Genomic DNA, 57,671 nt, shown 5'->3' on the forward strand with positions numbered 1-57,671 from the left:
CAAAACAGCATCCTTGGGGAAATGACAGCCCTTCAATGAGATCATGCTCAAGTAACCTGTTCGAAATCTATTCGGCGGAAACGATCGTCAGATCACACAGGCTCGTCAACTAGACCCCAGAGTTTGCGACACATCCGCTGCAAGTCCTCAGAGTTTCATTTCGCCCCGTACCGTAAGCTACCCCGCAAACTTTGCAGCAGATCCGTCTGGCAAATCTCATGAGTTGATCACCTTCGAAGAAGGTCGAACGGTGCGGAATCTAGATAGCTTTTCAGGAGGTTCAGCTCCAAGAAATTGCCAACAATTTCAATCTGGATTTCGAAAGGATCCTTGAAGAACTTGGGCTCAACCAGGATCAATGCGCGGATCAGGTACCTTTGAACGACGTTGGCGTGCCATAGCGGCTAAGCAGGATATGCGGAGTAATGTATCTCTGCATAGATTTCCCCATATTTTGCGCCCGTTGGCGCGCAGTATTGACAGCTGCTCGCCGCGCCATCATACTACTCAGTAGCATACATGAGGCCCGATATGAGCGTTAAAGCATCAATATCCCTGACCGAGTCACAAGATGCCTACGCGCGCAATCTTGTCGCCCAGGGCCATTACGCTAGCCTGTCCGCCGTTCTTCAGCATGGGCTCGAACTGATGCGTGAGCAATCACAAAATACTGACGCATTGCGAGAGCTGCTCGATCAGCGTCGTAACGGAACCTTCGTGACTCTCGAAGAGGGCAAAATGCGCACCGAAGACATGATCGCACGCAAACGGGCCGCGCGTGGTCTATAAGGTCGTTCGCGCAGAAGAAGTCACCGCTGATCTCGATCTCATTTTTGACTATCTTGTCGAAACCGCTGAGCACTTTGGCGAAGACCTGGAGACCGCTTTTCTGCGCGCTGAGAAGCGCGTTACAGAGATTCAGGTGAGCCTCGAAAGCTTGGTTAAAGTTCCATACCAGGGCACCCTACGACCGCATCTCGGCAATAGCATTCGGAACGTAACCAAGAACAAAGCGATCATCTATTTTGAAGTCGACGATGATGAACAGGTCGTTCGGGTGCTCGCCGTCTTCTACAGCGACCGAAATCACGATGCGCACATTCTGCTTCGCCTATTGTCCTAACCCCAACACGGGCAATAGGCTTACCATAGGATCGTACGTTAGGCCGAGAGTCTTCATGAGCTGATCACCATTAAAGAAGGTTGAACAGTGCGGAGTTTTGAAAACTTCCACTTGGTTCTAGTCCAGGACTGAGCAGCCTCATCTGACTGGTCCAAGTTGATTGTTAGTGCATCATCGGCCTGGTTTCCTTCGGGATGATGGTTTCGGGCGCTGGCGGGCGATAGCCCAGAGCACTGTGGGGGCGTTTTGTGTTTTAAAGTCTCCTCCATTGTTCGATCAGAATTTGAGCTTCGCGCAGGTTGTAGAAGATTTCGCCATTGAGTAGCTCGTCCCTGAACCGGCCATTGAAACTTTCACAGTATCCGTTCTCCCACGGGCTCCCAGGTTCAATGTAAGCCGTCTGGGCGCCAACTGCGGAGATACAGTCTCGGACGGCCTGGGCGATGAATTCTGCCCCATTGTCTGAACGTATGAAGCGGGGTGCACCCCGCAGTAGGAACAGATCCGTCGGGGCATCGATCACGTCGGTCGAGTTCAGCTTGCGCTTCACTCTAATCGCTAGGCATTCCCGGCTGTGCTTATCAATGATGTTCAGCGTCCCAAAAGCTTTGCCATCGTCAGTTCGACAATGAACGAAGTCATAGCTCCATACATGATTGCGATACTCCGGCCTCAGCCGAACACACGAGCCATCGTTCAGCCAGAGCCGTCCTTTCTTCGATTGTTTCACTGGCGCTTTCAGCCCCTCTCGTCGCCAAAGCCGTTCAATTCGCCCATCGCTGACAGACCATCCAGCCACTCTCAGCAGTGCAGCGATCCTGCAATAGCCATATCGGCCGTATTGACGGGTCAGCTCGATCATGTCGGCCACCAATCGATCTTCGTCTGCGCGACCTTGTGGGACACGCCGTTGCGTGGACCGGTGTTGTCCAAGCACGCGGCAGGCGCGTCTCTCGGAAACGTTCAGCTGGTTGCGTACATGGCTGATGCAGGCGCGACGACAAACGGGGCTCAGTAGTAATGCGATGGTCCGCCCTTTCCGGAGAGCGACCAAACAGGTCATCCTCTCCTTGAAACAAACTGGGAGGAAAGGACCATGCCAGAGTTTGCTGTCGTCGGGATCGATCTCGGCAAGAACGTATGTCACCTTGTCGCCATGGATGTACCTGGAAACATCGTGAAACGGCGCAAGGACACAAGGCCACAACTGTTCGCCTTACTTCGATCTCTGCCACCTTGTTTGTTCGGCATGGAAGCCTGTACCAGTGCCCACTACATCGCTCGTACACTTACAGAATTGGGCCAAGATGCACGCCTGATGCCAGCTCAGTATGTGAAACCATATCTCAGAACTCAGAAGAATGACTTCCTCGATGCTTAAGCAATCTGCGAGGTGGTCCAACGACCAACAATGCGGTTCTTTCCGATCAAGACACGAGAGCAACTGGAATTGCAGGCTGTTCATCGCGTGCGTGATCGTCTCGTTGGCCGCCGCACCGCTGTCAGCAACCAAATCCGAAGACTTTTGGTTGAACACGGGATTACCATGCGCCAAGGGCGTGGCGGATTGCGGGGTGTGGTTCAGAACCTTCTAGAAGAAGAGAACACAGCCGTTTCGCCAGCCATGCGGATCCTAATCTCGGGTCTTTGGGCAGAATGGCAGTCAACAGATGCAGCGCGTCGTCGCAAGGGACCATGTGACCGCTCCTGGAGAATGGTTGAAACGTACATCAAAGTGAAAGGCACATGGGTTTATCTTTATCGTGCCGTAGACAAGCACGATATAACTCTTGCTTTTATGCTGTCCGAGCGTCGAAACAAGCTAGCTGCTACAAGGTTTTTCGCCCGAACGCTGGAGGTCAACGGTCTGCCGCGAAAGATCGTTATCGACAAAAGCGGTACCAACACCGCTGGGATCAAGGCAATCAACAAGATGCTCGCGGGCTTCGGCTGCCCAATCCCGATCGAGATGGTTAGGCGCAAATATCTGAACAACATCGTCGAACAAGACCATCGTTTCATCAAAAGACGAACTCGCCCGATGCTCGGTTTCAAGAGCTTTGCCTCTGCTGCAGCAACACTTGCTGGCATCGAGGTGTCACACATGATCCGAAAGGGCCAATTCGCGCCCGGACTCTGTCCGTTTAAACAATTCGCTGAACTGGCAGCCTAACTTCGTTGCAATCGCCGAGACAGTTCGGTTAGCTCAAAACTTTGCAACAAAGCCCTACGACAGATCCCAGGCAGCAAGCAACAAAGAGTTTGAAAAGGCTACAAATCTACTTACTACCAAAGAGATTTTCTCTCAATAATCATTTTTCAGTCATTTTACGCACTATACCGTGAACCTAAAAAAATCCCATTACTCCCGATAAGTATCCCTTATCATGTTTGATTGATTTTACGGGGAAATCAGCACAGAATGTGCCCCATGAAGCCGCCTGCCCTCTATCTTCCAGCTGCCTCCCCTGCCCTGTCGCAGGCGGATCAGAAAACGCTGACCGACCTGTATGTGCGCGGCACGCCGGCCAATACGCTGCGCGCCTATGAGCGGGATCTGCTCTACGTTACGGCATGGAAAACCGCGCGTTTCGGGTCAGCGCTGGATTGGCCGGAAAGTGAGCCCATCGCGCTGGCTTTTATTCTCGATCACGCCCGCGATCTGAACGACGCACCAGAAACGGATGTAGCGCGCGAAACCGCAGAGCTGCTGATTGCGCAAGGGCTGCGCAAGTCCCTCTCCTGCCCGGCCCCGTCGACGCTCGATCGGCGCATCGCCTCCTTGCTGGCCTTTCACCGAATGAAGAACCTGACTTCGCCCTTCGACGCGCCCCAGGTCAAGCAAGCCCGTGCCAAGGCCCGCCGCGCCGCTGCCCGGCCCCCTGCCCCGAAGTCGCAGCATCCGATCACCCGCGATGTGCTGGAGCAGCTGCTGGCCACCTGCCACGGCACGCGCCGCGATGGCCGCGACCGGGCGCTGTTGATGCTCGGCTGGGCTTCGGGCGGTCGGAGGCGCTCGGAGATCACCGGGTTGATGCGCGTGGATGTCTCGCTCAAGGAATTTGACAAGAGCGGCGTCGTCTGGCTCTCGCTGCTGGAAACCAAGACCACCCAGAAGGGCGAGACCCCGCGACTGGTGCTGAAGGGACGCGCCGCGCAAGCCTTGGTGCATTGGATCGAGGTTGGCGGGATTGAGGATGGACCGCTGTTCCGCCCTGTCTCGAAAGCGGATCGTGTGCTGAAACGTCGTTTGAGCCCGGATGCGATTTATCAGATCGTCAAACACCGCCTGAAACAAGCCGGATTGCCCGAGGATTTTGCCTCACCCCACGGGCTGCGCTCGGGGTTTCTGACCCAGGCCGCCCTTGACGGCGCCCCGATCCAAGCCGCCATGCGCCTGTCTCTGCACCGCTCCCTGGCCCAGGCACAGAAATACTACGATGACGTCGATATTGCAGAGAATCCAGCCACAGATCTGTTGGGGTGAGTTGGAGCTAAACGAAAAAGGCGGTAACCCATGGGTTACCGCCATTAAAATCAAGAAATGTAAGCATGGGTAACCCGCGGGTTACTACTCGTTCAAAACAGCTTCGAAAGCTTCAACCGCCCTCTGGAGCTTAGAACGGTCAATCGAACTAAAGTCTTGACCAGACAATATTCTGCACTCTCCCTTTCGCGCAGTGATTTTTGAAGCGCCCACGTGGAACTCATACTTCACGCTCTCGACTTTCTCACGTCGCTTGCCTCTACCACGTTCAGAATCAGTATCTGCCAAGAAAGCATCAAGTACCTCGTTTTGCTCATGAACTGTGGATGCGCGCGCTAACACATCTCTTAACACAGCAGCTGAACCCGACGAAGCTCGAAGTTTCCGCGCAACTTCAACGCCAAGGTTTCTGGAGACACTCTTAGGAAACGGCAACGCGCCCTCAAGTTCATTGAGCAGGTAAACAAAGCTACGAATATAAGAGCGTTTCATCTTGTGCAGGGATGAGTAAAGCCTTCCGACCAAAGCTTCTGCATCCCCTGCCCCCAACTCAGAATCGTTGGAAGCAAGAATTGCCACTTGCGCCATCTCAGCAAATGTCAGGTCCTCTCGAACAACGTTCTCTTCAACCATGTCAATGTAAAGGTCGATGCGATCACTCTGGGATTCGGCAACTCGCGCTGTAACACTGGAAAACCGTTCATCACCAGTCTCCTCATAAAGCTGTCTAAGAGCAGTTACTCGTCTCCAACCCTTTTTGAGCTGGAAACGACCATCTGAATCCTTATAAAGCTCTATGGGCTCCTTCTGGCCGCGTTCCTGAATAGAAGCCTTGAGTTCATCCATCTCATCCGAACTTGCGACGGCCGATAGATCCAAGCGATCTCTTGGAAGATCTGTCGTAAGAATTTCATTGATGCTGACCGCAACCAAAACTCGCCCCTCGTCGCGAGCTTTGCGATACTCCTTGGCATCGGAGGCATTTTGCCGTCGCTGTTCGACACGGTTCTCAGTGCTTTCATTTAAACTGTTTGCTGTCTCGCGTACCGCAGCCCCCATTGGGCCCACTTCGCGGCGGCGTGTTTTCTTGAGGTCATCTTCATCAATTGGAGTAAAGCCAAATTTGTTACCGCTCATTCTACCCGCTCCTCAACTTTAGTACGCGCCTCCCAGGCCCGTAAGACGACATCCTTAAATTCACTGTATGCATTATCAAAGGACAGACGCGCCCGTTTCCATGTGTCCCGAGTCATTTGCCTATAGTCCTGCTCGTAGACAGACATCTGGAACCTACCAGATTGCTCGACCGCACGTGTCATTTCGATGGGATTTTGACAGACATCGGCCCCGAAGACATTTTTGAAAGCGTCCATCATCGCGACATGCAGAGAGTTGCTGGCCTCAAAGCGAGTCATGAGAACACGTATGTCATCGAACCTTTTAGGAAGAGTGATACCAGCATCCTGCGCAATACGCTCGAAACCGTTGGTTATGTCTTCCAAGGCGTCGCCAAGTTGACCAAGATAACTCGTTGTGCTGTCGTACTCCCAATAGCCAGGACCAGACGGAATATAGAGGATATCTGCGGCAAAAGCCGCATTCAAAGATTGATATCCAATTGCAGGCGGACAATCGAAAATAATCAAATCATATTGGTCGTCCGGCAACTCATCGAGATATCTTGCGACGCATCCAAAAAAACTCCATGCCTTATGAATGGACCTATACTGAGCGGAAGCAAATTCTACGAAGGCGGCGTTAGCGCAGCTCGGAATGATGTCAATCGTCGACCATGAAGTTCTTTGAATGAAATCCTGAACACGCTGTGCGCCGATCGACTGAACATCTTCTGGCAACTCGTCGGCAGTAGGGTAGGGGCAATCTGCTGGATCATCATATTCGTCCGCGATCCGGTTCGCCTCACGGCAGAGGTCGCGACACATAATGCCCCAGACAGTGTTCCACTCTCTTACTTCAGCCAGACCCATTGAATGAGTGAGTGTCGCTTGGGGGTCAAAATCCACCACCAAAACACGATAACCATCAAGCGCGGCCGCATTCGCCAAGTGCTGAGCAACGACAGTTTTGCCGACACCACCCTTAAAGTTCGAAACCGCCACTCTCATAGCCCGGCCTGCCGGCCTTTGAGGCAGAAGGCTCCTACCCCTAAATCTCAAACGCCGTCTCAACTCATTAATCTCAGCAAGAGAAAACCATCTTTGCCGTCCATCATCTTCAGTCGCACCTTGCGGAAGAGACGGGTCTTCGGCCAACTTCTTTCTCAAGGTGTCGGCCGGGACATCAAACATGAACTGGCTAATTTCCCAGATTGAGAATGGTCGAAGAACTTTCTCGTCTGCAGGCGAGAAAGTAGCTCGGCGGACGGCAGCCTGTTGAGCCAGGCTTCGTTCGTTCATAGCTTGAAGGTCGGTGTGGTCACGCATGATGTTGCTCTTGTTATATGACGGTTGTCTTTTAATAACGCGATTTTCGGAAACTGCAAAACGTAAAGAATAGAAATCCCGCTTTTTTGCCTATGATCCGTTAAATACGGGATGAAATTCGAATGCCAGGCTATGTTTTGGTGACAAGCATCAATCAATAACTAGATATTTGGTGACATTCACCCTCTAATAGGGTGTCATCCAGAATGTCACCTATTACCTACTAACCGAATTTTCTTTTGATTTTGAAAAATGAAGTGGGTATCCTGCTTTTCAAAGTTCGTTGACAAACTACGGGATTTCATCACACTGAACCCAATTGATGGAATCGGACAGCAAGACCGATCCGTTCGAGGCACAGTGGCAGTATCAAAATGGAAATAAAACGATTTACAGGACATCAGGCCGGTTCACAGAAGTACGATCTACTAACTGCAATCTCTGTTGCGGGATTATGTGGTACACCCGGTTTTCAAAATTCAATGATGCGGCTCATTGCGTTGATAACCGCCCGATACAACTGGCGCACTGATGAGCTGACGGTCGGACAAAAAGAAATGGCCCGCCTCTGGTCCGTGGACCAGCGAACCGTCAAGCGAGAAATTAAGCGGTTGACGAGTTATAACATGCTTCTTCAGCTTAGGCCCGGAGTTAGAGGCCGTGTTGCCGCGTACCGACTCAACTACGCGGAAATTTATCGCCTAAGCAAACCAGTTTGGCAAAATGTTGGTTCTGATTTTGTATCACGCATGGAAATGCAAATACCAAAACCATCCGAAAAGGTCGTTCATGTTCAATTTGGTCAAGAAAAACAATTAGAAGTCGAACCTGAGAGACAAGATCTTCAAAGTCCGTGGGGCAGGGCGCTCCAACGCCTATCAGAGTCAGAAATTTTGTTGTTCAAATGCTGGTATCGTGACCTTCAACTTGTTGAAACCCAAGATCAGACGATCACCTTGCGTGCGCCAAGCAAGTTCATTGCACAGTACATTCAGTCTCACCATTTGAAGCCTTTGCTTGGAGCTATCCAACTTGAATTTGGGCGAATTCAGAAGGTGCGTCTGATAGGCTAACTGGAACATGCCGTTGCTTTGCTTGAATTTGTTTGAATTAAACCAATCAGATTTGCAGATTGAAACTAGTAGAGAACCGTTCTTTGTCGCAGTCGTTGGTTGGAATGTTGCAGCTTCGCGTGTTAATTCCAATTGAGGCTTGGTCTGCAATGATATTTGGGAAAGTCTTGTGATCTATTTCAATGGCGCGCTCTACCCAGTATCTGTGATCCTATTTGCGGTCTACTTCTGCGTTCGAAACGGCGTTTCCTGTCGTGATCTAGAAGAAATACCGGCTGAAAGTAGTGTTAAGGTCGAACATACGAGGATGAACAGCCGGTTAGTAATGTATTCATCCTTGGCGGGTAGCAAACCAAAGAAGTGAACAAAATCTACAAGCAGGATCACCGGTTCATCAAGCAGCTTACGAGGCCCATGCCTGGCTTCAAAAGTTCAACCCAGTTGTTGCAGAAATCGAAACAGCCTATTTGATCGGTAAGAGGTCGCTGGGACGTTCGGCATGCGGATACCGCTAATTTGCAGAGTTCGCTGGATAATTGAAGCTAATCAGAGTGATAGCTTTATTCCTCTGCAATGTTTGCGACAGTTCCACAGATTCTACTTGGTACGGTCGAGGTCTGGCCCATTATCGGATCAGACATTCAGGATCGGATGCAACATGAATCCGATCAGTACAACAATATTGTCGCGTTTTAGTCAAAACCAGCTACCTCTCTCCCTCGAAGAGAGGGGGGCTGCGCGCAAGTTCAGACCATCTTACATGGGTGCGATCCCGAGTTTTGGGTCAGTTGGTTTCAACATTTGAACGAGGCCGAAAGGGTAGGGGCCCAGGCTATGCTTGTCGCGCCTTCTTGTATATTGCCCAATACATTGCTTAGAAGCGGTCAGGGCGGGTTTTGGCGGCTTATACTCGTGTCGACCCACCGATCAGGACATTGCGCATCGAAACCGTGGAATACCGCGCGGGCTTGCCCAATAGAGAGCGGGCGACTATCTAGCGGACACGATTTATGAGTCTGTCATAACAGACATGTCTCGATCCTGATCACAGTGGGCATGTGCATTGCAAAAGATCAAATCAAAGTTTGCGGCAGTACTAAGCGATTCCGTCTTGTGGCGTTTGCTGTCAGAGAACATGCGGGAGCAAATGCTGCCGTATACCATTGCAATTATCGCGATGGTGTTTGTGGCGGGGACTACAGCTGGTATCGCGTTCATCATGCGCGATGTCGTTGACTCGCTGTTCGACGGTGAAAATTCGGCCAAGATCTTTAGCGTTTCGATGGCCGTGTTCACTATTTTCTTGGTTAAAGGTGTCGCCACCTACGTCCAGGTTGTAGCATTGACCCGCGCTGGGAACCGGATCGTTTCAAAACAGCAGATCAAGCTATACGACAAGCTTTTGCGGCAGGGCGTATCTTTCTTTAACCTGACCGAAAGCTCGGATTTGCTGTTGAGAGTGACACAGTCAGCACAGGCTGCGCGGACGGTTATCGAAATAATGGTCACGACCGCCGTTCGAGACATGCTTACATTGATTGGTTTGCTTGCCGTGATGTTCTATCAGCAACCAGTCTTGTCCCTCTTTACACTAATCGTCGGCCCGCTGGCGATTCTGGGGGTTCGGGTGCTGCTTCGTAAGGTCCGCGATATTGCGGATATGGAACTGCAGTCGATGGGCGCGATCATGAAGGTCATTCAGGAGACGTCGGCCGGAATTCGGGTGGTCAAGTCCTTTGGACTAGAAGAACGCATGGCCGAACAGATGAATTCGGCAGTTAAAAGTGTCGAAAAACGCCGTAATAAGCTTGCTCGCTTGCAAGCGGCAACCAGCCCACTGACTGATATTCTGGCAGGATTTGCAATTGCGTCGGTCATCGGGCTGAGTGCAGGTAAGTTGTTTGGTGCAGCGGCCTCTACCCCGGGCGAACTGATGTCATTCGTTACCGCTGTGATGATGGCGTATGAACCTGCGAAGCGTCTGACCAAGGTGCGGGTGAAGATGGAAGTAGGTTTGCGGCGTGTCAAAATGCTGTTCAGCATGCTGGACGAGCCGGAAACCCTGCCTGAGGAAGTTAATCCCAAAGCGCTGCCGGATGGGCCTCGCAAAGTCGTGTTTGACGATGTTGTATTCGGCTACGCCCGGCGTGATCCGATCTTAAAGGGGCTTTCGTTGACCTTTGAGGCCGGCAAGACGACCGCTTTGGTTGGCTTATCTGGTGGCGGAAAGTCGACCATTTTGAACCTTGCATTGCGCCTATATGATCCAAATAGTGGTTCGATTTCGATCGATGACCAAGACATAAAATACACCTCTTTCAAGACATTGCGCCAGAATATGTCCTTTGTCGGCCAAGAGACATTTCTTTTCTCAGCGTCGATCGCCGACAATATTCGCTTTGGCCGAGAGGGAGCGACACAAGAGGACGTGATCGAGGCCGCCAAGGCCGCAAACGCCTATGATTTCATTATGACTTTGGAGCAGGGCTTTGACACCATGGTGGGCGAAAACGGAGCCTTCTTATCTGGCGGTCAGAAGCAGCGCCTTGCGATCGCCCGTGCGTTGTTGCGCGATAGCCCCATTCTGTTGCTGGACGAGCCGACGAGTGCGCTGGATTCAAAGTCGGAACATCTGGTGCAGGAAGCGCTAAGCAGGCTTACGGAAGGGCGTACAACAATTATCGTTGCGCACCGCCTTTCAACTATTATGCACGCGGACAAGATTGTTGTGATTGAAAGTGGAGAAGTGTTGGAGCAAGGGAGCGCCAAACATTTGTTGAAAGAACAAGGCCCCTTCAAAACCTTATACGACCATCAGTATTCTAACGCAGTTAGCGCAGAGTGAGCTTGGTTTGACGCAGCAATCTGCAAGACGACCGGCGCGGCAACCACTGGCCGCGACCGTCATTATTCCAACTTACCACAGTTGGAATCAACTTCAGATCTGTCTGGACTGTTTGGCTTCCCAGACCCTGAATGCCGATCAGTTTGAGATTATTGCGGTAAACAATGATCCTTCCGACCAAATTCCGTCTGAGTTTCGCTTGCCTGCAAACGCTCGTATATTGAGCGAAGCAAAGCCGGGCTCATACGCGGCACGAAACCGCGGTATTGATGACGCGAATGCCGACCTATTTTTCTTTACCGATTCAGATTGTCAGCCTGTCCCTCAGTATCTGAAAGCTGGATTGAAGATAGCCCAGGATCACCCTGAGGTTGGGCGGTTCGGAGGCAATGTTGTTCTGATCCCTAACGGGGAAGAATGGACGACAACGGAATTGTATGACGTTCATCTTGGTCTGGAGCAGCAGAAGTGGGTTGAACGTGGCAGAGCTGTTACTGCCAACCTGATTTTGCGTCGCAGTGTGATAGATCAAGTCGGTCGGTTCAACGACACGGTTTTGTCAGGTGGTGATATGGAATGGAACGATCGCGCAAAAGCTGCAGGCGAACCTATCCTTTTTGCCGAGGAAGCCATCGTAAGACATCCAGCGCGTAGAAGTCTCGGTGAACACATCACCAAAGCCCGCCGAATTGAAGGCGCGCGTTTGCGTAGGAACGCGAAGCGTGGAATTGTGAATTACATACCACCCGTTCACAAGCTGATCCCGTCGTTTAAGACTCTGAAAAATCTTCTTGGAAAATCCGATCTATCTACCCGACGAGCCCTTGGAGTTTGGGGTGTCCATTATGTTCTTCGAGTGGTGAAGATAACTGAAACTATTCGTCTGCTCTGGCTACGACGCGCCGATCAGCGGAAATAGGGCTAATTAAACAGATCTCTTCATGTACTTGGTTTGAAAACTCAAATTCTTTGCGAAACTAGGCTTTTGTGTAGTAGTCATAAGTATAATATTTTGATTATTAAGACGCGTTGATGATGGCTCTGTTGCAAACTCTTATCCATTGACCTTCGTGGCTTTAGCGCATGTGTGGCGAACGACACTATCCAGTTGAAGGTTGGTCCATGATTTCTTTCAAAGGTGCGCAATATCCGAAGGATGTTATCCTATTCGCAGTCTTCTTTTACGTCCGATGCGGCGTGTCGTACCGAGATCTGGAAGAAATCATGGCAGAACGCGGTGTATCGGTTGATCATGCGACACTGAACCGTTGGGTGAAACGATGCTCAAGCGCAATTGCTGATGTAACGCGCCGCAGGAAAGGGCCATGTGATCGCTCTTGGAGAATGGATGAGACTTACATCAAGGTGAAGGGTGCGTGGGTCTATCTCTATCGGGCCGTCGATAAATACGGCAAGACGCTTGATTTCATGTTTTAACCACAGCGAAACAAGCCTGCCGCGACGAACTTCTTCGCTCGGATGATCGAGGTCAATGGTTTGCCACGGAAGATTGTCATCGACAAAAGCGGAGCTAACACGGCTGGCATCAAGGCCATAAACAAGATGCTGAAAGGCTTTGGTTGCCCGATCCCGATTGAGATGGTCAGGCGGAAATACCTGAACAACATCGTGGAACAGGACCATTGTTTCATCAAGAGACGCATCCGGCCAATGCTAGGGTTCAAGGCATTTGCTTAAGCGGCGTCAACCCTCGACGGAATCGAAGTGGCGCACATGATCCGCAAAGATCAAATGTCGGCAGCGAGTCCCTGAGTGCCCAATGCTGCACTTTGTATGAAAGACTGCTTTTCTGAACTTTTTCTTATTTTGGGCGTTTGATAGCAAGAGGTATGGAAATGCCTTCTGAAACGCAAAAACAAAAATTTAAGACCTGGGCTTTCGCAATCTTTTTATGGGCCTTTCTATGTGTATGGCTGAGCGGAATGACCGCAGGACTGATGGCCGGAGCGTGCCGGAATGATCGTTATGAGGGTGCCAAGAAGCTTCGGTTCTGTAACTTTTCACTCGCCGCTGGCGCTTGGATGAATTTCTCATCTCTCGAACGAGCTAAGGGGAGCCGCATCGAACTCGAAAGAGGGATCGCGCTGTATCAGACGGGAGAAACAGACAAAGCGGTTGAAGCATTTGAGGAAGCCTTGCGTGACGCACGAGCAAACCCGGGGCCTTGGGAACGGGACCTCCACCAGCGCATAATTCAAATGGAAGACCGCTACACGCTCGCGCTGTGGGTGTCGGTGGTCGAAGCAGTCAAATAGGAGACTTGAGCAGCTTGGATATTTTCAAAGCCGCCATTGGTTCAAACGCCACGAAAGTCTTTTTTGTCCGCATCCTGTGAACTCGCAGACGTCGAGATTTTGCATTTGCAGCGAATGTCAGAAAAGCGGGCTGCGTCCGCAGAATTGCGATACTGTGCTAGATGTCTCCTTTGGGCCGAATCTGCTTGCGGAATGCAAATAGTTGTTTCGGCATGTTCGTTCATTGCTTCGCGTTCTCAAATTACTCGGTCATTCTTGTTCGGCCAAAACATCCAAATGTCAGTTTAGAACTCTTGGGATGGACGGCTAATACCTACTGTGATCCTATGCCGTCGCAGTTCATGGGCATTCAATGCGATCAGCTTCGTATATTGTAGGTATTTTGATAGCCATTGCCGCCAGCATTGGCCTTTATTTGGTTTCTTACAAGTACTTCGTTTCGGAGGAGCTTTCGAAAGCTCAGGGCCGGCTCTCTCTTTACCAAAGCTCGGTAAACAGCGAACTCGAACGATTTTCCCACCTCACATATGTGCTGTCACAGGATTCCTTTGTAATTGGAACAGCTGAAGGAGACGGCACCGGAACTTTAAACCGACGCCTCGAGGATTTTGCGGAGCAGGCGGGACTGGATGCGATCTACCTGATGGACGAAGACGGGATCACGATCTCCGCATCGAACTACCGCGACACTGGGAGCTTTGTTGGCCAGAACTACGCTTTCCGTCCGTATTTCCAAACTGCCATTTCTGGTGAACAGGGCCGCTTTTATGCCATCGGGGCAACAACGGGTCTGCCAGGCTACTTCATCGCCAACGCTGTGCTTGACGACCAGGGAGCTTCAACTGGCGTCATAGCGATTAAGATCGATTTCTCTAATCTTCAGGATAGTTGGAAAAACTCGGGAGAACAGGTTCTTTTGGCCAATGAAGACGGCGTCGTTTTGCTTTCTTCGAACTCGGATTGGCAGTATCGCGCGTTGACGCCATTGTCAGAACCACAGCGAGAACGGATTCGAGATGCCAGGCAGTTTCCGGGCCAAGACTTAGATGCGTTGGATTGGGTTGAGTTGCCGGGAGATCAGGCCAGAATTGCGGGGACGAAGCGCCTGCATCTTGCAGCTACAGATCTACCTCATGGCTGGTCGCTCCACTATTTTGCAAGTGACGATCAGGCCGTTGCGCGCAGTTGGCTGGTAACTGCAGTTTTTGTCCTTTTGGCGGGGCTCGCATTTATCTTTTTCCAGATACAACGCGCAAGGCGCGTAGGCGCGGCCTTAGTGCGGTCCGAAGAGGAAGAAGCAAAGCTGCGGGAGGCAAATGAAAGGCTCGCCATCGAAATCGACGACCGCAAGAAAGCCGAGCGGAGCCTCAAACGCACCCAAGGGGAATTGGAGCGCGCAAGCCGACTGGCGGCTCTGGGGCAACTATCCGCGTCGGTCACGCATGAACTGGGCCAGCCGATCGCTGCGATGCGCAATCACCTGGTGGCAGAAGAGATCTCATCTTCCAGTGGGTCTAAGCTACCGCAAAAAATTGGAAGTCTGGTCGACAGGATGGAAGGGATCACGCGCCAATTGCGGTTCTTCGCGCGCTCAGAGAGTGAGGCGTTCGACGACGTAGACTTATGCACTTCGGTCAATGCCGCTTTGACACTTGTTGCGCCAAACATCAAGCAAGGTGGGGTGAAAATCTCAGTTGATACGCCGACCGGCCCGATCTTTATCCGGGGCAGTGCCCTGCGGATCGAACAGGTCATCACCAATCTTCTGCGCAATGCCATAGATGCAACGGATGAAGCGGATGCGCCTGAAATCTGCGTCGCTATAATGGCATCTGATGATGAGGCAGTGTTGGAAATTCAGGACAACGGTCACGGGTTGGGCAAGGCAACGCTGGCTGAGTTGCAAGAGCCATTTGTAACCACAAAAGAGAGCGGGCGAGGCATGGGCTTAGGACTGGCCATTTCCACCAGCATTGTCAAAGATCACGATGGCAAGATGACGGCCCGAAATCGTGATGGCGGCGGAACAGTTTTCCGCGTCATCTTCCCGATAGCCTCAAATACTGAAGAAACGGACGAATGACCCAGCAGCAAGCCTTCAAAGTTCTGGTCGTTGATGATGACAGATCGATGCGACAATCGCTTGTCGAGTTGCTCGAAGCCGCCGACTGGACCGTCAGCGCCTTGCCACGTGCGACCCAGGTGACCGAACATCTGGCCAATGCCTCGCCGGATGTCATTTTGTCTGATGTGCGTATGCCCGGCATGTCGGGACTTGAATTGCTGGCCAGCCTGGACAGGCATGTGGCGCCTCCAGTGGTATTGATTTCGGCACATGGTGACATCCCGATGGCGGTTCAGGCCATACAGGATGGAGCGTACGGGTTCATCGAAAAGCCATATGAGCCACGGCGATTGCTTACGGTGCTGAGGCACGCGGCTGAACAAAACCGAATGCGAAGAAGCAATGCCCGCCTCAAAGACCGGCTGTTCAAACTGTCAGGCCTTGACCGCATCCTGCTGGGCCAAACAGACGCCATTACAGACTTGCGACAAGAAGTACTTGATCTGGCCGATACATCCGTTGCGGTTTTGCTGCAGGGGGATACCGGCACCGGGAAAGAGCTGGTTGCCAATGCTTTGCATGATTTGGGCCGCTCGCCGGAGGCACTCTTTCTGGCGCTGAATTGCGCGGCATTGTCCTCCGAGACGTTTGAAGCGGAAATGTTCGGCGTCGCGGGTGAATCCGACGGAAGGCTTGTGGCAGCATCGGGTGGGACCTTGTTTCTGGACGAAATCTGCTCGTGCCCACCAGCGGCTCAGGCGAAGCTACTAAGGGTCATCGAAGATCAGCAGGTGTTGCCGGTGGGGGCTGTGTCGCCGGTGCCGGTAAGTTTCAGGGTCGTGTCAGCAACCAACGAAGACGTTGTACTGGCCGCCGAGGAAGGCCGCCTGCGTCAGGACCTTTTGTTTCGACTGAATACTGTTGTCCTGTCTTTATCTCCGCTACGTCAAAGACGGGACGATCTGGTTCTGTTGGCAACGCATTTCTTGAACGAATACGCGCAGGTTTATGAGATAGACGCGCCAGAACTTGATCAGGACGATTTGGCCGCTCTGCTTGCCCATGACTGGCCCGGCAATGTGCGTGAATTGCGCCATGTCTGCGAACGGCGCATTTTGGCAGCCCGACGCGGAGGAGGGTCGGTGGTGCAGGCTATCCGAAGCGATCAGCACTTCGACGAAGTGCCGGATACGCTGCGCGAAGCGGTTGCTGCTTTTGAACGCGAACTCATCGGCAAAGCCATCAAGGCGCATAAAGGCCGTATGGATGCCGCCGCCGAAGCGCTTGGGATTGGCCGACGGACACTCAACGAAAAGATCGTCAAACTCGGTCTCGATAAAGAGGCGCTGTTGTAGGAGAAATCACTCTGCGGATATCCGCAGGGACTCCGAAACTTCACGCGCATTTTCCTTCATAGGCAGGCTGCTGCGCATCGTGAATACTCTGCCCAAACACATTGCGTGATCTGGGAGGAGCCACTATGCGCAAACATCTTAACCGGGCGGCCATCGCCGCCCTGTCGCTGACCGTTGCATCCGAAGCACTGGCTGTCGAATGGAACGTTTCCCTGTGGGGCAAGCGTCGCGCCTTTACCGAACACGTCGAGAAAATTGCCGAACTGGTGAACAAAAAGACGGGCGGCGAGTTCACACTTAACATCAGCTATGGTGGCCTGTCGAAGAACAAAGAAAACCTCGATGGGATTTCGATTGGTGCGTTTGAAATGGCCCAGTTCTGCGCTGGCTACCACCGCGACAAGAACCCCTCGATCACTGTCTTGGAACTGCCGTTTTTGGGCGTGACATCCCTTGAACAGGAAGTCGACCTGTCGATGGCCGTCTATCAACACCCGGCTGTTGTCGAGGATCTGGCCCGCTGGGACGCGACTCTGCTGATGCCTTCGCCGCTGCCGCAGTACAACCTTGTTGGTGTCGGTGAAGCACCCAAATCCCTAACCGATTTTGAAGGTCTGAGCGTTCGGGCGACAGGTGGCATCGGCAAGGCGATGGAGACGGTTGGAGCGGTTCCGACCTCGATGTCTGCATCCGAAGTGCGTCAGGCAATGGACAGCGGCATCGTCAAAGCGGTCAGCTTTGCGCCACACGCGCATATGTCCTTCGGCACCATAGAGAATGGCACGTGGTGGACGACGAACCTCAACCCCGGCACCGTCAACTGCCCCGTCGTGGTGAACACGCTGGCACTGGAAGATCTGTCTGACGAACACCGCGATGCTCTGCTGGGATCGGTGGAAGAGGCACTGGATCACTACGTGAGCCACTACCAGACCAAAACGATGGAAGCGTGGGGCCCTGAGCTGGATCAACGCGGCATCGAACGGGTCACTTTCAGCGATGAAGAAATCGCAGCGTTCAAAGAAGCCGCTGCCGCCCCCGCGGCCGAGGCCTGGATTGCAGAAAACACCGAGCGTGGCCTACCAGCACAAGAGCTATATGACCTTGTGACCGGGAAGATCGCAAACGGCAGCTAATCCACTCACAACCCGGCGTCGGTCAAGCTGGTGTCGGGTGCCTTTTTCCCTGACAGCGGAGCAAAACGATGGCCGGGTCATCCCTGGTGCTGTCCAACGACAGCCGTCTCAGCATTCTCGATCAACACCTCTACAAACTGGAAAGCTTTCTGGCCCTGATCAGCGGTCTTGCAGTCTTTTCACTGATGGTAATGGCCGTAGTCTCCGTTGGTGGTCGGAACTTCGCCAATGCGCCACTTCCCGGTTACGTGGACTGGATCGAGCAGGCCATGCCGTTAATCGCCTTCATGGGGATTTCCTATGCGCAGCGTGATGGCGGTCATATCCGAATGGACATGGTTGTTGGAGCGCTTAGAGGCCGGACGCTCTATATCGTTGAGTTCATTACAACCGCTGTCATTCTGGCACTGATCGTCTTGCTGATCTGGGGGAGTTGGGCGCATTTCGCACGCAGCTTTGACTTTGGTGCTCCACTCTTGAGCCGCGACAGCTCCATCGACATAGGTATCCCGCTGTGGCCCGCAAAGCTGTTGGCCCCCGTTGCCTTTAGCGTGCTGTGCCTAAGGCTTGCTTTACAGCTCTGGGCCTACGGTCGCGCGATCAGGCACCCCGATCAGGCACCTATTGCCGTCCCGCTAATAGCCGATGCAGCCACTCAAGCTGCAATGGAAGCCGAGCACGTCTCGGGCCACGACAACTGAGGTTATATCTGATGGAACCCATTGATATTGGTCTGATCGTCTCGGGCGGTATGCTTGTTCTTGTGGTGTTGGGGATGCGCGTGGCCTTTGCCGCCGCGACAGCTGGCATGATTGGCCTGATCTGGATCTTCTGGGCCAAGTTTGGGTACGACCCGGCGCGGTTCGGCAAGGCTCTGACAGTGGCCGTCAAAACAGCGGGGCAGGTGCCGCACTCCAAGATTTCAAGCCAGGCGTTGAGCCTTATTCCGACCTTCATCCTGATTGGCTACCTCGCCTATTACGCGGGCCTAACCAAAGCACTGTTCGAAGCCGCGAAGCGTTGGCTCGCATGGGTCCCGGGCGGGCTGGCGGTTTCGACCGTTTTCGCAACCGCTGGGTTTGCGGCGGTATCTGGGGCCTCAGTCGCCACTTCCGCTGTGTTCGCCCGTATCGCCATCCCCGAGATGCTGAAGATAGGCTACGACAAGCGTTTTGCTGCAGGTGTCGTTGCTGCAGGCGGTACGCTCGCCTCGCTCATCCCGCCTTCGGCCATTCTGGTCATCTACGCGATTATCGTCGAGCAGGACGTGGGCAAACTGCTGTTGGCGGGATTCATCCCGGGCATGTTCTCGGCAGTAATTTACGGCTTGCTGATCATTGGCATGGCCGTTGTGATCAAAGGATTTGGCCCCGCAGTCACCGGATTTACATGGAAAGAACGTTTCCTCTCGTTGCCGCCCGCATTGCCCATCGTGATTGTCGTCGTCACCATCATCTTCTTTGTTTACAACCCGTTCGGCGGCGATGCCTGGGGTACGCCAACCGAAGGTGGCGCAATTGGAGCATTTGTGGTGTTCCTGATGGCGCTGTATCAGGGAATGCGCTGGTCCGAACTCAAAGACGCGCTTTTGGAAACCGCCAAGCTGAGCGTCATGATTTTCACGATCATCTGGGGCGTTTTAGTTTACGTTCGTTTTCTTGGTTTCGCCGAACTGCCAAGTGCATTCTCCGACTGGATCACCTCGCTTGAGATGTCTCCGATGCTGATCCTGATCTGTATTCTTCTGGCTTACGCTGTACTGGGCATGTTCATGGATGCGATAGGTATGCTGCTGCTGACGTTGCCGGTAGTTTACCCTGCCGTCATGGCGTTGAATGGTGGTGAAGCCGTAAGTGCAGCCGAAAGTACCTTCGGTATGTCCGGACCTATGTGTGCCATCTGGTTTGGCATTTTGGTTGTCAAAATGGCCGAGTTTTGCCTGATCACCCCACCTATTGGGCTGAATTGCTTTGTCGTGGCCGGCGTTCGTGATGACCTAAGCGTTCAGGATGTTTTTAAAGGTGTAACGCCTTTCTTTCTGGCGGATGCTGCAACCATCGCGATGCTCGTTGCCTTCCCTGCTATCGTCCTATGGCTTCCTGGTCAGGTTTGAATCACATGGAATGATTTTGGAGTGCGGTATGCCGGTGCAGCTAAGGCCTGCATCAATCAGCTGCACTGCAGAATACATGACACTTGTTCAATGGCCGGTTTGGGCCGAATGGTGGCGAGCTATCCGTTTCAGTCAGGCGCTGCTAGCTCCGCTTTCTCGACAGTCTCAGTCGTGAATCATTTTACAAGATCCCGCGAACAGCGGGCATGTGTACAAGTTCAGAATAGATAGCTCGCAGCAAGCCGTCGCGCGGCAGGGGTTCTACTAAACGGCCACCATGCACTATACCAGGATACAAGAGAAATAGTAGCGTCGGTGCAGTCTCAGTTTCGGCATTTGGGCCTAAGTAGTCAAAACATATTGGAACCGGGCCTTGCAATCAATCGCGTGGAAAAAGCTCATTGGCATCGCTAAGTAAGAACAGATTTGTTCGCTTGCTGCCTTGAACAATCTCCGTGAGCGCGTCCCGCCAACCTAGGATTTTTTTCCTGTCGCCTTTAAGCCTAGACCCATCAACCACCCAAAGCATGTTTTTACAAAAATCCTCGCGGGCTCGACGCTCTTTGGGATCGAGATGGGAATGTTGGATCTCCAAAGTGAGGCCTGCCAGCGTGTAGACGTCGGCAATGTGCTTCTCACCAGTATTTTGATCAGTAAACACTTGTTCTTGCCAACGGAGTGGAAACTCATTTTTCCAGTTCCGATTCCAATCAGTTTCTGGTTCCCACCAAGGATCACATTCCACTTTGCATTTGTGCGCCCAATGATGAACCCTAACCTCGCCACAACGCGGAATCATTTCAGATTTGCAAAATGAGCATTGCCTTACAGTCCCAGGGATCGGTCTACTTCGGTTGCCATTTATGATTGCTGTTAACATTCCTGCGCCTGGAGCCTGTGGTTTTGAGGTCAGCTAAACGTAGCAGCTTTTCACATCCATCTCGGACTGTTTCGCGAGGCTTAGTGCCTTTGGCGTCAGAGCAGCGCATTGCGAAACAATGGGTCCGAGTCTGGCTCAGTGTGGCGCAATGTCCGCTTTGGGGAAGCTGCGATGCTGCATCGGATGGTGTTTTCAGAGTCCGCCATGGTCCGTCTTCATCGGAGCTGTAAGGTGGCTGATATCGAATGCTGCTCTCACCCCGATGTCGGCAGCGAGCCCATAGTTCTAGATGCTGCATCTTGAATGAGTGAATGCGAAGCTATGATTGCTGCCATTGGTCTGCGCAAGGCGGCCTATGGCTGACCTTCATCTGCGGGTTGCGATGCTGCGTTGCAGCAGGTTGGAGCCGCCATTGGCTGCTACCAAATCGTTCTCGGACAATCGATGTCGAGCAACACGGGCGCCCGCATTAGAGCCGTTGATAGCGGCACATTGAACCCGGACTCATTGAAAACCAGCAGCATCGTAGCGCCGAATCCGCGACCAGCTTGCTAGCAAACCCGTGAGGCCGACTTTCCAATCCACGCCGGACTTAAAATTCGGCCTTTCAATTTCCCTGATTCCGAGCTTCCAGCCGTTCCAGATTTACAACCGTCGAAAGCATAAGACGATCATGGCTCCAATCCTGGGTTTGACGAACCGAGGCCGACCCAATGGCAATCACAACAACCAGAGAAAGCGTCAGCCCAAAGAAATTTGCTGACAATTGTGTGGTCGTTACGGGCGCATCGGTCAGGGCGATCACACGCTGGCGCAGAACATGCTTTGCTTTCGGCCCGTTAACCAGGGCCACACGAAGAATGCGAGGGTTTTTCAGATTAATAGATCGTGTGCAGTAGTCCAGTAGACAGGTGGTATAGTCGGTCGCGTTAATGCCTTTACGCGAGACGACAGACTGGTCGCAGGCCAATTCGCGAAGTCGATCAAACTGATGTTTCATGGCCAGATAGGCCGGGTTCCAAAACAGCAGAGGACGCATAAGCTCGAAACCCAGTTCCCATTCCACGTCCAGTGCGCGGATGTGCTGGAATTCATGCGCCAGAGCAAAGCGCAAATCGCGTGGCGAGTTTAGCAAATGGCTGGGCAAAACGACGTGACGGCGACGAAGGCCGCGTACTGCAAAAGGCACAGTTACGCGATCTGAAAGGCGAATGTCCACCTTTGCCGACTGTCGCCAAAGAAAGCTGGACCGTACGGCCTTGCGAATTGTAAGCGCGTTGCGGGCAACCCGAATTGCCAGAATAATTGATAGAAGAACCAGCGTAGTCAGCGCGCAAGTTACGAAAACAGAGCCGCCTGACAAGACATAGTCGAGCCAGCGTTCGCGCGTATTCAAAAGGGTTTCGAACTGCGCAGCGGGCATGGCGATTTCGCCGCGCAAATAGGCCGCAACTGCGATATCCCCCAGCGCGACAACACGTCCGGGCCACACCTGAGCGACAAAGCCCGAAACACCGATCGCCAGAACCGGGCTGAGCATAACGCCGATGCAAAGTATCTTGAGCGAACGAAGCTGAGCAACAAAGCCGTACCTCATGGGCGTCAACGCAAGGCCCCCACGCACGGCCAGCCAGATCAGCGCCGATAATCCAAGCACAACGTTGAACTCGAGAAACGCATCGAGAACCGGTTTAACCGCTGTCATTTTGCAGTCTCCTCTCTACCAGTGCTCGAATCTCCTCTAGGTCATCTTCTGTCAGGCCATCATCGTCGACCAGCCTTGCAACCAGAGTTGCGGGCGTGTCGTCAAACAGGGTCCGGGACAGATTCTGCAACGACCGCGACTGATACCTGTCCTTCTCGAGAAGGGGTCTGTAGATCAGCGACTTGCCGTTCTTCTCGCTTTCGACAAAGCCCTTCTCATCAAGGATCCGCAAAATTGTGGCTCCGGAAGTGTAGGCCAGATTGCGATCAGGTGGCAGGCGATCAAGGACTTCACGGACCGTGCCCTGACCAAGCGCCCAGAGTTCGTTCATGAACTCAAGTTCCACTTCGGTCAGAAGATTTGTTGTCTTTTTCTTTCGCATCAATCTCGGTGTCGCCATTATTAGTATGCCTGACAGACAAGCATCCTTTCGCTGTTTCGCAAAGCCTAAACTTTCCAGAAGACGAAGACGCCCCAACCGATGGACAGGAAAAGCGGCGTCCAAACAGGTTGGCCGACCAGCCCGAGCCAGGCCAGGAAGATATAGGTCGAGCCCAGCAGGGTGATGAACAACCGATCCCCCAGCGTGGTGGTCAGTCCCAGCACGCCGCGCCGCTCGATCCCGTCTCGGAATTTGAACCCTTCCAGCAAACCAATTAGGGCGATGGCCGAAAAGATACCGATGAACACCGCCAGTGTTGCCGGAGTCCATGCCATCCAGAAATCCGGCCACAAAGGAGCGGTCCACGAGAAACCTTTTTCCTCTTGCTGGCCGACACTGCCCCAACCGGCCTGTTGGGCATAGGCCACTGAAGGCAGGAAGGGCAGAGCGACAAGAAGTTTACGCATATCGAACCTCACACACGTCCCATCGCGAAACCGCGCGCGATGTAGTTGCGGACAAACCAGATGACGATGGCGCCGGGGATGATGGTCAGCGTGCCGGCGGCGGCCAACAGGCCCAGTTCGTACCCCGCGCTGGAAGCGGTGCGGGTCATCACGGCGGCAATTGGTTTGGCCTCGACCGCAGTCAGGGTTTTGGCCAGCAGCATCTCAACCCATGAGAACATGAAGCAGAAGAAAGCAGCGACACCGACGCCCGCTTTGATGTTCGGCAAGAAGATCGTCACGAAGAAACGCGGGAACGAGTAACCGTCTACATAGGCGGTTTCATCCAGTTCCTTCGGGACGCCGCGCATGAAGCCTTCCAGTATCCACACCGCCAGAGGCACGTTGAACAGCGTGTGTGCCAGCGCCACAGCCAGATAGGTGTCGAACAGGTGGATCGACGAATACAGCTGAAAGAACGGCAGCGCGAACACAGCCGCAGGGGCCATCCGATTGGTCAGCAGCCAGAAGAACAGCTGTTTGTCCCCCAGGAACCGGTAGCGCGAGAACGCGTAGGCCGCAGGCAGCGCCACACAGACCGAGAGCACCGTGTTGATCGTCACGTAGATGATCGAGTTGATATACCCCCAGTACCACGTCGGGTCGGTGAAGATGGTGATGTAGTTCTCCAGCGTGAAGGTCTGGGGGAACAGGGAAAAGCCCGACAGGATCTCGTTCGTTGTCTTGAAGGACATCGCCACCAGCCAATAGATCGGTAGCATCAGAAACGCGATATAGAGGATCGGGATAAGGGACCGCTTCTTCATTGCGCGTCATCCTTTGTCATCAGAGTGTAGAAGACCCACGACACAAGCAGCGTGATGGCGAAGTAGATCAGGCTCATCGCGGCTGCAGGGCCAAGGTCGAACTGTCCCAGCGCGATCTTCACAAGATCGATCGACAGCAAGGTGGTTGAGTTGCCGGGGCCGCCGCCGGTCAACACGAAGGGCTCGGTGTAGATGTTGAAACTGTCCATGAAGCGTAGCAAAACGGCGATGGTCAGGACGGTTTTCATCTTGGGCAGCTGGATGTAGCGGAACACTGACCACGGGCTGGCACCGTCAATCTTGGCAGCCTGATAATAGGCGTCAGGGATCGAAACGAGGCCCGCATAGCACAGCAACACCACAAGCGAAGTCCAGTGCCAGACATCCATGACAATGACGGTGATCCAGGCCGAAAGCGGCTGTTGAGTCATGTCATAGTTGACGCCCAGAACGTCATTCAGGAAGTATCCCAGCAGGCCAATCTTGGGCAGGGTGAAGATGTTCCACATTGACCCAACCACGTTCCACGGGATCAGCATCGGCAGGGCCATCAGCACCAGACAGACCGGCACCCAGAACCCTTTGCGGGGCATCGACAGGGCCACGATGATGCCCAACGGCACCTCGATCAGCAGGATCAGGAAGGTGAACAGGAATTGCCGACCCAGCGCGGCTTGGAAGCGGTCGGATCGCAGGATCTGTTCGAACCAGCCCAGACCTTCCCAAAAGAACTGGTTGTTGCCGAAGGTTTCCTGCACCGAGTAGTTGACCACTGTCATCATCGGCACCAGCGCGTTAAACGCGACCAGCGCCAACACCGGTAGGACAAAGAACCATGCCTTTTGGTTTTCCGTTCTCATAGCGCCCGCTCCTCGGTTGCGATCCAGCCGTCGCGATAGACACGGGATTGTTCAGGTTTGAATTGCAGGAAGACCTGTGATCCGGGCTCGGGCACGCTGTGTTCAGTCACGGCCTTGAGCGCCGTGTCGCCGACCATCGCGCTGACAACGTAGTGGCGGCCGATGTCCGAAACTTTGGTTACATGTGCCGGGATGCCTGTGTCGCCGAAGCCTACATATTCAGGGCGGATGCCCAGATCGGTGCGGCCTCCGTCGCCCTGGGTCGGGCCTTCCAGCACAACCTCGTGACCTTCGAACACCGCGCGGTCGCCCTTGGCCTCACACGGTAACACGTTCATGCCGGGGGAGCCGATGAAGTGGCCGACAAAGGTGTGTTGGGGCCGCTCGAATAGCTCAACGGGCGTGCCGATCTGCACCACTTCGCCTTCCTGCATCACTACGACCTCGTCCGCAAAGGTCAGGGCCTCAGTCTGGTCGTGGGTCACGTAAATCATCGTGGCTTTGACGCGTTGGTGCAGCTCTTTCAGCTTGGAGCGCAGTTTCCACTTCAGATGCGGGTCGATCACGGTCAGGGGTTCATCGAACATCACCGCGTTCACGTCGTCTCGCACTAGACCGCGACCCATCGAGATTTTCTGTTTGTTATCCGGACTCAGACCCGATGCGCGCGTGCCCAGCATATCCGTGACGTCAAGCATTTCGGCGATCTCATCGACGCGGCGCTTGATTGTCGCCGGGTCAACACCTCGGTTTTTCAGCGGGAAAGCCAGGTTCTCGCCGACGGTCATCGTGTCGTAGATCACCGGGAACTGGAACACCTGTGCGATGTTGCGCTGGTCGGGGGGTAAGGCGGTCACGTCACGGTCGTCAAACAGGATCTGTCCTTCGGACGGCGTCAAAAGACCCGAGATAATGTTTAGCAACGTGGACTTGCCACAACCGGACGGTCCTAGCAGCGCATAGGCACCGCCATCGCGCCAAGTCACGTCGATTTCCTTCAGTGCATAGTCTTGCGGCTCTTTCGGCGTCGACATGTAGCTGTGTCGCAGGTTTGAAAGCTTGATCTGTGCCATGTCAGGCTATCCTTTTGCCATCTTGGCCGAAATACCGGCAGTGGGCCGGGTTCATGTAGAAGCTGTGGTCTTCGCCAACCTGATAGGGGTGGACGCCCGAGGCAAGTGACACCCACGCATCATCGCCATGTTGGAAATGCGCGCTGGAATCCGAGCCGGACAGTTCGGTCACAATCACGCGGCCGGTAAGCTCCACATCATCATCGGAAGAGCGAAACGGGGTCACCCGATGGGGACGCACGGCGACCATGTAATCTCCGTCGGCCATTTCTGTGACAGCCCAGCCACCTCCACCAGCCATTTGCGCCTGAGCGCCGGACACAGTGATGCGCGCGACATTGATCGGCGGATCCGAAAAAACTCGCGCGGCGGCGATGTTCTCAGGGTTGCGATAAATATCAGCGGTCGGCCCGAACTGGGTCACGCGACCATCTTCCATCAGGGCCGTGTATCCACCCAGAAGCAGTGCTTCTTCGGGCTCTGACGTGGCATAAACCACCACAGCACCACGACCCGCGAACAGATCGGGCAACTGCTCGCGCAATTCTTCACGCAATTTATAATCGAGGTTTGCCAACGGTTCGTCGAGGAAGACGGCGCGGCTCTCTTTCGCAATGGCGCGCGCCAGTGCCGTGCGTTGCTGTTGCCCGCCTGACAGCTCATGCGGGCGGCGGTGTAACATCGGGCGCAGTTGAAGCAGATCTGCGGCTTCTTCCACGCGGCCCACAATCTCGGACTTTGCCATACCCGCAACGCGCAATGGAGAGGCGATGTTGTCGAACACGGTCATATGCGGGTAGTTCACAAAGAACTGGTGCACCAGGCTGATCTGCCGCTTCTGCGTGTTCAGTTTAGTCACATCCTGCCCATCCATACAGACCTTGCCCGAGGCAATCGGGTCCAGCCCGGCCATCATCTTGATCAGAGAGGTCTTACCCGATCCTGTCGCGCCCAGCAGCACATTGAAATGGCCGGTCTGCAGCGTCAGGTTGGTTGGTTTGATATGGATGACGTTGCCGACCCGCTTGGTCGCGTCCTGTAGTTCGATCATTTTCGCGAATTCCGATCCCGCAGCGCCCGCGCTGTCTTGGTCTTGGTGTGGGATGCCGCGAACGGCACCCCGGGTTGCTTTGGCTTACTGAGACTGCCAGCGCTGAACCAGCTCGTCATAGTTGACAGTCTGGCCTTGCGGCTTTTCGTTCTCAAGCTTGGCCTTGGGCGAACCTTCTTTCTCGAGCCAGAATGACGCATCCTGCGGCTCGTTCAGGCGCGGTCCGCAGCCACCGTAAACACCTGCGCTTTCATCCGCGGCCTGCATACGGGCCATGGTGATGTCCATCTCTTCTGCCAGACGGTCCATCGCCTCTTGCGGAGTAAACGCGCCCGAGTTCACGTCACCGATCTGCTGCCACCAGATCTGGGCCAGCTTCGGATAATCCGGGACGTTGATGCCGGTCGGCGACCATGCCACGCGGTCAGGTGAGCGATAGAACTCGACCAGACCTCCCAGCTTGGGTGCACGTTCGGTGAACGACTCGTGGTTGACCGAGCTGTCGCGGATGAAGGTCAGACCCACATGGGACTTTTTCACATCGACAGTCTTGGAGGTCACGAACTGGGCATAGAGCCAAGCTGCCTGTGCACGATCCTCGGGGGTCGACTTCAGGAAGGTCCACGACCCCACGTCCTGATAACCAACCTTCTGGCCTTCCTCCCAATAGGGGCCATGCGGGCTAGGCGCCATCCGCCACAGCGGCGTGCCTTCGTCATCCACGGTGTTGTTGCCTTCGGACTTCGGCTTCACCATGTCGGCGGTGAAGGCGGTATACCAGAAGATCTGCTGGGCCACATTGCCTTGGCTGAGCGCTGGCAGAGACTGGTAGAAGTCATAGCTTGCGGCACCTGGAGGGGCATAGTTGCGCAGCCACTCGTCCCACTTACGGATCGCGTAGACCGCAGCCGGGCCATTGGCAGCACCACCACGCGACACGGACGCACCGACAGGGTTACAAGTGCCCGCTTCCATGCGGATGCCCCATTCGTCGACGGGAACACCGTTCGGCTCGCCCACGTCACCGGCACCAGCCATCGACAGCCAGGCGTCGGTCATGCGCCATCCGAGGTCAGGCGCGCGCTTGCCGTAGTCCATGTGGCCATAGATCGCGACGCCGTCGACCTCTTTCACGTCATTTGTGAAGAATTCAGCGATGTCTTCGTAGGCCGACCAGTTGACTGGAACGCCCAGATCATAGCCGTATTTCTCTTTAAACGCGGCTTTGTTGTCCTCGTCATCGAACCAGTCCTTGCGGAACCAGTAGAGGTTCGCGAACTGCTGGTCAGGCAGCTGATACAACTTGCCGTCCGGTCCGGTTGTGAACTGAATGCCCATGAAGTCATCTAGATCCAGGGTCGGCGAAGTTGTCGCCGCCCAGTCGCCACCCATCATATCGGTCAGCGGATAGGCCAACTGCAGGCGCGAATGTGTTCCGATCAGGTCGCTGTCGTTGACATAACCATCATATAGGTTCCGCCCGGTTTGCAGCTGTGTCTGAACGGCCTGAACCACTTCACCTTCGCCGAGAATCTGGTGATTGACTTTGATCCCTGTGATTTCCTCGAACGCCTTTGTCAGAACCTCGGATTCATAGGAATGCGTCGGGATACCCTCGGACAGGACATTGATTTCCATGCCCGAGTACGGTTGTGCAGCTTCGATGAACCACTTCATTTCGGACAACTGTTCGTCCTTCGACAAGGTCGATGGCTGGAATTCGTCGTCAATCCAACGTTGTGCTGCGGCTTCGTCGGCCCAAACAGGACCATGCCCCGCTATGACGGCCGCTGCCGCCACGGCGGAAAGTAGATGTCTCCGCATCTGTCTCCTCCCAAGTTTATGTGATCCGGCGCAGACCGGATGGCAATCAGCATCGGTGATATTCGGCGCAGCTGTCAAACTAAATTTTTAGTAATAGAAGTATGTATTGTTAAATATATGATAATGAATATTATTTTTACTATCGAGGTATCTGTGATTTAAAATTTGTTCAATCAACTGGTATCGGTGGGTGGTTAAAACATCGCTTAACTAATTCTTGAGTCGGCTCAACACCCGCTGCTCAAATGCGAATTCAAAAATAGAAAAAGCGGCCTGTCAATGATGTCCGCATGTTTCGGATCTCCATCGAATTTCTTGCCAAGCGCGATCACGAAGGCATGGAAGCCGCCATATTGCGGAAGATACGCTTCAGAGTTTGCTTCGAACTTCGCTTTACTTTCTTTCGAGGCAAAGTAGTAGGCACCGCCTTCATGCACGGCGGTGTAGACGGCTGTACCGTCCGCCTCGGCACCTGTTGTCGCCAAGATCACGGCCTCCACCCCGTGTAACCCAAGGGGCACAAAGTAGTGGCCCAATTTTAGGGGGTAAAGACACTAGGTTTAGGCTGAATATAGCAGCCCACATTGATAGGGGTTGCTTCGGCTTTACACTCACTGTGTTCTTGAGTGTCAATGGTCAAGGTTTGCAACGGATACCGGTGGGTTCATTTATCCAAGCCCCAAAGCCTGCCCGTCCTCATCGAAAAAATGCAGATTGTCGGTGGGGAAGTGCAGACCAATCTGGGTGCCCGGTGTCAGGGCCGTATCGCCGTTCAGACGGACTGTAACCTTGTCCTCGCTTCCACAATCAACAATCAGGAATGTGTCTGCACCCAGATATTCGATCACCTCGATGACGCCGTCAGTCTGACCATCGCCTGCAGCGCCTACCCGAATGTGTTCGGGGCGGATGCCAAGCTTGGTCGCTGCTGCGGACCATGAAAACGGGCCACTGCGGCCGTGCTCAAGATGGAAACTGTCGCCCTCGGTCGCGCAGGGTAGGATATTCATCTTTGGGCTGCCGATGAACTGGGCCACGAACAGGTTCGCAGGGCGTTCATAAAGCTCGCGCGGCGTACCGACCTGAGCGATTTTGCCGTATTCCAAAACCACGATGCGGTCGGCCAATGTCATCGCTTCGACCTGATCATGTGTCACGTAGATCATCGTGCGCTTGAGGCTTTGGTGCAGCTTGGCGATCTCATACCTCATCTCGACCCGCAGGGCGGCGTCGAGGTTGGAAAGCGGTTCGTCAAACAGGAACGCGGTGGGATCGCGGACAATGGATCGGCCAATAGCCACCCGTTGCCGTTGACCACCAGACAGGTCTTTGGGTCGGCGTTCCAGGAACGGTCCCAGCTTGAGAACCTCGGCCGCACGGTTGACCTGTTCGGCGATGTCCGCTTTGGGAACTCCGGCCACCTTCAATGAAAACCCCATATTCTCGGCAACTGTCAGATGTGGATACAGCGCATAGGATTGGAACACCATTGTCAGGCCGCGTTTTGAAGGCGGGTGATCGGTGACATCACTGTCATTGATCAACAACGACCCGCGCGAGATATCCTCGAGCCCGCCGATCATGCGCAACAGAGTGGACTTTCCGCAGCCCGATGGGCCAACGAAAACGATGAACTCGCCCTCTTCGATCTTGAGGTCCACGCCCTTGATGACCTGGGCCGAGCCGAACCATTTTTCGACTGATTTAAGTTCGATGCTACCCATCAGGCCCTCCCTGCCCAGTGAAGCCAAACCGCTGCTGTCCAAGAGAAAGCCTTACCACCAGCCGGGCTCCCGGTTATTGGATCGAAGTATTCTGCAAAACCAAAGCCCGAGATCAGATCGCCGGTTTTTTTGCGCAACTGATCTGCGTGCTCGGTATGACCCAGATCCTGTAGCCCGAATCCGATCATCATGTTCATGAAAGCCCAGGTGGGCCCGCGCCAATAGCGGCGCGCGTCGAATTTCGGCATTTCCGGGTCATAACTCGGAACTGGATAGGGCACGGTTTCTAGTGTGGTTTTCAACCGTTCCAGCATCTTGTCCGACTCAACACCCGCATACCAGCACAGGTAGGACGCGTTCGATACGCTGCCTGACATCTCGCCGGTATGTGTGTCGCGCGCATCAAAGCTGCCCAGCTCTTCGTTCCAAAGCGAGCGAGCGCCGGCTTCCAGTTTTTCAATGTCTGTGCTTAAGCCTTCGGCTGCCAGACCAAGCTGTTCACTGATCACCAGCAAGTCCCGCGCGGCCCGCAGTGTAGTAAAGGTCATCGTCGGATCGGCGATACGGAACGGGTTCAGCGACAGCAGCTCCTGCTGATCCCAGCCTGCTTTTCGACCGATCTGTACCAGCCTGATGTAACGGTCATAGTCGAACTTTGTCGGGCGATCCTCGCTGTTAACATGGCTGGTGTCGCGGCGTTTGTACTCTCCGACATCCGACGCATCCATGCGCGCCATTGAATTGTCCCAGTCTGGCGCGTTATCACGACCCGCTTCCCAAGGGTGGGTTGTACAAACAGCCCCGAATTCATCCAAACGCCATTTCATGATCCAGCGGTGCCAAGCCAGCTGCTTTGGGAACAACGCCTTCATCCGCGCGTCTCCGAACGCGGTGTCCTGTTCCCAGATTTTGCGGGTCATCGTGGCCGCGATGGGGGGTTGGATAATACCCGATGAGGGGATCGGACCATTGCAGCCCCAAACATCCGGGCCGGGGAAATACCCTTCATCCTGCTGGTGGAAAAGGATGTGCGGCACCATGCCATTATCCCATTGCCCGGTAAACAGTGTCTCGATCTCGACCCAGGCGCGGTCGAGGTCGAACTGGGCAAATCCAAGCGCAGTAATCGCGCTGTCCCAGTTCCATTGGTATGGGTACAGCCCTTCGGTTGGGATCGTGTAGCCACCGCGATCATTGGCAATCAGGATATTGCGTGCCTCGCGGTCGGGGTTTGTGTGTTGATTCATCTCGGTCATCCTTTGACAGACCCCGCTGTGAGGCCTTTGGTCATAAAACGTTCAAGCCCTAGGAACAGCGCCATGATCGGCACGGTGGCGATCACCGCACCGGCCATCAGGTGCTGACGGGGAATTTCTGAGGAGTTCAGCATCGTGACTCCTCGGGTCAGGGTAAATTTCGACGGGTCGTCCAGCAGCATGAAGGCCAGAAGGAACTCGTTCCATGCGATCATGAAGACATAGAGCGAGACTGAGGCCAGCGCTGGCAGGCTCAGCGGCAAGGTAATCTTCCAGATTACTGCCAGACGGGACAGGCCGTCCATCAGCCCGGCCTCTTCCACCTCGGTCGGCAATCCGCGAAAATAGCCCTGCAGCATATACAACGCGACTGGAATTGTCGTCACCGGGTAGATCATCACGATGCCGAGGATCGAGTTGCGCAGGCCGGTAAGCGAGAACGCAATATAGATCGGCAGCGCCAGAACGATCATCGGCACCATGTAGATCAGCAGAATCGAGCGTGAAAAGGCCTTTTGTCCCTGAAACCGGAACCGCGCCACGGCATAGGCTCCGGGTACGCTGAACAGCAGCGTTATGAACACCGTCAGTACCGAGACATAGAAGGATGTCCACAGATAGCTGCCGAAATTGAAGTCGCGGAACAGCTCGGTATAGCTGCGGAACAGGGCGGCGCCCTGGCTCAGGTCCACCGAGAAATCCAGCGGGTTCTGCAACAGCGCCTGCTGGGATTTCAGGCTGGTCATCACCATCACATAGAACGGGATGATCACGATGGCCGTGAAAAAGATATAGCCAAAACCGGTGTAGAACCGGATCACCGCATCCTCGTATTCATGGCGGGTGAGTTCAGCGAACGGTGTTTCCTTCAGGATCGCCGCCATCGACAGATGCATCACAATGGCAATGCCGATCACCGTGATCAGAACCGCCTGCAACGATGTGCCAGAGCCGATCAGAACCGGGCCAAATGCGGTGAGGCAAGACAGGCCCAACAGTGCCGAAATACCCAGACGCGCGCGCGCGCGCTGTAGCGGAAAACGGACATAGACAAGGCCAGCCAGTGTGCCCCAGATCAGGCACAGTAAAACCTGTGGTCGGAATGCGTCGCCGGTTGAGAACGACATGGTGATGGCAGCGGTGGTGGCGATCACCACCATCCATAGCGCGCCCAGAACAGGGCCGGTTATATACCCTTTGCGCATCACAGACCCTCCTCTCGGCTGATGAAGCGGAAGAAGACGAAGCTAAACGCGATCAGGCACATCAGGATCACCACGGCGACGGCCGCGCCTGCGCCGATGTTCGAGATTGCAAAGGCCTGCTCATAGACATTTACGGTCAGCGTGCGGGTGCCCGCATTGCCGCCGGTCAGCAGGAAGATGTCGTCGAACTTGTTGAACGTCCAGATAAAGCGAAGCAGGAACAGCACCGACAGGATACCCAGCAGTTGCGGGATGCTCAGCAGCCAGAACTTCTGGAACGGAGAGGCGCCGTCCATATCCGCAGCCTCATACATGCTAGAGTCTATGGATTGCATTCGCGCCAGAATGAACAGGAAGGACAGCGGGAAATAGCGCCAAATCTCGAACACCGTCACCATGATCAGCGCCAGTGGTCGTTCGCCGAAGAAGTTGATCGGTTCGCTGCTCAGGCCCATTTGAACCAGCAGTGCATTGGCTGAGCCTGAGAATGGGTCAAACAGTGTAACCCAGGTGAACGCTACAGCAATCACCGGAGCGACATATGGGAACAGATAGAGCCCGCGTATGAACCCTTGACCGCGGAAACTTTTGTTAAGCAGCAGCGCGGCGAACAATCCCATGACCAATGCGCCGATGGTTCCGAAGACGGTGTAGAACAGCGTCACCCAAAGCACGCCCCAGAACTCTGACCCATCGAAGACGCGGGCGTAGTTTTCCAGGCTGAACTCGAAATTGGTCAGCACATTGGGACCGCTGCCTGTGACGCCGGGTTCTGACCCTTCAACCAACTCTTCGAATGCGTCAGGGTCGCCGTCTACGGTGACCGGGATACGAATTCTCTCGCGTTGGCCGCCATCCAAGATACCAAAATCGCAGAACAGGTCTTGTCCTTCCAGCACACATGGTGCTGCGATCTCACCTGTGGGTGTCACACCCTCAGGCAGCACATCGCTTAGAGTGACGCCGCCGATGGCAATCTCCTGACTGGAATTACGAAGGCGATATTCGATCCGCAGATCATCGCCCGATCCACGCAGGCTTTCTCGGACAACCGGCGCCGGTGGGCGCAGGTCGGACAAGGTAAAGGGCTTGAAGCTGATCCAGATGATCGCCAGCAGCGGCAGGATCACAACAAGAGACACGCTTATCACGGTCGGAGCCAGCAATGCCCAGGCAAGACGCGCTTCGCGCTTGGCAAGAGCCCCGGTACCGTTCGGTGGGGTGGCCGAAGACATGAGAGACCTCGAAGGGTTGGGTGCAGCGGCGCGAACGCCGCTGCAGATGCCATTGAGTGGTAGCGTTACTCGACCTTGGCGAGTTCTTCGTTCATCGCCGTAACGGCTGCTGCGGCGTCAATCTCATCGTCGATATACTGACGGACGACGCGGTTGATCGCCTGGCTGTTGATTATCTTCGATGCCAGTGCCAGCTGACCCTCGGCCACGCCCCAGCGCTGTGCCACATCCAAACCGCCGACGATCTCGTCGATCATCGACTGTTCGTATAGCTCACCCAGCGGTGCCTTGCGGTCGACGCCAACGGGCAGTTCGGCCCAAGCTTCAGAGAATGCATTCGGGTTGTCCGCATTGCCGCGACGCACCGGGAACTTACCCTCGGGCGCAATCGCCAGAGTCTGGGTATAGCCGTCATCCATCGCGAATTTCACGAATTCCATCGCCGCATCGGTATCCGCGTCGTTGGTGATGCCAAAGTAACGGACGTCACCCCATGCTGCGCCATCGGGGTTCGACGGGCCGGACAGTTTGGTTACGATGCCGGTTTTGCTGGCCAGATCGCGCGAGGTCGGGTCGTCATTGATGGTCGGCGGAGCACTGTCCCGCAGACCGGCCAGTTCATCCAGAATGAAGGGCGACCAGATGATCATCGCGGCCTTCCCGTCAAAATACAGCTCGCGCGATTGCTTCCAGAACAGCTCACCCGGAGGAGATGCCTTGGAGATCGCTTTGTAGAAATCCAGAACCTCGGTGGTTTTGGCTTCGTCCAACGGCTGGAACCCATCGGGGCCAACCGGCGACACGCCATTGGCCAGGAAAACATGCTCAAGCACCTGGCTCATGAAGTTCTCATCAACCTTGGTGGCCGAGACAAAGCCATACATTTCCGGCGGGTTGTGCAACGCTTCCAGCGCGGCCTGAATGTCGGCAAAGCTGTCGGGCGCTTCCAGACCGGCTTCGTCGAACAAGTCTTTGCGATAGACTACCATTTGGGTCCAGCCGTCGACCGGAACAGAGGCCGTTTCACCGTTGAACGCCGCCATTCCCAGCGCGCCCGGCGCAAACGTATCGGCACCCAGTTCTTCGATCACCTCAGACGCTGCTTCGGTGTCCAGAATTCCGGCTTCGGCCCAAGGCAGGGCGTATTGCAGCGGGTGGTAAACCACATCCGGCAGGTCACCAGCAGCAAAAGCAGCTGTGGCACGGGTGCCCAGATCGGTTTCTGTAACTGGGATCACCTCAACCGTGGTACCGGTTTCGGCTTTGAACTGATCGGCCATCTCTTGCTGCTTTGCCAGACGTTCGGGCTGTTCCTCGGTGGTCCAGAAGCGGATTGTGTCCGCCTGCGCAGAAACGGCAGCCAGCACCAGCGCCAGCGATGTGCCCAGCATCAGCCGAGATACTTTAGGTGTGAGTTTCATAGTCGGTTTCCTCCCCGGTTATGATCGTTGGATTAGGTTGATTTTTCGCGCCAGTGCGTCGGGTGTCAGCCGGGGTGGCCCGTCGGATTCGCGTGCGATAAGCACGGCTTCGCTGAGTTCGCGCAGGGTTGCGGGTTCTTCGCCTCGGGTTTGGCGGATCAGTAGCGTGGCCAGACGCTCTCCTGCGCGTCTCGAATCCACGCTGAATGTTGTCAGCCCCGGATTGACGTATTGGCATTCGGGAATGCCGTCATATCCAAGGATTGAAACGTCTTTTCCGATCTCAAGGCCAAGTTCAGCGCAAACTGGATAACACCCTAAGGCAGCCAAGTCGGTCGCAAACACCATTGCGGTTGGCGGGTGGTCCAATTTCAACAGTGACCGCGCTTCGTTAGCCCCTTCTTCGCGTGTCCGTGCACCTTCCCGGATCAATTCTGGATCATCCCGCAAGCCGGCAACTTTCAGGCCTTCAAGATACCCGTCGCGGCGCAAATGACTGTAGTTGAACTTCGGATCACTGCCGACATAACCGATACGGCTATGGCCAAAGTTGACCAATCGAACGACCGCATTTCTGATTGCTGCTTCACCCGATATGTCAAACCAAGACATATCATCCATTGGATCCGATTGGCCGTATTCCGTCCGCCCGTATAGGATAAATGGGACCTGCAATTCTCCAAGGTACTTTACCCGCGCGTCGTCCACTTCGGTCCGGGGCAAAATGAAACCATCTGCCTTGCGTTCTTCGACAAGACGTCCCAACACATTGAGCATATCTTTCCCGGACTTTGCCGTGGAAATTGTCATTGTCCAGTCCGACGCACTGGCTGCTTCGCAAGCGCCTGCCAGAAAATCCTGAAGAAACGGGTTGTGCTGGTCCGGTTCTTCGCTGTTGATGACCATCGCAATAGCGCGAACTTTTCCTGTTCGAATAGCCTGTGCGTGACTGAGCGGGCGATAGCCCATCTTCCTTGCCGTGACCTCAACTCTCTTTCGCGTGACTTCCGAGATGTCTGAATACCCGTTCAATGCGCGCGATACCGTGCTCTTTGAAAGCCCGAGATGATCCGCCAATTCGTCGAGTTTCACCCGCCGTGGTGGTGAGGCGCTCCTAGACTGAGATTGGCGGTTTTGCAGATTGGGATTCGTTATCATCCTACTATTTGTTCGCTCCGAAACCGGTTTCGGCAACAAAAAAGTCGAACTACCTCTCAATTGACTTGTTTGAAACGTTATAGCCAGCGCAACGGGGCTGAGGCGTGGGCGAGAACGACCCCAAGTTTGATACGAGGGCCTATCTCAATGAGATGTTGGAAAATGATTTTGCGGAGTCTGTCGCGATGGTGGGGGCTAGGGACAACCTGGGAACCAGTGACGCGGACCTCGCTGAAGACTTAGAAACGCAGTTCAAACTGATTGCAGCCGCTTATACTACAGGCGAGGCGGATGAGATCGATCGCGTCATAAATCACATTGCATTCATTTGGCATATGAAAAAGCATGAGATTCATGAAACTGGGGATGCGAATGACGAGGACCTCGGCGAGTGATGGTACAGCGTTAAGGTGGTTCACATAACACCCGTTTCAGCGATGCTCGCAGCTTGTTGTACCGGCGTGTTCATCTATAGATTGTGCGAGCTTCAGTTCTTGGCAGATGCTCACAGCGTTTTTCAAGATGTCCACTCTATACGTACAACCAGACTTTACTCCAACTTGATCCAAGCCGCATTTTTTGAAGAGCTTTGCACGCATGCGGCTACAAACTTAACGCCATTGAGGCCGTCGCGAACCGTTGGATAAACAACCGAAGCGTCAGGTGAAGTCCCGTTTCGGAAAGCTTGGATCGCCTCCGCAGCCTCCCCATAGATATTCGCGAACCCTTCCAGATACCCCTCGGGATGGCCCGGAGGAACTCTGCTCAACCTATTGGCAGGATCACCGGCCCCAGCTCCATTTCGGGTGATTAGACGCTTGGGTTCGTTGTATGGCGTAAACCAAAGATAGTTAGGATCTTCCTGAGACCACTCCAGCCCACCTTTTTCGCCATAGACTCGCAAACGAAGTGCGTTTTCATTACCAGGAGCCACCTGAGAAGACCACAACATACCGCGCGCTCCACCTTCGAAACGTAGCAACACATGCGCGTTGTCATCGACTTTGCGACCCGGCACAAAGGCCTGCAAATCCGCCGCCAGGCTTTCTGCCTTCAACCCGGTTACAAAGCACGCGATGTTGTACGCGTGGGTGCCGATGTCACCGGTTGATCCGCCCGCGCCAGAACGCTCAGGATCGGTTCGCCATTCTGCCTGTTTGAAATCCTGTTGCTCGGTCAGCCAGTCCTGCGGGTATTCAACCTGAACCACGCGTATCTTTCCAATATCGCCGTTAGCAACCAATTCACGGGCCTGCCGAACCATCGGATAGCCCGTGTAATTGTGGGTTAAAATGAATAGGGCATTCGCGCTTTCAGCTGCTTTGACCAGCTTTTTTGCATCGGCAAGGGTCGAGGTGAGTGGCTTGTCACAAATTACGTGAATACCGCGTTTCAGGAACTCACGTGCGGCTGCATAGTGAACGTGATTTGGCGTGACAATTGAGACTGCCTCGATCCCAGATTTCAGCCGGGCTTCCCTGATCGCCATTTGTTTGAAGTCTTCATAGACCCGTTCGAGCCCTAATGCATGACCACTTTCAAGAGATTTCTCTGGCGTCGAAGACAAAGCACCGGCAACCAACTCGAACTTGTCGTCCAGTCGCGCGGCTATGCGGTGAACGCCGCCTATGAATGCGTCGTTTCCGCCGCCAACCATGCCAAGCCGAATGCGGCCCAAGGCTTCTTCACTGCGTCCTTTGACCATCACTCAATCCCCAGCATTTTACGATTGGCGGCTTCGTCAGCGCCACCATCAGCGAAATCATCAAAGGCTTTCTCGGTCACACGGATGATGTGATCGGACACGAACTGCGCCCCTTCACGCGCTCCATCCTCGGGGTGTTTGAGGCAGCATTCCCATTCGACAACTGCCCAGCCATCAAAGTTATTCGCCGCCATTTTTGAAAAGACCGCCCCGAAATCCACCTGGCCATCGCCAAGCGACCGGAAGCGCCCGGCACGATCGACCCAGCCTTGATACCCGGAATAAACACCCTGTCGGCCGGTCGGGTTAAACTCGGCATCTTTGACATGGAACATCCGGATCCGATCTTTGTAGATGTCGATATTGTCCAGATAGTCGAGGCATTGCAGCACGTAGTGCGACGGGTCGTACAACATGCAAGCGCGTGGGTGATTGCCTGTCCGTTCAAGAAACATCTCGTACGTCACGCCGTCGTGGAGGTCCTCACCTGGGTGAATTTCGTAACAGACGTCAACGCCGCATTCTTCGGCGTGATCCAGGATCGGCACCCAACGCCGAGCGAGCTCATCAAACGCCGTTTCGATCAAACCAGCAGGGCGCTGCGGCCAAGGATAGACATAGGGCCATGCCAATGCGCCTGAGAAAGTCGCATGCGCTGGAATACCCAAATTTTTCGAAGCAGATAGTGCTTTTTTGACTTGGTCTACCGCCCATTCTTGCCGGGCTTTCGGGTTTCCTCTGACGCTTTCGGCTGCAAAACCATCAAACGCGCTGTCATAGGCCGGATGAACGGCCACAAGCTGGCCCTGAAGGTGGGTTGAAAGTTCAGTGACTTCGACGCCATTATCCTTGGCTTTGCCTTTGAAGTCATCGCAATAGCTGGCGCTGGACGCGGCTTGTTCCAGGTCGAACAACCGGCCATCCCAACTGGGAACCTGAACGCCCTTGTATCCACAGTCAGCCGCCCATTTGGTGATCGCGTCCCACGAATTGAACGGCGCTTCGTCCCCTGCGAATTGCGCAAGAAACAAAGCTGGACCATTAATTGTCTTCATAAAATTTCCTCCCCAAAACCTAAGCCTCTATGGCGGTAAATTTTCCTTCAGATAGATGTCGATACGGATACGTTCCTGGGCTTTGTTGAATGGCACTTTGTCCGAAGTTGCACGCAGCAGACGGACGGCTGAACGAACAATATGCCCGGTGTCTTGCGAGATAAGAGCGTCAAATGTACCGAGCGTAAGCGCCTCACGACTGAGCGGAGTAAGCTCATGAGCTATGATCACCAGATCTTTGCTGAGCTTGTTCTCGGAAAGAAATTGAATCAGGCCTGCATTGCCTGCTGCTGAGGAATAAATTCCAACCAGATCCGGGTAGGTTTCAAAGATCTCGGGCATCATCTTGTAAATCAGATCCGGGTCATCCCGGCCCTCGACAGACGCTACGACTTCGAGGTGTGGAAATTCTTCAGCCACAACTAGATCAAAGCCTTGACGACGCTCTAGGTGGTCACGTGCCAAACGGGATCCTGTAAGTACCAAGACCTTGCCGTCGCGATGCACAAATCGTCCCATCAGCTGAGCGGCGGTTCGCCCTGCCGAAACGTTATCAATTCCTACAAAGTGGTCTCGCTCAGAACTCGGCAAGTCAGACACCAACGCAACCACCGGAACGCCTTTGTCTCTGAGCCTTTTTACGGCGTCGCGGACAGAAGGCGTTTCGGGTCCGAAAACGGCGACTCCGTCTACCTCCAAACTGTCGACAGCATCCAGAATGTTAACGATATCCTGCGGTTCAAACGGAGCAACTTTCTTTATCGCAACGCGGGTCCGCTCGATAAATTGGTCGCGGGATTGTTCTGCGATCTGACTGCTGATTGCATCCACAAACTCGTTGTCCGTTTCCGGCAGAACAAAGAGGAAATTGTAGACGCGGTTTCGTGCAAGGTTTGCTGCGGCCGTGTCGCGCACATACCCCAGCTCATCAATCGCCTTTTGTACTTTCTGTACGGTTACGGCCCGTACGCCGGGGCGCCTGTTCAAGACCCGGTCAACAGTCGCCAGGCTGACACCCGCTACACGCGCGATGTCATTGACGGTTGGCTTTTTCACCAATTCTAATTTTTGTTTTTGGTCTTCCACGTATTTTTCAACCCTCAATCTCCCGCGCTAAGCCCTCAAACAACAAAGCAACAGCCTCAGCGCCGGGATCGTTATGACCAACTAGGTTTTCTTCGGGAACATAAGCTGCGCGGCCTGCCTTCGCACGTCGAATATTCGCGGTGTTGTTCGCGCCTTCGCGGGCAGCCTCGGCCGCATGTGCCAGACCAGATGGCAGAGCGGCAAGTGCCGGTGCCAGGGCGTCAATCATTGTCCTGTCACCTACCTTGGCACCCCCAACCTGGCTGACGCGATTCAGACCTTCGACCAGTGACTTCGGTACCGAAGCCCCGCTCGCAGAGGCATCTCCAGCCGCGTTGAAAAAAATTGCGAGTATCACGCCGGAAGAACCACCCATTGTCTGGCTTAACTCATTGCCCAACGCCGGAAACAGTTGTGTCAGGTCAGCGAGCGGCATTCGGTCAAGGCTACCTTGCAACGCTCTAGCGGCCGTCGCCAACGTGCTTCCTGTATCGCCATCTCCGGATTTCGCGTCCAGCTCGTTCAGGTTCTTCTCGGCGTTGATGAGCAGTTCAGACAATCGGGTGATCGTCTCCCTTGTGGCGGGATTGTTCGAAGGAATTGGATCGATAGGGGTCAGGCCATCAGGCAAAGGCGCTACTTTTATCGGGTCGATGGAATTGACGCCGGGCCAAGCCGCCAGATCAACAGGAGCTTCAAGTGCCGCTAAATCGTTCTGATCTACAGGCAGAATAGAAACAGAAAACCCGTGCATATCCAGCGATGTCATCATTGGCGCCGGGCCGATTATGTGATGGGCAATACCAGTCTCGGACAAGGCATGCGTGAGGACTGCCATTTCCAGCGGTGTTGTAGAGCCAAGGTTGTTGACCAACGCTACACAATCCCCAGATCCCACCCTTTGTTTCAGCTTATCCACTACTGTGGACATGGCCGATACAGCATTTGAGAACTCGACTTGCTGTACACCGGGCTCGCCGTGGATGCCTAAGCCGAGCTCCGCTTTGCCGGGTGCGATCCGGTCTTCCTTTGGAGATCCCGGAACGGTACAGGTGTCCAGGCTCATACCGATGCTGACAACCTTTGCTATGGTGCTTGTTGCTGCTTTGGTAACGGAGTCTAGGTCAGCACCGCTTTCAGCGAGCGCTCCGGCGATTTTGTGCACGAACAACGTACCTGCCACGCCACGCGGTTGCGGAAGGTCGGGCAGGGCGATGTCATCATCAACAACAACCATCTCTACTTTGCGGCCCAATGCACGGGCGCGTTCAGCCGCCAGTCCAAAGTTCAACCGATCACCGGTGTAATTCTTCACGATAAGCAAGCACCCAGCCTCACCCGTAACCGCAAGAATACCCGCCAGTACCGCCTCTACCGACGGGGAAGCAAACACTTCGCCGCACACCGCTGCTGTCAACATACCGGGGCCAACAAAACCTGCATGGGCGGGTTCGTGGCCAGATCCTCCGCCGGACACCAAGGCGACCTTCGACTTGTCCCAATCCGACCTGAAAATCACCTTGATGTGTGGGTATCCGTCCAGCCGGGTAAGTTGCCCTCCGGAGGAGGCCAGAAGGCCGTCTATCGCCTCTGTCACCAGAGTTTCTTTTGTGTTGAGGAACTGGGCCATGCTTTTGCTCCTTAATTCACTCGCGCGCCGGACGCGTCAAAATACAAAGGGTTGTGGGGGCGGATTTTTAGAACTTTTCCAGATGGATAATCCTGATGGACATCAATCAAGGTCACAACCGGGTGACCGTTTAAGTCCAGGTGCAACCGCGTTTGATCCCCCAGATGCTCAGCACGTATGACACGCGCTTCACTGCCCTCGCCTTCAATGATGTTTTCCGGGCGTAGGCCAATCTGCGGGCCTTTGTGATCGCCTTCGAACAACCCGGACGGCAGGATATTTATCCGCGGCAGACCCAATCGGCTGGCTACGTAAACACTGCCCGGGTTTTCATAAATGTCCCGAGGTGTTCCGTACTGAACCAACCGGCCGTTCTCCAAAACGCCGATATGCGTCGCCATTGTCATGGCTTCGACCTGATCATGGGTCACGTAGAGCAAGGTTGACCCCAGATCGGCCTGAATCCTTTTCAACTCGACCCGCAAATCCGCCCGAAGCTTGGCGTCCAAAGAACTGAGCGGTTCATCCATCAGGAAGATTTGGGGATCACGCACCAGCGCTCGTCCAATTGAAACGCGCTGCATTTCACCGCCAGACAGTTCAGTAGCCTTGTTATCCAGTTTGTGCGGGATCTGAAGAATCTCCGAGACCTCATTAACCTTCCTGGTGATCTCGTCCTCTGGGGTCTTCAGGATCGGCGACCGTAGAGGGAAGGACAGGTTTTCCCGCACTGTCATATGCGGGTACAGCGAGTACTGCTGGAAGACCATCGCTACATCGCGCTGAGCGGGAGTGTCTATTCCAACGTCACGCCCGGCAATGTGCACAGTTCCTGAATCCAGTTTCTCGAGTCCGGATATCAATCTCAGCGTCGTTGTTTTTCCCGCGCCAGTCGGGCCCAACAACACCACAAATGCACCGTTGGGGATCGTCATCGAAATACCGTCCACCGCTTTGACGTTGCCAAATGACTTCGAGATATTCTCCAAAACGACTTCAGCCATTGCTTAGTACCTCGTCGTTCAGAGCGGACCTCAACGCGCGCCCGGTAGATTTTTCAAACAAAGTTACTGCGGGGGAGCGGAACTCCAATCCCACTGTCTCACCGGGACTGACGACCTCGCGTGCATCAATCCGGGCTTTCAGCTCGCCATTCGGGCTTTGCAGCGTCACGATCTGAGTGGTTCCCAAATATTCTGCGGCCAGAACCTTGGCCCGATATGCGCTCGCATCAGATAGAAAAACATGCTCGGGGCGAACGCCAAAAACCAAGTCACCTTCCGCCCCTTCCATCAACCTCGGCACGGCTTCGTCATGGCCATTCAGCCGAACCATTTCCGAACCAGGCTCGACCTTTCCCTCAAACGGCAGGAAGTTCATCGAAGGAGACCCGATAAAATCCGCCACAAACATCGTAGCCGGTTTGTCGTAGATTTCCTGAGGTGTGCCAAATTGCTCGATCACAGCATTATTCATCACCACGATCTTGTCGCCCATTTGCATGGCTTCCAGCTGATCATGTGTGACGTACACAGTGGTCGCCCCCATGCGATCATGAAGCGCACGCAACTCTTCGGCCATGTGTTCCCGAAACTCAGCATCCAAGGCACCAAGAGGTTCGTCCATCATGAACGCCTTGGGTTCCCGAACAATCGCGCGACCCAGCGCCACGCGCTGCCTGTCGCCGCCTGACAGACCACCTACCGGGCTATCGAGGATGTCGTTGATCCCCAGAATTCCCGCGACTTCCTCTACTTTGGCTTTGACAGCAGCACGCGGCATGCCCTGCGATATCAGGGGGTAGCTGATATTCTTGCGCACGTTCATGTGGGGATACAGCGCGAACATTTGGAACACGAAGGCAATGTCCCGCTCCGATGGTGGCCGCTGGCTGATCTCTTCACCGTCCAGATAGATTTCACCCGATGTTGGAAGTTCCAATCCAGCTATCATCCGCAGCGTCGTCGTCTTTCCGCAGCCGGATGGCCCGAGCAGCATGAAAAACTCACCGTCCTCAATCGTGAACGAGCTTTCGCGGACAGCCGTGAAATCGCCAAACATCTTTCTTACGTTTTTGACTACGATCTGGGCCATTTCTACTCCGGGAAATGACTGACGATGATGAACATGACGGTTCCGATCAGCGTGACGATGAAGGAATAGGTGAAGGCCCAAAGGACAAAGGGCTGCATCAGCATGAAGACTCCCAGTGCGATAAGGATGGTTGCGACCATCTCCCACGGGCCGCGGCGGAGCCGCATCAATCCGGTTAGAAAATCGCTCATTTGCGCACGGCTCCGAATGTGATCCCACGCAGCAAATGTTTGCGCATCAGGATGGTGAAAATCATGACGGGGATCAGGAAGATCGTGGCACCTGCCGCCACAGCAGGCCAGTCCAGGCCGCCAATACCAATAATGGTCGGGATGAACGGTGGCGCAGTCTGCGCATTCGCGGATGTCAGCAGCACGGCAAACGCGTACTCATTCCATGCGAAGATCAGGCAAAAGATAGCTGTTGAGGCTATGCCGGTTGCGGCTTGCGGCAGCACCACTTTGTAGAAGGCCTGAAATCTCGTGTAGCCATCTATAAGGGCGGCTTCTTCGTACTCTCTTGGGATTTCGTCGATGAAACCTTTCAGCAACCAAACCGCCAAGGAAATATTCACGCCCGTATACAACAGGATCATTCCCAAATGCGTGTCGCTGAGACCAAGGTTTCTGAACATTAGGAATATTGGGATGGCGACGGCGACCGGGGGCATCATCCTTGTACTGAGGATGAAAAATAGTAGGTCGTCCTTAAGCGGTACTTTAAACCTGCTGAAGGCATAGGCCGCCAACGTGCCAAGGAAGATACTCAAGAACGTTGAGCCAAATCCGATGATAACCGAATTCATAAAGCGTTCCCCGAACTTGGATGGCCCGACAATCACCATGTCGTATTGGCGCACGATCTCATCGGCCCAGTTCTGCGGTGGGTTTGCTTCCAGAAATTCCTGCGTTTGCCGTGTTCGTGTGGTGAAGAGATTGACGTAGCCTTCAAGCGTGGGGTCAAAGACCACTTTGGGCGGGTAACTGATCGCATCCGCCGGGGACTTGAAGCCAGTCAGCAAGATCCAAACCAGCGGGATCATCGTGATCAGCGCATAAGTAATTACCAGGAAGCCTGCGATCCACTTGGACCGGTTCGAAGGTTCGGTGACGGAAAAACTGCTCATCTCTGTTTCACCTTGTTCAGGGCTTTGACGTAGATCGACGCGAGGCCGAACACGGTGACGAAAAGGATGATCGCATAGGCCGAGGCATAGCCCGTACGCCATTTCTCAAAGGCTTCGCGTTTCAGGTTGATCGAAGTGAGTTCCGTTACAGAACCGGGGCCTCCGCCGGTTAGCTGAACAACCAGGTCGAACATCTTGAAGTTCTCTATGCCTCGAAACAGCACGGCCAGCATCAGGAACGGTAGCACCATCGGGATGGTAATCGTAAAGAACTGTCGCAGCTTGCTGGCCCTGTCGATTTCAGCCGCCTCGTAGATGTAATCGGGAATGCTGCGCAGACCGGCCAGACAGATCAGCATCACGAAGGGGGTCCACATCCAGGTGTCGACGATCACGATCGCCCACGGAGCCAACGTCACGGATCCCAGCATTTCAAAGCTCGACGGGTCCTTGCCGGTAAACCAGGACACGATGTAGTTAAACAGTCCGATTTGAGGTTGATACAGGAACTTCCAGAAGTTCCCGACAACCGCCGGGGACAGCATCATTGGCAGCACGATAATCGTGGTCCAAAGATCGTTGCCCTTGAATTTCTTGTTGATCAACCACGCCAGAGTAAACCCGATCAGGACCTGGAAAAAGATCGTCCAGAACAGGAAATGCGCCGTCGCCTGCATATTTAGCCAGGTGTCCGAGTCCGTCAGGATACGCTCGTAATTCCTGAGGCCGACATCTTTGACTTCACGCCCGATCCGGTTGGCCTTGTAGTTGGTAAAGCTCAATTGGATGGTCCAGATTAACGGAAAGATGTTGATCGCCAGCAAAAGAAAGATCGTTGGGGAGATGAATATCCAGGCGATCGCGCGGTCAGATAATCCTCGGATTTTTCGCGCAACTCGCTCGGGCGTTGCCTGTGCAACGCGATCTATTGTCCTGTCAGACATCTCTTTGCCAGTTCTTGTTGGTTTAGGACTCACGGGTGAAGGTGGAGCGGGTTTGCACCCGCTCCTGTCTGCGTCCGGACTACAGCTTGCCTTCGTCTTCGAAGACTTCCGTCCAATCTTCGATTAAAAGATCAAGCGCTTCTTGAGCTGTACCTTGGTCGGCAACCACGTAGTCGTGGATGCGTTTCTGCATTGCCAGCAGCAGTTCCGCATAGGCAGGCTCTTGCCAGAAATCCTGTACACCGCCCATTGCTTCCAGGAAGTCGCCGGCAAATGGTTGGCTGTCTACGAAACCAGGATCTTCCAGCACGGAGTTATGCGCCGAGTAGCCGCCGAGCTCCCACCATTTGGCCTGAACTTCCGGCTGTGCAAACCACTTAATGTAATCAAGTGCGGCGTCCTGTTTGTCAGAGTAGCTGACGACAGAAATACCTTGTCCGCCCAGTGTCGAACCTGCCTGATTTTGTGGTGGGTTCACGAAGAAGTCGATCTTGTCACCGCCAGTATTGGGGTCGGCATAAAGACCTGGGAAGAACGCGAACCAGTTCATAGCCATGGCGACCTGACCGGACTTAAAGGCGTCCAAGCTCTCACCCATGTAAGAGTTGGTATATCCCGGAGGTGTCGCCGTTTTGTAGAACTCCTTGTAGAATTCCAGTGCCTCAACCGCTTCGGGAGAGTTTACCGCGCCTTCCATGTCATATGAGCCCGGGGTGTTTTCGTATTTGAAGCCCCAAGGATACAGCGCTCCGGTCACACCCATGGTGATCCCTTCTGAGCCGCGCTCGGTAAAAATTGCGGCGCCATAGACTGTCTTGCCGTCGATTTCACGACCTTGGAAGAACTGCGCAATCTGCAGCAATTCTTTCTGAGACTGAGGTTCACGAAGGTCCTGACCAGTTGCTTCTTTGTATGCGGCTTGGATTTCGGGATTTTCGAACCAGTCCTTGCGATAGAACCAGCCGTTTGCATCGCCCATCGCAGGCAGCGCGTAGTAATTTGGTGTGCCCTTAGGCCAGGTCGAGTAAGCGTAAACAGTGGCCGGTGCGAAATCGTCCATGCTGATGCCTTCAGCATCAAAGAACTCGTTCAGCTGGACATAATGACCATTCTCAGCGCCACCGCCAATCCATTGGCTGTCACCGATCAGTAGGTCGCAGAGCTTACCCCCAGAATTCAGCTCGTTCAGCATCCGGTCCGCAAAATTTGGCCAAGGAACAAATTCGAAGTTCATGGTGTGGCCGGATTCTGCTTCAAATTCTTTTGATAGCTCAACAAGCGCGTTGGCCGGGTCCCATGCAGCCCAACAGAGCGTCAGATCTTCAGCATTTGCCTTGGTAGAAAGAGTAGTAGCGGCAAGGACTATTGCGCTGGTCGAGGCCAGTTTTGTGTAAGTCATCCATTCCTCCCTTTTTGCGCCGTCAATCGAGGATGTGCGAATCGCGGCATACATCCAAGGCTATTTGAGGTACGCACCTCAAGTCCAGATATTTTTGAGGTTCGTACCTCAAAAAATCGGAAGAGATAGCCATTTTTTCTCTTAGTTATTGATTCATAAAGAAATTACTCATTGGCTTTGAGGCGAATGTATTTTCGGTGGCGAGGTATCGAATGGTCATATCGACTTAAATGGGCGCAGCCGTCATGTAGCCAACAGGCTCAGCTAACCCGCTTCTGAAGCGCTCAAATATTATTTGGTCGATACCTTTGAGAATTCGAGATAGCGTCAAACAGCGCGGACAATTCGGGACCGTGCTTAACTCTTTTTGGTCAGGTGTAGACGTATGAGCAATCTCTCCATCGTCCGATTGAACCGCTACCCTATAAAAGGCTTGAGTTCCGAGCCTATGCGCACTGTGACGCTGCGAGCAGGAGATGGCATTCCGGGCGATCGCCTGTTCGGATTTGCTCGCTACAACTCCGGTTTCGACATGCAGAACCCGAGGCCACTGCCGAAAGATCGCTTTGTCGTTTTGTTGAACGAGGCTGCGCTGGCAGGCATTCAGACCGATTTTGAGATTGAGTCCCAGACACTTGAGATCAATGCGAATGGAAAGATACGACGCTTTGATATGCGAGAGTCTGAAGATCGTGAGAAGGCGGCAGAGTTTCTTTCTTCAGAGATCGATTTAAAAGATCCAGAGCTGCCAAAGTTTGTCTCTTCTACTCCTCATAGGTTTACAGATGTATCTGTCGTATCACCGCAAATGATGAACGCGATATCCGTTTTGAATCTGGCCTCTGTGAAAAAGTTGGGCGAACAACTGAACGCAGAAATCCACCCGGCGCGCTTCCGTGCGAATATTGAGATAGACGGATTACCTTCGTTTGCTGAGCTGGATGCAGTTGGATCAGTTTTAAGATTTGGCGATGTCGAGTTGAAGATACTCTCGCGTACGAAAAGGTGTGCAGCAACTGAAGTGAACCCGAAAACGGCCGAGCGCGACTTGAAAATACCCTACCTTATTCGGAAATTGATGGGCCATATGGATATGGGCGTCTATGTCGAAGTGATTAATGGTGGAACGCTAGATGTCGGTCAAACTGGGGAAATACTCGCTTAGACCTTGCCTCTTGCCAAAGTGGCTTTTCTAAGAGGTTTGCGCCATGTTCGGTCAGACGATTTAACCCAACTCTTGCTCAGTCTTTCTTTTGGCTATCCAGGGTATCGAAGGACGTGCGCTCGTGTTTTCTGATCCAGATAAGATTGGAAGGCACTCCTTTTACGAAGCCTTGACAAGATCCCTGTTTCAATAAATTTTAGCCATTAAAATATTTAGGCAGGTGGTGCTCAATGTATCTGGGCTTAGATTTGGGAACGTCAGGTCTCCGCGGAATTCTAGTAGATGAAGCAGGACACGTTGTCGGTGATGCTGAAGTCAGCATTTCCACTTCCACGCCCAAGCCTGGCTGGTCTGAGCAGGATCCTTTGGATTGGACCAACGCTTGCGAAGAGGTTGTTGGGAAGCTTCGCGTCGGCAACCAGCAAGCATTCTCAAATTTGCGAGCTATTGGCCTAAGCGGACACATGCACGGCGCTACACTACTGGATCCTGATGGCGAAATATTGAGGCCCTGTATTCTTTGGAACGATACTCGGTCAGCCGACGAAGCGCGGACACTAGATCAAACATCAGAGATGCGCGCAATATCGGGAAACATCGTATTCCCGGGGTTTACGGCGCCGAAACTCGAATGGTTGCGCGCGAATGAGCCGGATGTATTCTCAAAGGTGGGCAAGGTATTGCTGCCGAAAGATTATTTGCGGTTTTGGCTGACTGGCGAATATGTTTCGGACATGTCTGACAGCGCAGGAACATCCTGGCTGGACGTTGACACTCGGCAGTGGTCAGAAAAGGCACTAGCCATAGGTCACATGCGCGCCGAGCAGATGCCGAGCTTGGTTGAGGGCAGTGATCGGGGTGGAGAGTTGAAGGTCCGTTTGAGGCAGGAGTGGGGGCTTTCGAATCCGGTTGTCGTGGCTGGAGGTGCTGGCGACAATGCTGCCGCTGCCTGCGGGATCGGGAGCATCAACGACGGCACCGGTTTTGTCTCACTCGGAACGTCCGGCGTGTTGCTTGTTGCGCGGGAAGCCTATGCTCCTGACCCGGAAACAGCCGTGCACTGTTTTTGTCATGCGGTTCCTGATCGGTGGATACAAATGGGTGTCATGCTGTCAGCAACGAACAGCATGAATTGGCTTGCTCGCAATCTTGGCGAACCCGTGGAAAGACTCGCTTCAGCTATGCCTGAAAAACTGAACGGACCTGCAGCGATCACCTTCCTGCCGTATCTGTCAGGAGAACGAACGCCGCATAACAATAGCCATATTCGAGGCGCGTTTTTGGGCGTGGACATCTCGTCGGAGCCCGCTGAGTTGACCCAGTCTGTGATGGAGGGTGTTTCTTTTGGAATGAGAGATTGCCTGGAAGCACTGAAGAGCACCGGAACCCAGCCTGACAGTCTTATGGCAGTTGGAGGGGGTGCGCGTTCTCGGTTCTGGCTGGAAACCTTAGCTACTGTTTTGCAAGTTCCACTGGATTTGCCAAAAGGCAGCGAATTCGGCGCTGCAATGGGCGCCGCACGCCTCGCAATTTGTGCTGCGACCAACGCAGAACCGACCAGAGTTATGACGCCGCCGGAAATTCAGGAACGCATCGAACCACGAGGCGACCTGATTGACGCCTACGAAAACGAATACCGGAGATATAGGCAATTCTACAAAGCGCTTGCGCCGCTGGCATTAAGATGAAGCTAGAAACGCGTAAAGCCTCCGGGATCGAAACTGCCATTCTTACCGATGGGAATATGCGTGTTTCGGTCCTGAACTATGGGGCTATCACGCGGGGTTGGTGGTACAAGGACGTGCCGCTCATCCTTGGGTTTGACGATCCAACTGCGTATCTCGCCGATACGCGTTACCTAGGCGCAATTGTTGGGCGTGTTGCCAACCGGATCAGCGGCGCGAAGTTTGACTTGGAGGGCGCTAGTTTTGAACTGAACGCCAATGAGGGCAAAAACACCCTACATGGCGGCGACGATGGGCTGTCTAAGCAGTTTTGGGACATCAAACAGTTTGTACAGAATGAAGTCTTTCTGAACTATGTTTCTCGCGACGGGGAGGCCGGCTTTCCAGGGGAGATCAGCTTCGAGGTCAGGATCTGCCTAAAGGGTCCACGCTTGGTCTATTCAATAACTGCACAGCCTGACCGGCCGACGCCGATAAGCATTGCGCAGCATAACTACTACACTTTGGGTGCCGCAGGAGGCATAGACGAGCATAAGCTGAAACTCGCTTCAAATTGGTATCTCGAAATCGACGATCAGGGTATCCCGTCGGGCAGGGTGATTGCGGCCAATGACAACTTGTTGGATTTTTCAACGCCCAAAACGATTGGAAGTGCTTCCGAAGGGATCGATCACTATTTTTGCTTTGATCATGATCGCGACCCAAAATCTCCGGTGGCGGAACTCACTTCACACTCAGGCCTTGCGTTGACCTTCTACTCGGACCAACCCGGAGCACAGGTTTATTCTGGCTATGAGCTGACAAAACCGCGTCGCGCGTCGCGTGGTGTGTGTATCGAGCCATCGGGTTATCCCAACGCACCGAATATTTCGTCGTTCCCCTCGATCATCTATACTCCGGAGAATCCGTATCGGCAGGAACTTATTCTAGAAGTTTCTGAGGAATAACATGAAAGTAGTTTCGCTATTCTTGGCTTTCGGATTAGCAATCTCTGTTGTAGGTAGCGCGCGTGCCCAATCGCTTGGTCCTTTGCCGGAGTTCCTCGAACCCGGCTTTGCAAGTGCTGAGCTGGGGCGTTTGCTGTTCTATGACCCGATCTTATCTGGCAACAAGAATATTAGCTGCGCGACCTGTCATCATCCCAGGCTTGGCACGTCCGACGGTGTTTCCCTTGGTATCGGGGAAGGGGGAATTGGGTTGGGTCCAGAGCGGAGATTGGACCCAGAGAACACCCCGGAACAGCGAATTCCTCGAAACTCACCAGGGCTTTGGAACCTCGGAGCCACTGAGTTCACGACGTTTTTCCATGATGGGCGACTAGAGGCAGACCCAACGCAACCTGATGGTATCAGAACCCCGTTGGGTACTCATATGCGGTCTGGTTTCAATTCAGCGCTGGCCGCACAGGCCATGTTCCCGGTTTTGTCGCCAGACGAAATGGCGGGTCACTATTCTGAGAATGACGTGAGCAAAGCGGTTCGTCTGGGATTTCTAACACAGAAAGGCAGTGCGTGGGATCTGATTGCAGAACGTGTTGCAGCTATTCCAGAGTACGAGCAGAGGTTTGAGGACTTAGCGCCGGATAATGGAATTACGTTCACGGCAATTGCCAACGTAATCGCGGACTTTATCGCATTCGAGTGGCGTGCAGATGACAGCCTGTTTGATCGCGCAATGCGAGGTGAGGCCGCGCTTTCAGAAGAAGCCGAGATTGGGATGGGCTTGTTTTATGGAAAAGCCGGATGCAGCAATTGCCACTCGGGCTGGTTCCAGACCGATCACGAGTTTCATTCGATTGCAATGCCGCAGATCGGCCCGGGAAAGGCGGCGCGATTTGAAAACCATGTCAGGGACGACGGGCGTCTTCGCGTGACCGGTGATCCCGACGACGCGTTTGCTTTCCGCACGCCATCTTTGCGCAACGTGACATTGACAGCTCCGTACGGACATAACGGAGCTTTTGCCGAACTTGAGGACATCGTGCGGCATCATCTGGACGCGGTTTCGTCGTTAAAAAACTACTCGATCGAGTTGGCCGCATTGCCGGACTTCCAGGGCTCCAAAGATCAAAGGGCAATGTCGGACAATCAGCACGTGGAGGCGATTGCCCAAAGCAACAGCTTATCGAGTGTTAACCTAACGGATCAGGAAATCGACGCTCTTCTCAGATTTCTGGCAAGCCTTGAAGACCCGGCAGAGCGGCTAGGTGTGCCCGACCAAGTTCCAAGCGGGTTACCGGTTGAAAAGTAATCAGCGGTTAAGACGTATGATTTGGTTGGGCGGATAGTCCAACCACTCGTCTATCGACCCATCCGGCCAGATCATACGAACCTGCACCTGGTCCTCACTCCCAAGCCCAAAATGCTGAAACCCAGCGATACCACCAGCGTGACCGCCGCCGATTGTTAGCTCGCGGGTCTGAACACCCAGCGAGGTTTTGACTTCAATAAATCCACCAATTGCTGCGTGATTGGTTTGATCCTGAGTGACATCCAGCAATAGCCAGTTGCCACCCTGAGAAGTGTTCTGGCTGACTTCGAGCTCAGAACCTCGGTTGACGACCACCAGATCCAGCTTCCCATCGTTGTTCAGGTCAGCAAGCGCCGCGCCACGAGACTTAGCCATCGAGGCAGCACCGGCATCTGCTGCAGCTTCAATAAACTGACCGTCGGGGTTCTGTAGTAGTAGATTATTGGGGTCGTTCAGAGCCGCATCGGGCATCTGTTCTACGTTTCCCTTGGCCACGAATATATCGTCCCGGCCGTCGTTGTTGACGTCGCCAAACTGTGCGTGCCACCCGGTGGATGGCCTTCCGTCTCCACCGTTATGCGGCCTATGAGCGGTCGTACCCTTTTCGTAAGTTGCATCGCGCCAGGTCGGGCCGTTTGTCACTGGGTCAAAAATCTGGAGTTTCTGGTCACCCATCGAGGTCAGATAAACCTCAGGAAAACCGTCTCCTGTAAGGTCGCGAGAGGCGATCCCCATTCCCCAGATCGAAAATGGAAGCCAGCCGTCGTCTTCCGAGTATTGCCGAGGCTCAGGCTCCATTGCCCATAACTGCTCGTGACCGCCGCGAACATAGTAGTGACGGTCGTTGCTGACGCGAAGATCAGCGCGGCCAGTTCGGGCCCAGTCCGAAAACAAAATAGAAAGTGAGCAGTAGCCGGGCTCAAGATGCAGTGGCTCATGATACAAGTTGCCTTCTGGGCGGTACAAAAGGGTTGGTCCGCAGGATTCAAAAGGACCTTCGGGATCAAACCGATCAACATAGGTGCCAAACGCCAAGGTCGGTAAAGTTTGCCCGCTTTCCCATGTTGCCGAGAACCCTGTGGTCCAGTGATCCTCGGACTGAAACCCGAGTTCAGTGAAAGGGCTGAATTGGCAGTCGTGATGGCCCCGAAGAAGCAGGTCTGGGCCAACACGCAAAATCGCCAGATCCATTACGCCGTCGCTATCAACATCAAGAGGGTAGGTGCCGGACACACCGGCCAGCGAAAGATCTTCAGGCGTCTTTGCCTGAAATGCTATCTGTTCCTTCGAGGTATTGATGAACAGTTGAGACCGGTTGGAACCGCCAGCCAAAAAGAGTTCTGGCAGCGAGTCCCCATTGCAATCGAAAACGGCCACACCACCGCCGACAAAATGCTCCCACCCGCCATCATAGACGTGTTTTGGCACATCCATCTTTTCAAATTCAGGAGTATCAGCGCCCGCATTCGCAACTGTGGCCAAAGCCGCAATTATCGCAAACTCAAGGCGCATTCGACGTCAACTCCTTGACCTTTAGAATCGAGACTTGCTCAATTCCATAGGCTGCTGCCCCTTTGGCCCACATCATGTCGCCCCAGTGATGAACTTTGATCTGGGGCAAAGGTGCATCGACATTCACAACTCCGTTCCGAATGCGGGTCATAACTTCGCTGGAACACAAATGTTCAAAGCTCATTTGTGCCCCCGAGACGATAATGCACTCTGGGTCAAACAAGTTGATCAGGTTGGAAATTCCGAGGCCAAACATCTGACCTGCGCGGGCAAGCACCGACGAAGCTCTGTCGTCGCCTGAGTTGGCGCGGTCATGTATTTCGGAAACGGAGTCCATGTCGTTGGTATGACCGGTGACTGTCATTTCACGGAGCAGGGCATAGTCACCCACATAGGCTTCAAGACACCCGCGTTGACCGCATTGGCAAAGGGCCCCGTCAAGCTGAACTTTGGTGTGCCCAAACTCAGCGCCACAGCCTCGTTCTCCACGGTATAGTTTGCCGTCCAATACGATGCCAAGGCCAACACCGTGTTCGATCGTAACGACGAGGAAGTTCTCTAAACCCTTGCCCAAGCCAAAAAGCTGCTCGGCCTTGGCGACAAGATTGGCATCGTTGTCAACGAATGCGGGGCAGGGCAGTTTATTTGAAAGCAGGTGGCTGAAGTCAATATTTCTCTCGGTAATTGAAGAAGACCAGTGGACAAAATTCCTGTTTGCGTCGACCAGTCCGGCCACCCCGATAGAAACACCTGCCAAATGTGCGACGGAACGGTCGATCTGACTGCAGGTTTCTTCAAGTGCTTCGCGGATCGCCGATACAAATTCTTGCGGCGACATTCTGGCGTGATCCAGAGCATACTTATGAGATGCTACTTCGTTACCTTCAAAGTCGACCAAGATTACTGAGATTACTTGCCGAGCCACCTTTAGACCGGCCACAAGGTACATCTGGCCGTCCAGTTGCAGCAATACTCTGGGTCTGCCTCTCTTTCCCGACTTGGACTGTGCTTGGCCTTCAGTCTCTTTGACCAACCCGGCCAAGATGAGATCAGCCGTGGCTGCGGTGACGGTCGCAGGGCTGGTTTGCAAGGCGGATGCAATATCTATCCGCGAGACGGACCCCTTGGCTCTGATGTGCTCCAATACCCGTATGCGGGTCGTATTTCTTTGTTCCAAAGAAACCGGAGAGGCTTTGCTTTTCAGCATTTTGTCCTCGCGAATCTTACCGTTGGTCCAATCTATTTGAATTTGACTGCCTCTTGTAGAGTAAATATTTTACCGGCTGAAATAAATATGGTATTCAAAATTGTGAGAGCCGCGAATCGAAATGCGATGGCTCGGCAAATGGGAGGAAATCATGAAGAGAATTCTCAGCTTTTCGGCTGTGGCCACTTTGTTGGCTTCGACCGCATTCGCAGAGCCAGTGATTGGCGTAAGCTGGTCGAACTTTCAGGAAGAGCGCTGGAAAACGGACGAGGCGGCCATCAAGTCAGCTCTTGAAGCCGGGGGTGCGGAGTATATTTCGGCGGATGCCCAATCATCGTCGGCAAAGCAGCTGTCGGACATTGAAAGCCTGATCGCCCAAGGCGTGGACGCGCTGATCATTCTGGCACAGGACGCGCAGGCCATCGGGCCAGCGGTTCAGGCTGCGGCGGACGAAGGTATTCCTGTGATTGCCTATGACCGCCTGATCGAAGACGACCGAGCATTTTATCTGACCTTCGACAATGTCGAAGTCGGCAGAATGCAGGCCCGCGCTGTATTTGAGGCCATGCCGAAAGGTAATTATGTCATGATCAAAGGCTCTCCCACGGATCCAAATGCGGACTTTCTGCGGGGTGGTCAGCAAGAGATCATCGGCGCAGCCGTTGACAGCGGTGACATCGTAATCGTTGGTGAGGCCTATACGGATGGCTGGTTGCCGGCGAACGCGCAGCGAAACATGGAACAGATCTTGACCGCGAATGAGAACAATGTGGATGCGGTTGTTGCATCAAATGACGGTACTGCAGGCGGGGTAGTTGCGGCCCTAACTGCTCAGGGCATGGAAGGGATTCCGGTATCCGGTCAGGATGGCGATCATGCGGCGTTGAACCGTGTTGCACTGGGCACTCAGACCGTCTCGGTTTGGAAAGACGCCCGTGAGCTTGGCAAAGCGGCAGGCGAAATCGCGGTCGCGCTGAGCGGTGGGACAAGCCCTGCTGATGTCGAAGGCGCAGTTAGCTGGACATCCCCTGGCGGCACCGAGATGAACTCGGTCTTCCTCGCGCCCGTTCCGATCACCAAGGACAACCTGTCCGTTGTCGTGGACGCTGGGTGGATCCCATTGGAAGATCTGTGCCAGGGCGTTGAAAACGGACCTGCGCCTTGTAACTAAACCACTCAGCCCTGGGCCCTTTAGTCCGGGCCTGGGGCAAATGCTGAATATGAAAGATCGGAAATGACCGAAACTTCGTCTCAGCCGGTACCTGAAAAAGCGAAACCCAGCCTGTTCCAGCAACTGGAACTGGATATGCGACTTTTGGGAATGATCGGCGCGTTTGTCATCCTGTGCATCGGGTTCAACATCTTCACAGATGGGCGCTTCCTGACGCCTCGTAACCTGTTCAACCTGTCCATCCAGACGGTTTCGGTCGCCATTATGGCATGCGGGATGGTATTTATTATCGTAACGCGGCACATCGACTTGTCGGTTGGTGCACTGCTGGCAACAACCTCGGCCGTGATGGCGATGACGCAAACCGAGCTTTTGCCGCAAGTCCTCGGGATGGGTTTGAACAACCCGGCAACATGGGCGATCACTATTGTCGTCGGGCTATTTGTCGGCACGCTGATTGGTGCATTTCACGGCTGGATGGTCGGTTATCTGACGATACCAGCCTTCATCGTCACCCTTGGTGGATTTCTGGTTTGGAGAAACGTGGCGTGGTATTTGACCAGCGGCCAGACGATTGGCCCTCTGGATAGCACGTTCCTGATGTTTGGCGGGACTAACGGAACTTTGGGAACAACGACAAGCTGGCTGTTTGGACTGTTCGCTACTGCGATCGCTATC

The 57,671-nt window shown here is 54.1% G+C and carries 50 protein-coding genes and 3 pseudogenes (1 of these 53 running past the window's edge); 22 read left to right on the top strand and 31 right to left on the bottom strand.

Going from position 1 to position 57,671, the window contains the following annotated elements:
* Positions 1-531 precede the first annotated feature (531 nt).
* Both ACRZ91_RS18055 and ACRZ91_RS18060 read left to right on the top strand, forming a co-directional pair.
* Positions 532-789, top strand: a complete 258-nt coding sequence (locus ACRZ91_RS18055) for a ribbon-helix-helix domain-containing protein (RefSeq protein ID WP_480907529.1) — start codon at positions 532-534, stop codon at positions 787-789.
* Entirely contained in the window at positions 779-1,123 is a 345-nt protein-coding gene (locus ACRZ91_RS18060; RefSeq protein WP_480907531.1) for a type II toxin-antitoxin system RelE/ParE family toxin, read from the top strand. The genes ACRZ91_RS18055 and ACRZ91_RS18060 overlap by 11 nt, the downstream gene beginning before the upstream one ends.
* 163 nt (positions 1,124-1,286) lie before the next feature.
* Here the strand turns inward: ACRZ91_RS18060 and ACRZ91_RS18065 are convergent.
* Positions 1,287-2,141: pseudogene (locus ACRZ91_RS18065) on the bottom strand (IS3 family transposase); the annotation flags it as partial.
* Between the two features lie 78 nt (positions 2,142-2,219).
* Between ACRZ91_RS18065 and ACRZ91_RS18070 the strand changes: the two are divergent.
* From ACRZ91_RS18070 to ACRZ91_RS18080, 3 genes and pseudogenes are all read left to right on the top strand, one after another.
* Entirely contained in the window at positions 2,220-2,504 is a 285-nt protein-coding gene (locus ACRZ91_RS18070; protein ID WP_480907533.1) for a hypothetical protein, read from the top strand.
* Positions 2,505-2,783: 279 nt separating this feature from the next.
* Positions 2,784-3,296, top strand: a pseudogene (locus tag ACRZ91_RS18075) (IS6 family transposase); the annotation flags it as partial.
* Between the two features lie 258 nt (positions 3,297-3,554).
* Positions 3,555-4,610 carry a tyrosine-type recombinase/integrase gene (locus ACRZ91_RS18080; protein WP_480907534.1) on the top strand — a complete coding sequence of 352 codons (1,056 nt, stop codon included), beginning with the start codon at positions 3,555-3,557 and terminating at the stop codon, positions 4,608-4,610.
* A gap of 84 nt (positions 4,611-4,694) precedes the next feature.
* On the opposite strand, the gene ACRZ91_RS18085 is transcribed toward ACRZ91_RS18080, so the two are convergent.
* On the bottom strand, positions 4,695-5,747 hold the full coding sequence (locus ACRZ91_RS18085; RefSeq protein ID WP_480907536.1) for a ParB/RepB/Spo0J family partition protein: 1,053 nt from the start codon (positions 5,745-5,747) through the stop codon (positions 4,695-4,697).
* Positions 5,744-7,054, bottom strand: coding sequence for an AAA family ATPase (locus tag ACRZ91_RS18090; protein WP_480907538.1), 1,311 nt, complete (start codon positions 7,052-7,054; stop codon positions 5,744-5,746). Before ACRZ91_RS18090 ends, ACRZ91_RS18085 begins: the two co-directional genes overlap by 4 nt.
* 374 nt (positions 7,055-7,428) lie before the next feature.
* On the opposite strand from ACRZ91_RS18090, the gene ACRZ91_RS18095 reads away from it, so the two are divergent.
* From ACRZ91_RS18095 to ACRZ91_RS18140, 10 genes and pseudogenes are all read left to right on the top strand, one after another.
* Positions 7,429-8,127, top strand: coding sequence for a DnaA N-terminal domain-containing protein (locus ACRZ91_RS18095; RefSeq protein ID WP_480907540.1), 699 nt, complete (start codon positions 7,429-7,431; stop codon positions 8,125-8,127).
* A 1,147-nt stretch (positions 8,128-9,274) separates the two neighbouring features.
* A complete protein-coding gene (locus ACRZ91_RS18100; RefSeq protein ID WP_480907542.1) occupies positions 9,275-10,972 on the top strand; it encodes an ABC transporter ATP-binding protein in 1,698 nt (565 codons plus the stop codon).
* Between the two features lie 7 nt (positions 10,973-10,979).
* Positions 10,980-11,891, top strand: a complete 912-nt coding sequence (locus ACRZ91_RS18105) for a glycosyltransferase family 2 protein (protein WP_480907544.1) — start codon at positions 10,980-10,982, stop codon at positions 11,889-11,891.
* Between the two features lie 203 nt (positions 11,892-12,094).
* Positions 12,095-12,745, top strand: a pseudogene (locus ACRZ91_RS18110) (IS6 family transposase).
* An 83-nt stretch (positions 12,746-12,828) separates the two neighbouring features.
* Positions 12,829-13,248 carry a hypothetical protein gene (locus tag ACRZ91_RS18115; protein WP_480907546.1) on the top strand — a complete coding sequence of 140 codons (420 nt, stop codon included), beginning with the start codon at positions 12,829-12,831 and terminating at the stop codon, positions 13,246-13,248.
* 352 nt (positions 13,249-13,600) lie between these two features.
* A complete protein-coding gene (locus ACRZ91_RS18120) occupies positions 13,601-15,331 on the top strand; it encodes a sensor histidine kinase (protein WP_480907548.1) in 1,731 nt (576 codons plus the stop codon).
* The gene (locus tag ACRZ91_RS18125; protein ID WP_480907550.1) at positions 15,328-16,668 is read left to right on the top strand and encodes a sigma-54-dependent transcriptional regulator; all 1,341 of its coding nucleotides are present in this window, start codon (positions 15,328-15,330) and stop codon (positions 16,666-16,668) included. The genes ACRZ91_RS18120 and ACRZ91_RS18125 overlap by 4 nt, the downstream gene beginning before the upstream one ends.
* A 125-nt stretch (positions 16,669-16,793) precedes the next feature.
* Positions 16,794-17,804: a TRAP transporter substrate-binding protein DctP gene (gene dctP / locus ACRZ91_RS18130; RefSeq protein ID WP_480907552.1), complete on the top strand. Its 1,011-nt coding sequence runs from the start codon at positions 16,794-16,796 to the stop codon at positions 17,802-17,804.
* A 68-nt stretch (positions 17,805-17,872) separates the two neighbouring features.
* Entirely contained in the window at positions 17,873-18,505 is a 633-nt protein-coding gene (locus tag ACRZ91_RS18135) for a TRAP transporter small permease subunit (RefSeq protein ID WP_480907554.1), read from the top strand.
* A gap of 11 nt (positions 18,506-18,516) precedes the next feature.
* Positions 18,517-19,917, top strand: coding sequence for a TRAP transporter large permease (locus ACRZ91_RS18140; protein ID WP_170546431.1), 1,401 nt, complete (start codon positions 18,517-18,519; stop codon positions 19,915-19,917).
* Between the two features lie 379 nt (positions 19,918-20,296).
* On the opposite strand, the gene ACRZ91_RS18145 is transcribed toward ACRZ91_RS18140, so the two are convergent.
* The 16 genes from ACRZ91_RS18145 to ACRZ91_RS18220 form a co-directional block, all read right to left on the bottom strand.
* Positions 20,297-20,797, bottom strand: coding sequence for a competence protein CoiA (locus ACRZ91_RS18145; protein WP_480907557.1), 501 nt, complete (start codon positions 20,795-20,797; stop codon positions 20,297-20,299).
* A 607-nt stretch (positions 20,798-21,404) separates the two neighbouring features.
* On the bottom strand, positions 21,405-22,502 hold the full coding sequence (locus tag ACRZ91_RS18150; protein WP_480907559.1) for a M56 family metallopeptidase: 1,098 nt from the start codon (positions 22,500-22,502) through the stop codon (positions 21,405-21,407).
* On the bottom strand, positions 22,489-22,884 hold the full coding sequence (locus ACRZ91_RS18155) for a BlaI/MecI/CopY family transcriptional regulator (RefSeq protein ID WP_480907561.1): 396 nt from the start codon (positions 22,882-22,884) through the stop codon (positions 22,489-22,491). Before ACRZ91_RS18155 ends, ACRZ91_RS18150 begins: the two co-directional genes overlap by 14 nt.
* Positions 22,885-22,949: 65 nt before the next feature.
* Complete coding sequence (locus tag ACRZ91_RS18160; protein ID WP_170474755.1) at positions 22,950-23,351, bottom strand: DUF2160 domain-containing protein; 402 nt, start codon at positions 23,349-23,351, stop codon at positions 22,950-22,952.
* Positions 23,352-23,359: 8 nt separating this feature from the next.
* Positions 23,360-24,157 (bottom strand): carbohydrate ABC transporter permease, encoded by a 798-nt coding sequence (locus ACRZ91_RS18165; RefSeq protein ID WP_170474752.1) that lies wholly within the window; start codon positions 24,155-24,157, stop codon positions 23,360-23,362.
* A complete protein-coding gene (locus ACRZ91_RS18170; RefSeq protein WP_260027296.1) occupies positions 24,154-25,017 on the bottom strand; it encodes a carbohydrate ABC transporter permease in 864 nt (287 codons plus the stop codon). The genes ACRZ91_RS18165 and ACRZ91_RS18170 overlap by 4 nt, the downstream gene beginning before the upstream one ends.
* Complete coding sequence (locus tag ACRZ91_RS18175) at positions 25,014-26,090, bottom strand: ABC transporter ATP-binding protein (protein ID WP_480907563.1); 1,077 nt, start codon at positions 26,088-26,090, stop codon at positions 25,014-25,016. The genes ACRZ91_RS18170 and ACRZ91_RS18175 overlap by 4 nt, the downstream gene beginning before the upstream one ends.
* A gap of 1 nt (position 26,091) precedes the next feature.
* On the bottom strand, positions 26,092-27,141 hold the full coding sequence (locus ACRZ91_RS18180; RefSeq protein ID WP_480907565.1) for an ABC transporter ATP-binding protein: 1,050 nt from the start codon (positions 27,139-27,141) through the stop codon (positions 26,092-26,094).
* 84 nt (positions 27,142-27,225) lie between these two features.
* Complete coding sequence (locus ACRZ91_RS18185; protein ID WP_170474740.1) at positions 27,226-28,965, bottom strand: ABC transporter substrate-binding protein; 1,740 nt, start codon at positions 28,963-28,965, stop codon at positions 27,226-27,228.
* Between the two features lie 227 nt (positions 28,966-29,192).
* Positions 29,193-29,450 (bottom strand): hypothetical protein, encoded by a 258-nt coding sequence (locus ACRZ91_RS18190; RefSeq protein ID WP_480907568.1) that lies wholly within the window; start codon positions 29,448-29,450, stop codon positions 29,193-29,195.
* Positions 29,451-29,633: 183 nt separating this feature from the next.
* Positions 29,634-30,689 (bottom strand): ABC transporter ATP-binding protein, encoded by a 1,056-nt coding sequence (locus ACRZ91_RS18195; protein ID WP_480907569.1) that lies wholly within the window; start codon positions 30,687-30,689, stop codon positions 29,634-29,636.
* Complete coding sequence (locus tag ACRZ91_RS18200; protein WP_480907571.1) at positions 30,689-31,936, bottom strand: MGH1-like glycoside hydrolase domain-containing protein; 1,248 nt, start codon at positions 31,934-31,936, stop codon at positions 30,689-30,691. Before ACRZ91_RS18200 ends, ACRZ91_RS18195 begins: the two co-directional genes overlap by 1 nt.
* A 5-nt stretch (positions 31,937-31,941) precedes the next feature.
* Positions 31,942-33,150 (bottom strand): carbohydrate ABC transporter permease, encoded by a 1,209-nt coding sequence (locus ACRZ91_RS18205; RefSeq protein WP_480907573.1) that lies wholly within the window; start codon positions 33,148-33,150, stop codon positions 31,942-31,944.
* Entirely contained in the window at positions 33,150-34,385 is a 1,236-nt protein-coding gene (locus tag ACRZ91_RS18210; protein ID WP_170546401.1) for a carbohydrate ABC transporter permease, read from the bottom strand. Before ACRZ91_RS18210 ends, ACRZ91_RS18205 begins: the two co-directional genes overlap by 1 nt.
* Before the next feature lie 65 nt (positions 34,386-34,450).
* On the bottom strand, positions 34,451-35,806 hold the full coding sequence (locus ACRZ91_RS18215; protein WP_480907577.1) for an ABC transporter substrate-binding protein: 1,356 nt from the start codon (positions 35,804-35,806) through the stop codon (positions 34,451-34,453).
* A gap of 18 nt (positions 35,807-35,824) precedes the next feature.
* A complete protein-coding gene (locus ACRZ91_RS18220; RefSeq protein ID WP_480907579.1) occupies positions 35,825-36,898 on the bottom strand; it encodes a LacI family DNA-binding transcriptional regulator in 1,074 nt (357 codons plus the stop codon).
* Between the two features lie 170 nt (positions 36,899-37,068).
* On the opposite strand from ACRZ91_RS18220, the gene ACRZ91_RS18225 reads away from it, so the two are divergent.
* Positions 37,069-37,359: a hypothetical protein gene (locus ACRZ91_RS18225; RefSeq protein ID WP_480907581.1), complete on the top strand. Its 291-nt coding sequence runs from the start codon at positions 37,069-37,071 to the stop codon at positions 37,357-37,359.
* A gap of 155 nt (positions 37,360-37,514) precedes the next feature.
* Here the strand turns inward: ACRZ91_RS18225 and ACRZ91_RS18230 are convergent, their stop codons facing one another.
* From ACRZ91_RS18230 to ACRZ91_RS18275, 10 genes are all read right to left on the bottom strand, one after another.
* Complete coding sequence (locus ACRZ91_RS18230) at positions 37,515-38,669, bottom strand: Gfo/Idh/MocA family protein (protein WP_480907583.1); 1,155 nt, start codon at positions 38,667-38,669, stop codon at positions 37,515-37,517.
* Positions 38,669-39,724: a sugar phosphate isomerase/epimerase family protein gene (locus tag ACRZ91_RS18235; protein ID WP_480907585.1), complete on the bottom strand. Its 1,056-nt coding sequence runs from the start codon at positions 39,722-39,724 to the stop codon at positions 38,669-38,671. Before ACRZ91_RS18235 ends, ACRZ91_RS18230 begins: the two co-directional genes overlap by 1 nt.
* Positions 39,725-39,751: 27 nt before the next feature.
* A complete protein-coding gene (locus ACRZ91_RS18240) occupies positions 39,752-40,780 on the bottom strand; it encodes a LacI family DNA-binding transcriptional regulator (RefSeq protein ID WP_260027289.1) in 1,029 nt (342 codons plus the stop codon).
* Between the two features lie 37 nt (positions 40,781-40,817).
* Complete coding sequence (locus ACRZ91_RS18245; protein ID WP_480907587.1) at positions 40,818-42,440, bottom strand: dihydroxyacetone kinase subunit DhaK; 1,623 nt, start codon at positions 42,438-42,440, stop codon at positions 40,818-40,820.
* Between the two features lie 11 nt (positions 42,441-42,451).
* Positions 42,452-43,444 carry an ABC transporter ATP-binding protein gene (locus tag ACRZ91_RS18250; protein WP_480907589.1) on the bottom strand — a complete coding sequence of 331 codons (993 nt, stop codon included), beginning with the start codon at positions 43,442-43,444 and terminating at the stop codon, positions 42,452-42,454.
* A complete protein-coding gene (locus ACRZ91_RS18255; RefSeq protein ID WP_170546374.1) occupies positions 43,437-44,534 on the bottom strand; it encodes an ABC transporter ATP-binding protein in 1,098 nt (365 codons plus the stop codon). Before ACRZ91_RS18255 ends, ACRZ91_RS18250 begins: the two co-directional genes overlap by 8 nt.
* A gap of 2 nt (positions 44,535-44,536) precedes the next feature.
* Positions 44,537-44,725: a hypothetical protein gene (locus tag ACRZ91_RS18260; RefSeq protein ID WP_010442360.1), complete on the bottom strand. Its 189-nt coding sequence runs from the start codon at positions 44,723-44,725 to the stop codon at positions 44,537-44,539.
* Positions 44,722-45,660: a carbohydrate ABC transporter permease gene (locus tag ACRZ91_RS18265; RefSeq protein WP_010442361.1), complete on the bottom strand. Its 939-nt coding sequence runs from the start codon at positions 45,658-45,660 to the stop codon at positions 44,722-44,724. Before ACRZ91_RS18265 ends, ACRZ91_RS18260 begins: the two co-directional genes overlap by 4 nt.
* Positions 45,657-46,604: a carbohydrate ABC transporter permease gene (locus ACRZ91_RS18270; RefSeq protein WP_010442362.1), complete on the bottom strand. Its 948-nt coding sequence runs from the start codon at positions 46,602-46,604 to the stop codon at positions 45,657-45,659. Before ACRZ91_RS18270 ends, ACRZ91_RS18265 begins: the two co-directional genes overlap by 4 nt.
* 79 nt (positions 46,605-46,683) lie before the next feature.
* Entirely contained in the window at positions 46,684-48,003 is a 1,320-nt protein-coding gene (locus ACRZ91_RS18275; RefSeq protein ID WP_480907591.1) for an ABC transporter substrate-binding protein, read from the bottom strand.
* A 385-nt stretch (positions 48,004-48,388) separates the two neighbouring features.
* On the opposite strand from ACRZ91_RS18275, the gene ACRZ91_RS18280 reads away from it, so the two are divergent.
* The 4 genes from ACRZ91_RS18280 to ACRZ91_RS18295 all read left to right on the top strand — a co-directional run bounded on the left by ACRZ91_RS18280 (position 48,389) and on the right by ACRZ91_RS18295 (position 53,103).
* Positions 48,389-49,168: an MOSC domain-containing protein gene (locus ACRZ91_RS18280; protein WP_480907593.1), complete on the top strand. Its 780-nt coding sequence runs from the start codon at positions 48,389-48,391 to the stop codon at positions 49,166-49,168.
* A 230-nt stretch (positions 49,169-49,398) separates the two neighbouring features.
* The gene (xylB, locus tag ACRZ91_RS18285) at positions 49,399-50,856 is read left to right on the top strand and encodes a xylulokinase (protein ID WP_480907595.1); all 1,458 of its coding nucleotides are present in this window, start codon (positions 49,399-49,401) and stop codon (positions 50,854-50,856) included.
* Positions 50,853-51,800, top strand: coding sequence for an aldose epimerase family protein (locus tag ACRZ91_RS18290; RefSeq protein ID WP_480907597.1), 948 nt, complete (start codon positions 50,853-50,855; stop codon positions 51,798-51,800). The genes xylB and ACRZ91_RS18290 overlap by 4 nt, the downstream gene beginning before the upstream one ends.
* A 1-nt stretch (position 51,801) precedes the next feature.
* Positions 51,802-53,103, top strand: a complete 1,302-nt coding sequence (locus tag ACRZ91_RS18295) for a cytochrome-c peroxidase (RefSeq protein WP_480907599.1) — start codon at positions 51,802-51,804, stop codon at positions 53,101-53,103.
* Here the strand turns inward: ACRZ91_RS18295 and ACRZ91_RS18300 are convergent, their stop codons facing one another.
* Positions 53,104-54,615: a CRTAC1 family protein gene (locus tag ACRZ91_RS18300; protein WP_480907601.1), complete on the bottom strand. Its 1,512-nt coding sequence runs from the start codon at positions 54,613-54,615 to the stop codon at positions 53,104-53,106.
* The gene (locus tag ACRZ91_RS18305; protein WP_480907603.1) at positions 54,605-55,822 is read right to left on the bottom strand and encodes an ROK family protein; all 1,218 of its coding nucleotides are present in this window, start codon (positions 55,820-55,822) and stop codon (positions 54,605-54,607) included. Before ACRZ91_RS18305 ends, ACRZ91_RS18300 begins: the two co-directional genes overlap by 11 nt.
* A 151-nt stretch (positions 55,823-55,973) precedes the next feature.
* Here ACRZ91_RS18305 and xylF point away from each other — a divergent pair, with 151 nt between their 5' ends.
* Together xylF and ACRZ91_RS18315 are read left to right on the top strand one after the other, a co-directional pair.
* Positions 55,974-56,993 carry a D-xylose ABC transporter substrate-binding protein gene (gene xylF / locus ACRZ91_RS18310; RefSeq protein ID WP_170472667.1) on the top strand — a complete coding sequence of 340 codons (1,020 nt, stop codon included), beginning with the start codon at positions 55,974-55,976 and terminating at the stop codon, positions 56,991-56,993.
* 63 nt (positions 56,994-57,056) lie between these two features.
* A protein-coding gene (locus ACRZ91_RS18315) for a sugar ABC transporter permease (protein ID WP_170466301.1) crosses the window boundary here: on the top strand, positions 57,057-57,671 show its start. It continues 684 nt past the right edge of the window; only the first 615 of its 1,299 coding nucleotides appear in the window; it begins with the start codon at positions 57,057-57,059; the stop codon falls past the right edge of the window.

The organism is Ruegeria sp. O11 (assembly GCF_056535285.1).

Bases quoted from the DNA above. Each gene is read 5' to 3' on its own strand.
- ACRZ91_RS18055 (WP_480907529.1), top strand. From the start codon at position 532: ATGAGCGTTAAAGCATCAATATCCCTGACCGAGTCACAAGATGCCTAC.
- ACRZ91_RS18070 (WP_480907533.1), top strand. From the start codon at position 2,220: ATGCCAGAGTTTGCTGTCGTCGGGATCGATCTCGGCAAGAACGTATGT.
- ACRZ91_RS18080 (WP_480907534.1), top strand. From the start codon at position 3,555: ATGAAGCCGCCTGCCCTCTATCTTCCAGCTGCCTCCCCTGCCCTGTCG.
- ACRZ91_RS18085 (WP_480907536.1), bottom strand. From the start codon at position 5,747: ATGAGCGGTAACAAATTTGGCTTTACTCCAATTGATGAAGATGACCTC.
- ACRZ91_RS18090 (WP_480907538.1), bottom strand. From the start codon at position 7,054: ATGCGTGACCACACCGACCTTCAAGCTATGAACGAACGAAGCCTGGCT.
- ACRZ91_RS18095 (WP_480907540.1), top strand. From the start codon at position 7,429: ATGGAAATAAAACGATTTACAGGACATCAGGCCGGTTCACAGAAGTAC.
- ACRZ91_RS18100 (WP_480907542.1), top strand. From the start codon at position 9,275: ATGCTGCCGTATACCATTGCAATTATCGCGATGGTGTTTGTGGCGGGG.
- ACRZ91_RS18115 (WP_480907546.1), top strand. From the start codon at position 12,829: ATGCCTTCTGAAACGCAAAAACAAAAATTTAAGACCTGGGCTTTCGCA.
- ACRZ91_RS18120 (WP_480907548.1), top strand. From the start codon at position 13,601: ATGCGATCAGCTTCGTATATTGTAGGTATTTTGATAGCCATTGCCGCC.
- ACRZ91_RS18125 (WP_480907550.1), top strand. From the start codon at position 15,328: ATGACCCAGCAGCAAGCCTTCAAAGTTCTGGTCGTTGATGATGACAGA.
- dctP (WP_480907552.1), top strand. From the start codon at position 16,794: ATGCGCAAACATCTTAACCGGGCGGCCATCGCCGCCCTGTCGCTGACC.
- ACRZ91_RS18135 (WP_480907554.1), top strand. From the start codon at position 17,873: ATGGCCGGGTCATCCCTGGTGCTGTCCAACGACAGCCGTCTCAGCATT.
- ACRZ91_RS18140 (WP_170546431.1), top strand. From the start codon at position 18,517: ATGGAACCCATTGATATTGGTCTGATCGTCTCGGGCGGTATGCTTGTT.
- ACRZ91_RS18145 (WP_480907557.1), bottom strand. From the start codon at position 20,797: ATGTTAACAGCAATCATAAATGGCAACCGAAGTAGACCGATCCCTGGG.
- ACRZ91_RS18150 (WP_480907559.1), bottom strand. From the start codon at position 22,502: ATGACAGCGGTTAAACCGGTTCTCGATGCGTTTCTCGAGTTCAACGTT.
- ACRZ91_RS18155 (WP_480907561.1), bottom strand. From the start codon at position 22,884: ATGCGAAAGAAAAAGACAACAAATCTTCTGACCGAAGTGGAACTTGAG.
- ACRZ91_RS18160 (WP_170474755.1), bottom strand. From the start codon at position 23,351: ATGCGTAAACTTCTTGTCGCTCTGCCCTTCCTGCCTTCAGTGGCCTAT.
- ACRZ91_RS18165 (WP_170474752.1), bottom strand. From the start codon at position 24,157: ATGAAGAAGCGGTCCCTTATCCCGATCCTCTATATCGCGTTTCTGATG.
- ACRZ91_RS18170 (WP_260027296.1), bottom strand. From the start codon at position 25,017: ATGAGAACGGAAAACCAAAAGGCATGGTTCTTTGTCCTACCGGTGTTG.
- ACRZ91_RS18175 (WP_480907563.1), bottom strand. From the start codon at position 26,090: ATGGCACAGATCAAGCTTTCAAACCTGCGACACAGCTACATGTCGACG.
- ACRZ91_RS18180 (WP_480907565.1), bottom strand. From the start codon at position 27,141: ATGATCGAACTACAGGACGCGACCAAGCGGGTCGGCAACGTCATCCAT.
- ACRZ91_RS18185 (WP_170474740.1), bottom strand. From the start codon at position 28,965: ATGCGGAGACATCTACTTTCCGCCGTGGCGGCAGCGGCCGTCATAGCG.
- ACRZ91_RS18195 (WP_480907569.1), bottom strand. From the start codon at position 30,689: ATGGGTAGCATCGAACTTAAATCAGTCGAAAAATGGTTCGGCTCGGCC.
- ACRZ91_RS18200 (WP_480907571.1), bottom strand. From the start codon at position 31,936: ATGAATCAACACACAAACCCCGACCGCGAGGCACGCAATATCCTGATT.
- ACRZ91_RS18205 (WP_480907573.1), bottom strand. From the start codon at position 33,150: ATGCGCAAAGGGTATATAACCGGCCCTGTTCTGGGCGCGCTATGGATG.
- ACRZ91_RS18210 (WP_170546401.1), bottom strand. From the start codon at position 34,385: ATGTCTTCGGCCACCCCACCGAACGGTACCGGGGCTCTTGCCAAGCGC.
- ACRZ91_RS18215 (WP_480907577.1), bottom strand. From the start codon at position 35,806: ATGAAACTCACACCTAAAGTATCTCGGCTGATGCTGGGCACATCGCTG.
- ACRZ91_RS18230 (WP_480907583.1), bottom strand. From the start codon at position 38,669: ATGGTCAAAGGACGCAGTGAAGAAGCCTTGGGCCGCATTCGGCTTGGC.
- ACRZ91_RS18235 (WP_480907585.1), bottom strand. From the start codon at position 39,724: ATGAAGACAATTAATGGTCCAGCTTTGTTTCTTGCGCAATTCGCAGGG.
- ACRZ91_RS18245 (WP_480907587.1), bottom strand. From the start codon at position 42,440: ATGGCCCAGTTCCTCAACACAAAAGAAACTCTGGTGACAGAGGCGATA.
- ACRZ91_RS18250 (WP_480907589.1), bottom strand. From the start codon at position 43,444: ATGGCTGAAGTCGTTTTGGAGAATATCTCGAAGTCATTTGGCAACGTC.
- ACRZ91_RS18255 (WP_170546374.1), bottom strand. From the start codon at position 44,534: ATGGCCCAGATCGTAGTCAAAAACGTAAGAAAGATGTTTGGCGATTTC.
- ACRZ91_RS18260 (WP_010442360.1), bottom strand. From the start codon at position 44,725: ATGAGCGATTTTCTAACCGGATTGATGCGGCTCCGCCGCGGCCCGTGG.
- ACRZ91_RS18265 (WP_010442361.1), bottom strand. From the start codon at position 45,660: ATGAGCAGTTTTTCCGTCACCGAACCTTCGAACCGGTCCAAGTGGATC.
- ACRZ91_RS18270 (WP_010442362.1), bottom strand. From the start codon at position 46,604: ATGTCTGACAGGACAATAGATCGCGTTGCACAGGCAACGCCCGAGCGA.
- ACRZ91_RS18275 (WP_480907591.1), bottom strand. From the start codon at position 48,003: ATGACTTACACAAAACTGGCCTCGACCAGCGCAATAGTCCTTGCCGCT.
- ACRZ91_RS18280 (WP_480907593.1), top strand. From the start codon at position 48,389: ATGAGCAATCTCTCCATCGTCCGATTGAACCGCTACCCTATAAAAGGC.
- xylB (WP_480907595.1), top strand. From the start codon at position 49,399: ATGTATCTGGGCTTAGATTTGGGAACGTCAGGTCTCCGCGGAATTCTA.
- ACRZ91_RS18290 (WP_480907597.1), top strand. From the start codon at position 50,853: ATGAAGCTAGAAACGCGTAAAGCCTCCGGGATCGAAACTGCCATTCTT.
- ACRZ91_RS18295 (WP_480907599.1), top strand. From the start codon at position 51,802: ATGAAAGTAGTTTCGCTATTCTTGGCTTTCGGATTAGCAATCTCTGTT.
- ACRZ91_RS18300 (WP_480907601.1), bottom strand. From the start codon at position 54,615: ATGCGCCTTGAGTTTGCGATAATTGCGGCTTTGGCCACAGTTGCGAAT.
- ACRZ91_RS18305 (WP_480907603.1), bottom strand. From the start codon at position 55,822: ATGCTGAAAAGCAAAGCCTCTCCGGTTTCTTTGGAACAAAGAAATACG.
- xylF (WP_170472667.1), top strand. From the start codon at position 55,974: ATGAAGAGAATTCTCAGCTTTTCGGCTGTGGCCACTTTGTTGGCTTCG.